The 57,671-nt window shown below is 71.7% G+C and carries 42 protein-coding genes, 1 tRNA gene and 2 pseudogenes (1 of these 45 only partly in view); 19 read left to right on the top strand and 26 right to left on the bottom strand.

What is annotated here, in order from left to right; translation table 11 throughout:
• The 3 genes from KBX71_RS06585 to KBX71_RS06575 form a co-directional block, all read right to left on the bottom strand.
• Window positions 1–586: the 5' portion of an FCD domain-containing protein gene (locus tag KBX71_RS06585; RefSeq protein WP_307846987.1), read on the bottom strand. The gene continues 107 nt to the left of window position 1, outside the view; only the first 586 of its 693 coding nucleotides appear in the window; it begins with the start codon at window positions 584–586; the stop codon falls past the left edge of the window.
• Window positions 587–1,006: 420 nt separating this feature from the next.
• A complete protein-coding gene (locus KBX71_RS06580) occupies window positions 1,007–1,957 on the bottom strand; it encodes a helix-turn-helix transcriptional regulator (protein ID WP_210817114.1) in 951 nt (316 codons plus the stop codon).
• The gene (locus tag KBX71_RS06575) at window positions 1,917–4,694 is read right to left on the bottom strand and encodes an AAA family ATPase (RefSeq protein ID WP_247683072.1); all 2,778 of its coding nucleotides are present in this window, start codon (window positions 4,692–4,694) and stop codon (window positions 1,917–1,919) included. The genes KBX71_RS06580 and KBX71_RS06575 overlap by 41 nt, the downstream gene beginning before the upstream one ends.
• A gap of 218 nt (window positions 4,695–4,912) precedes the next feature.
• Between KBX71_RS06575 and KBX71_RS06570 the strand changes: the two genes are divergently transcribed.
• Window positions 4,913–5,866 (top strand): AraC family transcriptional regulator, encoded by a 954-nt coding sequence (locus tag KBX71_RS06570; RefSeq protein ID WP_210817112.1) that lies wholly within the window; start codon window positions 4,913–4,915, stop codon window positions 5,864–5,866.
• 36 nt (window positions 5,867–5,902) lie between these two features.
• On the opposite strand, the gene KBX71_RS06565 is transcribed toward KBX71_RS06570, so the two are convergent.
• From KBX71_RS06565 to KBX71_RS06550, 4 genes and pseudogenes are all read right to left on the bottom strand, one after another.
• The gene (locus KBX71_RS06565) at window positions 5,903–6,703 is read right to left on the bottom strand and encodes an alpha/beta hydrolase (RefSeq protein ID WP_210817111.1); all 801 of its coding nucleotides are present in this window, start codon (window positions 6,701–6,703) and stop codon (window positions 5,903–5,905) included.
• Window positions 6,700–7,710 (bottom strand): alpha/beta fold hydrolase, encoded by a 1,011-nt coding sequence (locus KBX71_RS06560; protein ID WP_374102586.1) that lies wholly within the window; start codon window positions 7,708–7,710, stop codon window positions 6,700–6,702. Before KBX71_RS06560 ends, KBX71_RS06565 begins: the two co-directional genes overlap by 4 nt.
• Window positions 7,614–8,201: pseudogene (locus KBX71_RS06555) on the bottom strand (alpha/beta hydrolase); the annotation flags it as partial. The gene KBX71_RS06560 and the pseudogene KBX71_RS06555, both read right to left, overlap by 97 nt.
• Window positions 8,202–8,425: 224 nt before the next feature.
• Window positions 8,426–9,211, bottom strand: coding sequence for an MBL fold metallo-hydrolase (locus KBX71_RS06550; RefSeq protein WP_210817108.1), 786 nt, complete (start codon window positions 9,209–9,211; stop codon window positions 8,426–8,428).
• 216 nt (window positions 9,212–9,427) lie between these two features.
• On the opposite strand from KBX71_RS06550, the gene KBX71_RS34525 reads away from it, so the two are divergent.
• The 3 genes from KBX71_RS34525 to KBX71_RS06535 all read left to right on the top strand — a co-directional run bounded on the left by KBX71_RS34525 (window position 9,428) and on the right by KBX71_RS06535 (window position 13,841).
• A complete protein-coding gene (locus KBX71_RS34525; protein WP_210817107.1) occupies window positions 9,428–12,196 on the top strand; it encodes an AAA family ATPase in 2,769 nt (922 codons plus the stop codon).
• Window positions 12,197–12,264: 68 nt separating this feature from the next.
• Window positions 12,265–13,056 (top strand): alpha/beta hydrolase, encoded by a 792-nt coding sequence (locus KBX71_RS06540; protein ID WP_307846986.1) that lies wholly within the window; start codon window positions 12,265–12,267, stop codon window positions 13,054–13,056.
• Window positions 13,053–13,841, top strand: a complete 789-nt coding sequence (locus KBX71_RS06535) for an SDR family NAD(P)-dependent oxidoreductase (RefSeq protein WP_210817106.1) — start codon at window positions 13,053–13,055, stop codon at window positions 13,839–13,841. Before KBX71_RS06540 ends, KBX71_RS06535 begins: the two co-directional genes overlap by 4 nt.
• Window positions 13,842–14,519: 678 nt before the next feature.
• Here the strand turns inward: KBX71_RS06535 and KBX71_RS06530 are convergent.
• A tRNA-Leu gene (locus KBX71_RS06530) sits at window positions 14,520–14,603 on the bottom strand.
• Between the two features lie 232 nt (window positions 14,604–14,835).
• Between KBX71_RS06530 and KBX71_RS34750 the strand changes: the two are divergent.
• From KBX71_RS34750 to KBX71_RS06500, 6 genes and pseudogenes are all read left to right on the top strand, one after another.
• Window positions 14,836–15,252: pseudogene (locus tag KBX71_RS34750) on the top strand (tetratricopeptide repeat protein); the annotation flags it as partial.
• A 2,631-nt stretch (window positions 15,253–17,883) separates the two neighbouring features.
• Complete coding sequence (locus tag KBX71_RS06520; protein ID WP_307846984.1) at window positions 17,884–20,508, top strand: fibronectin type III domain-containing protein; 2,625 nt, start codon at window positions 17,884–17,886, stop codon at window positions 20,506–20,508.
• A gap of 28 nt (window positions 20,509–20,536) precedes the next feature.
• A complete protein-coding gene (locus KBX71_RS06515) occupies window positions 20,537–21,532 on the top strand; it encodes a MoxR family ATPase (protein WP_091404175.1) in 996 nt (331 codons plus the stop codon).
• 14 nt (window positions 21,533–21,546) lie between these two features.
• On the top strand, window positions 21,547–22,737 hold the full coding sequence (locus tag KBX71_RS06510; protein WP_210817104.1) for a DUF58 domain-containing protein: 1,191 nt from the start codon (window positions 21,547–21,549) through the stop codon (window positions 22,735–22,737).
• Window positions 22,734–25,070 (top strand): transglutaminaseTgpA domain-containing protein, encoded by a 2,337-nt coding sequence (locus tag KBX71_RS06505; RefSeq protein WP_307846983.1) that lies wholly within the window; start codon window positions 22,734–22,736, stop codon window positions 25,068–25,070. The genes KBX71_RS06510 and KBX71_RS06505 overlap by 4 nt, the downstream gene beginning before the upstream one ends.
• A gap of 77 nt (window positions 25,071–25,147) precedes the next feature.
• Window positions 25,148–25,951 (top strand): class I SAM-dependent methyltransferase, encoded by an 804-nt coding sequence (locus tag KBX71_RS06500; protein ID WP_210817102.1) that lies wholly within the window; start codon window positions 25,148–25,150, stop codon window positions 25,949–25,951.
• Window positions 25,952–25,955: 4 nt separating this feature from the next.
• Here KBX71_RS06500 and KBX71_RS06495 read toward each other — a convergent pair whose 3' ends face one another.
• Together KBX71_RS06495 and KBX71_RS06490 are read right to left on the bottom strand one after the other, a co-directional pair.
• Window positions 25,956–26,747 carry an SDR family oxidoreductase gene (locus tag KBX71_RS06495; protein ID WP_210817101.1) on the bottom strand — a complete coding sequence of 264 codons (792 nt, stop codon included), beginning with the start codon at window positions 26,745–26,747 and terminating at the stop codon, window positions 25,956–25,958.
• A complete protein-coding gene (locus tag KBX71_RS06490) occupies window positions 26,744–27,727 on the bottom strand; it encodes an LLM class F420-dependent oxidoreductase (RefSeq protein WP_210817298.1) in 984 nt (327 codons plus the stop codon). The genes KBX71_RS06495 and KBX71_RS06490 overlap by 4 nt, the downstream gene beginning before the upstream one ends.
• A 154-nt stretch (window positions 27,728–27,881) precedes the next feature.
• Here KBX71_RS06490 and KBX71_RS06485 point away from each other — a divergent pair, with 154 nt between their 5' ends.
• Window positions 27,882–29,102, top strand: coding sequence for a low temperature requirement protein A (locus tag KBX71_RS06485; RefSeq protein WP_210817100.1), 1,221 nt, complete (start codon window positions 27,882–27,884; stop codon window positions 29,100–29,102).
• A gap of 47 nt (window positions 29,103–29,149) precedes the next feature.
• Window positions 29,150–30,013 (top strand): DUF1028 domain-containing protein, encoded by an 864-nt coding sequence (locus KBX71_RS06480; protein ID WP_210817099.1) that lies wholly within the window; start codon window positions 29,150–29,152, stop codon window positions 30,011–30,013.
• Between the two features lie 64 nt (window positions 30,014–30,077).
• Here KBX71_RS06480 and KBX71_RS06475 read toward each other — a convergent pair whose 3' ends face one another.
• A complete protein-coding gene (locus KBX71_RS06475) occupies window positions 30,078–30,746 on the bottom strand; it encodes a maleylpyruvate isomerase N-terminal domain-containing protein (protein WP_307846982.1) in 669 nt (222 codons plus the stop codon).
• Window positions 30,747–30,754: 8 nt separating this feature from the next.
• Entirely contained in the window at window positions 30,755–31,642 is an 888-nt protein-coding gene (locus KBX71_RS06470; protein ID WP_210817098.1) for a phosphatase PAP2 family protein, read from the bottom strand.
• A gap of 164 nt (window positions 31,643–31,806) precedes the next feature.
• Here KBX71_RS06470 and KBX71_RS06465 point away from each other — a divergent pair, with 164 nt between their 5' ends.
• Window positions 31,807–32,526 carry a DUF3159 domain-containing protein gene (locus tag KBX71_RS06465; protein ID WP_210817296.1) on the top strand — a complete coding sequence of 240 codons (720 nt, stop codon included), beginning with the start codon at window positions 31,807–31,809 and terminating at the stop codon, window positions 32,524–32,526.
• A gap of 243 nt (window positions 32,527–32,769) precedes the next feature.
• Here KBX71_RS06465 and KBX71_RS06460 read toward each other — a convergent pair whose 3' ends face one another.
• Complete coding sequence (locus tag KBX71_RS06460; protein WP_210817097.1) at window positions 32,770–35,676, bottom strand: glycoside hydrolase family 48 protein; 2,907 nt, start codon at window positions 35,674–35,676, stop codon at window positions 32,770–32,772.
• Between the two features lie 844 nt (window positions 35,677–36,520).
• Between KBX71_RS06460 and KBX71_RS06455 the strand changes: the two genes are divergently transcribed.
• Window positions 36,521–37,864, top strand: a complete 1,344-nt coding sequence (locus tag KBX71_RS06455) for a GH1 family beta-glucosidase (RefSeq protein WP_210817096.1) — start codon at window positions 36,521–36,523, stop codon at window positions 37,862–37,864.
• 80 nt (window positions 37,865–37,944) lie between these two features.
• Here the strand turns inward: KBX71_RS06455 and KBX71_RS06450 are convergent, their stop codons facing one another.
• The 3 genes from KBX71_RS06450 to KBX71_RS06440 form a co-directional block, all read right to left on the bottom strand.
• Window positions 37,945–38,358 (bottom strand): roadblock/LC7 domain-containing protein, encoded by a 414-nt coding sequence (locus tag KBX71_RS06450; RefSeq protein WP_196925059.1) that lies wholly within the window; start codon window positions 38,356–38,358, stop codon window positions 37,945–37,947.
• A gap of 5 nt (window positions 38,359–38,363) precedes the next feature.
• Window positions 38,364–40,901, bottom strand: coding sequence for an ATP-binding protein (locus tag KBX71_RS06445; protein ID WP_210817095.1), 2,538 nt, complete (start codon window positions 40,899–40,901; stop codon window positions 38,364–38,366).
• Window positions 40,902–41,000: 99 nt separating this feature from the next.
• Window positions 41,001–42,413: an FGGY family carbohydrate kinase gene (locus KBX71_RS06440; protein ID WP_210817094.1), complete on the bottom strand. Its 1,413-nt coding sequence runs from the start codon at window positions 42,411–42,413 to the stop codon at window positions 41,001–41,003.
• Between the two features lie 204 nt (window positions 42,414–42,617).
• Here KBX71_RS06440 and KBX71_RS06435 point away from each other — a divergent pair, with 204 nt between their 5' ends.
• Window positions 42,618–44,540, top strand: a complete 1,923-nt coding sequence (locus KBX71_RS06435; protein ID WP_210817093.1) for an anthranilate synthase family protein — start codon at window positions 42,618–42,620, stop codon at window positions 44,538–44,540.
• 91 nt (window positions 44,541–44,631) lie between these two features.
• On the opposite strand, the gene wrbA is transcribed toward KBX71_RS06435, so the two are convergent.
• From wrbA to KBX71_RS06410, 5 genes are all read right to left on the bottom strand, one after another.
• The gene (gene wrbA / locus KBX71_RS06430) at window positions 44,632–45,249 is read right to left on the bottom strand and encodes an NAD(P)H:quinone oxidoreductase (protein ID WP_210817092.1); all 618 of its coding nucleotides are present in this window, start codon (window positions 45,247–45,249) and stop codon (window positions 44,632–44,634) included.
• 311 nt (window positions 45,250–45,560) lie between these two features.
• Window positions 45,561–45,929, bottom strand: coding sequence for a DUF3037 domain-containing protein (locus KBX71_RS06425; protein ID WP_091404117.1), 369 nt, complete (start codon window positions 45,927–45,929; stop codon window positions 45,561–45,563).
• Window positions 45,926–46,684 (bottom strand): HipA family kinase, encoded by a 759-nt coding sequence (locus KBX71_RS06420; protein ID WP_210817091.1) that lies wholly within the window; start codon window positions 46,682–46,684, stop codon window positions 45,926–45,928. The genes KBX71_RS06425 and KBX71_RS06420 overlap by 4 nt, the downstream gene beginning before the upstream one ends.
• A gap of 64 nt (window positions 46,685–46,748) precedes the next feature.
• Window positions 46,749–47,141 (bottom strand): hypothetical protein, encoded by a 393-nt coding sequence (locus KBX71_RS06415; RefSeq protein ID WP_210817090.1) that lies wholly within the window; start codon window positions 47,139–47,141, stop codon window positions 46,749–46,751.
• A 64-nt stretch (window positions 47,142–47,205) separates the two neighbouring features.
• Window positions 47,206–47,649 carry a MerR family transcriptional regulator gene (locus KBX71_RS06410; RefSeq protein ID WP_210817089.1) on the bottom strand — a complete coding sequence of 148 codons (444 nt, stop codon included), beginning with the start codon at window positions 47,647–47,649 and terminating at the stop codon, window positions 47,206–47,208.
• A gap of 56 nt (window positions 47,650–47,705) precedes the next feature.
• Here KBX71_RS06410 and KBX71_RS06405 point away from each other — a divergent pair, with 56 nt between their 5' ends.
• On the top strand, window positions 47,706–48,629 hold the full coding sequence (locus KBX71_RS06405; protein WP_210817088.1) for an SDR family NAD(P)-dependent oxidoreductase: 924 nt from the start codon (window positions 47,706–47,708) through the stop codon (window positions 48,627–48,629).
• Between the two features lie 131 nt (window positions 48,630–48,760).
• Complete coding sequence (locus KBX71_RS06400; RefSeq protein ID WP_210817087.1) at window positions 48,761–49,870, top strand: winged helix DNA-binding domain-containing protein; 1,110 nt, start codon at window positions 48,761–48,763, stop codon at window positions 49,868–49,870.
• A gap of 10 nt (window positions 49,871–49,880) precedes the next feature.
• Here the strand turns inward: KBX71_RS06400 and malQ are convergent, their stop codons facing one another.
• From malQ to KBX71_RS06375, 5 genes are all read right to left on the bottom strand, one after another.
• The gene (malQ, locus tag KBX71_RS06395; protein ID WP_210817086.1) at window positions 49,881–51,884 is read right to left on the bottom strand and encodes a 4-alpha-glucanotransferase; all 2,004 of its coding nucleotides are present in this window, start codon (window positions 51,882–51,884) and stop codon (window positions 49,881–49,883) included.
• Window positions 51,885–52,037: 153 nt separating this feature from the next.
• Window positions 52,038–53,246, bottom strand: a complete 1,209-nt coding sequence (locus KBX71_RS06390; protein ID WP_210817085.1) for an ABC transporter ATP-binding protein — start codon at window positions 53,244–53,246, stop codon at window positions 52,038–52,040.
• 10 nt (window positions 53,247–53,256) lie between these two features.
• A complete protein-coding gene (locus KBX71_RS06385) occupies window positions 53,257–54,093 on the bottom strand; it encodes a carbohydrate ABC transporter permease (RefSeq protein ID WP_210817084.1) in 837 nt (278 codons plus the stop codon).
• Window position 54,094: 1 nt separating this feature from the next.
• Complete coding sequence (locus KBX71_RS06380) at window positions 54,095–55,069, bottom strand: carbohydrate ABC transporter permease (protein ID WP_124816210.1); 975 nt, start codon at window positions 55,067–55,069, stop codon at window positions 54,095–54,097.
• Window positions 55,066–56,352 (bottom strand): ABC transporter substrate-binding protein, encoded by a 1,287-nt coding sequence (locus KBX71_RS06375; RefSeq protein WP_210817083.1) that lies wholly within the window; start codon window positions 56,350–56,352, stop codon window positions 55,066–55,068. The genes KBX71_RS06380 and KBX71_RS06375 overlap by 4 nt, the downstream gene beginning before the upstream one ends.
• Window positions 56,353–56,565: 213 nt before the next feature.
• On the opposite strand from KBX71_RS06375, the gene KBX71_RS06370 reads away from it, so the two are divergent.
• Both KBX71_RS06370 and KBX71_RS06365 read left to right on the top strand, forming a co-directional pair.
• Window positions 56,566–56,943, top strand: a complete 378-nt coding sequence (locus KBX71_RS06370) for a PadR family transcriptional regulator (protein ID WP_210817082.1) — start codon at window positions 56,566–56,568, stop codon at window positions 56,941–56,943.
• 3 nt (window positions 56,944–56,946) lie between these two features.
• Window positions 56,947–57,642 (top strand): hypothetical protein, encoded by a 696-nt coding sequence (locus KBX71_RS06365; RefSeq protein ID WP_210817081.1) that lies wholly within the window; start codon window positions 56,947–56,949, stop codon window positions 57,640–57,642.
• The last annotated feature ends 29 nt before the right edge of the window (window positions 57,643–57,671 follow it).

The following is a 57,671-nucleotide window of genomic DNA, read 5'->3' as shown; positions in this document are numbered from 1 at the left end:
TGGCGTCAAACACGAGCGCGTGTTCACCCAGAGTGGACTCGAATGCTCCCTCGTACCCTATCCCCTGGTATCTGCTGCTCTCCAACGCTCGCAGGTACAGGCGCTTGCCGATGTTCTCGGCCAGGCGGTTGCCGGACAACTCCATAATCGTGAGGTGGAAGACCACGTCGGCCTGCCGGAACGAGTCGCTGTCGTGTCGGGTGTCGCGCATCGCCTCGAGGGCGTGCTCGATGCGGGTCAGTTCCTCGGTGGCATGGTGCGAGGCGACGGCGCCCGCCATGGCGGATTCGAGAGTGGCCCGCACGACCGTCAGCTCATCCAGAATGCCCAACGTCTGGTCGTTGTCGATGAACGCGGACAGGACAACCGGATCGAGCATGTTCCAGGAGCCGGACCGCGCCACCTGCGTACCCCGGCCCTGGGCCACGACCACCAGCCCCTTCTCCTCCAGCCGCTTCACCGACTCGCGTATGACCGTGCGGCTGACACCGAAGTGCTCGCTGAGCGGACCCTCGGGCGGCAACAGTTTGCCCTCGGCGATCTCCGCGGTGACGATGAGCTCGACCAGCTCGGCCACCACCGCCACGCCCAGCCGCTCAGGTGGGCGACGAGTCGGGAAAGCGAACGGGTTGGCTCGGGATGTCACGCCTACATTCTAGTGCGCTGACCACAGACCCTGGCAGGATGGCTGACCGGCCGGGCGCGGGTCGCAGGGCCCACAGTGGCCTCGCCGGCCGCGCGCAGCCGAGCTGGCTCCCGCACACCGCACGGAGATGCTCTGACAGTAAGGCGAGTGCCGGCCCGGCGGCTCCTGGCTGCCGGGTCGGACCTCGGACAGGATGGTTTGGGCCGACGGCTTCACCAGGGACGACGGCAGTAGTACGCCAGCGCGGGCGGGAGGTTGTTCCATCGCTGCGGAAGCCAAGCAACATCGTAGTCGACGAAGCCTGGACACGCGGCCTTCTGCGCGCTCTGCTCACCGGTGTTGATGATGCTCCCGGCGCCTTTACTGCCGGTCAGTCAAGTGATGGCGGACCCATTCGCTGGGGGTGAGGCCGTAGGCGGCACGGAAGCGTCGAGCAAAGTGCCGGGGGTCGATGAATCCCCAACGGCGGGCCGTGGCTGAAATCAGGGTGTGATGGGCAGCACGGGTCGCCAACTCCCGCCGGGCACCGTCCAAGCGTCGGCTGAGGATTGCCTCCGCAGGGGTCTGGTTCGTGGCCTCGAAGAGGCGGTACAGCTGCCGCCGGGAGATGTTGTGGGCTGCGGCGATCCGGGCTGGGGTGAGGTTCGGGTCGTGCAGCTGCTGTTCGATGTAGGCGAGCAGCACCGTGTACAGCGATTGTTCCCGGGCTCGCCGGCTTGCGGTGTCGTCCGGTGTGACGGCAGCAATAAGGGCACGAACAATATCGGTCATCGCCGAGCCGAGCATGTTCAGCGCGGGCCCGGGCGTCATTTGCTCGGCGATCGTGGGCAGTTGCCGCACGTGGCGCATGGTCAGTTCGTATAGTGGGCTGGTCGGCAGCAGCGGCGCGGCGGCACGGACGATGTCGACCGGGAGACCCAGGTCGGCGTAGTCGATCTGGAACGCGACGGCGGCGTTCGGGCCGGTCCAGAGTGTCTCGTACTCGGCGGTGAGGTCGAGCAGCTGCAGCAGGCTGTCGCCGTTCCAGTTCGGCTGCCGCGTCCAGCAGGTACCACGCACGCTCGACGCCAGCGACAGCCGCTCGGGGGCATCGATGCGTAGGTGCTGAGCCGTCCGTTGCAGGTGCAGGGTGTCGGTGGTCGACGAGCGAAGAAGATTTGCGCCGGCGCCGAGACGCCATTCTTCGATCAGCGTCTGGGCGCCTTGCGCGACGGTGACCCGGACCGGGGAAGTGGCTGTGTTCAGTGCCGCGTGGATGGCCTCGGTCGACTCATGGCACGGCAGCTGACGGGTGTCCATCAGCACGGCCATACCGGCTCCCCCCGGGCGATACGTGATGTGGCTTCACTGTAGTGCTCGGGAGCGTTGCGTCGGAGGACCCCGGGCGCAGGGCAGCGAGTGCCTCGGCGAGCTGCGACCTGCCTCTGATGCCAAGTTTGGGAAAGACCTTATACAGGTGCGAGCTGACGGTCCGGTGCGACAGGAAGAGCCGCTGGCCTATTTGGCGGTTGCTCAGCCCGGCCGCGGCGAGCAGCGCGGTCTGCAGCTCCTGGGCGGTGAGCTGCCCAGGAGCCGGCGGCCGGCCCGCGTTTTCCTCGCCGGCGGCGCGCAGTTCCTCACGGGCCCGCCGGCTCCATACGGTTGCACCGAGCGCGTCGAATCCGTCCCGTGCCGCGCGCAGCGGTATCCGGCATTCGAGGATCCGTTTGCGCCGTCGCAGCCACGCCCCGTAGGCGAGATCGAGGCGGGCGCGGTGTACCGGCCAGTCGGTGAGGTCCATCGCCAGGGCGTACTCGAAGGACGGGCCCGCTTCCTGCTCGGGGGTCAGTACAGCGGTGGCGTATGCGAGGCAGCGGTGCAGCATCGGCGACGGGAATTGGGCAGCACGTTCCCGGACCCGTCCGAGGATCCGCCCGAGTTCACCCTGCCGCCCGGAGCGCACCGCAGCGTCCGCAAGGTCTGGTAACGCCCAGCCCGCCATGTCGCGCTGGTGGGTGGTGTCCGCTGGGTCGAAGAGGCGGAGCAGCATGTCCACTGCCTCGTCGTGGCGGCCTGCGGCGTTCGCGGCCATTCCCCGGGCGTGCTGGGCCGCGGCGGCGGCGTGCCGCACACCGACTGCCAACGGGTCGGCGAGGACCGCGTCGGCCATCTGGAATGCGATGTCGCTGTGGCCGCACAGCGCCTCGTGCATGGCCCGCACGGATCGGGCCGCCACCTGGGACACGTGATCGCCGCCCTGGTCCGCGAGGGCTTCCACCTCGTCGGCGGCGGCGCGGGCTTCCGGCCACCGGCCGAGGCATAGTCGGATCCCTCCGGCGGCGGAGAGGGTGGAGGCGAGTAGCCCCGTCCTGCCCTGCGCGCGATAGCCCGCCGTGGCGGTGTTCAGGAACGACGACGCGTTGACGAAGTCTCCCAGGACCAGGGCGGTGCTTCCCAGGTATCGCATGCCGTCGACATCGGTGCGGTCCGGGATCAGGGTGGCCAGCTCGCGCAGCACCGCGCCGCCGAGGACTTCGGGTTGGGCGTGCGCTCTGACGGCCAGGAAGCGGGGGTCGCCGGCGGGCATTCCGAGTGTGGCGAGCACGGCGATGACCCGGTCACCGATCTGTGCGGGCAGGCTCGCCCACCAGCAGTGCAGAGCTGCCCGCCAGCAGAGCGTGGCGGCGAGGTCGGTGTCTCCGGCGGCGAAGGCCTGCGCGGCGCGTTCGCACAGCAGGTCGATCTGGGCGACGTCGCGAAGGTCGCCGGGCTCCACCACGTCGTTGACCAGTGCCAATCGGCTCTGGTCGGCGACATCGTGGGGCGTCATATTCGCCTTGGCCACCAGATGCCGGGCGGTCCTGCGGTCCTGCGACAGGGCGGCGATCTCCGCGGCCTGCAGCAGTAACGACGATCTCCGTCCCGGGATCTCGGTGAGATCTGCGGCGTGGTTGAGGTGGGCGACGGCGACATCGTGCACTCCGCGTTCCATCGCCCGTCGGGCGGCCGCTTCGATGTCGGTGCTGGTCTGCTCGTCGGGGCCCAGAGTCGCGGCACCGCGGTGCCACGCCTGCCGATCGGGATCCTCGGTCAGCCGGTCGGCAAGGACGGTGTGAATGGCCAGCCGATCGACGTGGCCCACTGTGCCGTAGACCGCTGAGCGCATCAGCGGATGACGGAACCGCAGCCGATGCTCCCTGATCTCCAGCAGGCCGACTTTGATGGCGGGCTCGATGCAGTCAACTGCCACGTCCGATCCGGTCAGCGTTCGCGCCGCCGCCAGCAGGACAGGTAACGCACAGGCCGGGTCGGCGGAGAAGGCGGCGACGAAGGCTTGGGCCGATGCGGGCAACCGGGAAAAGGATCTCGTGAAGCCGGCCACCAGCTGGTCGCTGAGCGGTAGCAGCTCTGGCAGGGTGCCCGGCGGGTGGGCGGCGAGGCAACGGGGCAGCTCGATCAGCGCCAGCGGGTTACCGGCCGCCTCGGTGAGGATGCGCTGTCGCCGGGCGGGCGAGATGTCCGGCGCGTGTTCGATCAGGAGCCGGGCGGCCGCCTCGGCGCTCAGCTCGTACAGATGAAGATGGTTGATTCCGGTACCGGTCAGCACGTCGGCGTGCTCCGCCTGCACCGCCATGATCGCGGCGATCGGCTCGGCGGCCAAGCGGCGGGCGACGAAGACCAGAACGTCCCGCGTTTCCGCGTCGAGCCACTGTGCATCCTCGATGAGGACGAGCAACGGGGTGTCGGCAGCGCGGTCGCTGAGCAGTTCGAGCACGGCGAGACCGACCGTGAACGTGTCTGGGCGGGTGTCCTGCTTGCCGAACGTGCCGTGCAGGGTGCGGTGCAGCCGCGGTGCGAGCGCCTGCGCGTCGAGCAGCGGCATGAGTAGCTGGTGAAGGCCGGCGAAGGGCAATACCGACTCGGCTTCGGCGCCATTGGTCGTCAGCACAAGCATGCCGGCGTCGGTGGCGCTGCGGTGAACGGCGTCGAGGATCGCGGTCTTTCCGATGCCGGCATCGCCGCGCAGGACGATAGCCCTGCCGCGTCTGTCACGGGCGGCCTGCAGCATCTGTTCCAGAGCGGCCAACTCGGCATCCCGGCCGTACAGGTTGTGCCGCATAAGGCCAACACCCTTTCCCCAATCGAACGGCCCCACCTGCAGAAACTGTAGGAGAGCACGCTTCGCGGCCGATGGGGCTGAGAATGCAGGAGCGGGGCTGAGGGTGCACAACGCTCTGGGCAAGTCCGGCGTCGGCCCCTACTCTGGGCCGGACCAAGGAGGACCGGATGCCGGTGGTGCTGCTGGACACCGCGCTGTTGCCGCTGCGGCAGCGGGTGGAGGCCGTGCACGCCGCACTTGTCTCCCCGGTCGCGCCGGCGGCCGTCTCGGTGCCGTCGCCAGCTCTGGCGCGGATTTCCCACTGGTCGCTGGGGCCGGGCGCGGACCTGCTGCATCATGTGTCCACCGGGCATCGGCTCACCCGGACCTCCAAGCATCTGCAGTCGGACAACCCGGAGCGGGTCTCGCTGGGTCTGCCGCGCAGCGGCGCGTCCCAGATCCGCCACCGGGATCTCGTGGGCGGGGACCGGGTCGGTGAGCTTCAGCTGGTCGACCTCACGTCGCCCTACGACTTCTGGGTCGAGGAGCTGTCCAGCGTCCAGGCTGTCATCGTGGACTACACCCAGTTGGGTATCCCCATCGATGCGGCCCGCAGCGCGATCCCGCGCCTGGAGTCCAGTCCGCTGTACGAGTTGGTGCGCCGCCACCTGTTCGAACTTCCCGGCGTCCTCGACGAACTGGGCCCGGTACCGGCGGCGATGCTCAGCTCCTCCACCGTGGAGTTGGTGCGTGCTCTTGTCGCCTCAGCCTCGGCCACCGAGGGACCGTGGCTGCGCGACCTGATGGACGGCACCCTGTTCACCCGGTTGACCGCCTACATCCGCCAGAACCTGCGGGCACCGGATCTCGGGGCGGTCCGGCTCGCCGCCGCGCACGGGGTGTCGGTCCGTACGGTCTACGCGACGTTCGCGAAGGAGGGCGAGCAGCTCTCGGAGTGGGTGATGCGCCTTCGGCTGCACGGCGCCCACCAAGAACTCGCCGAGTCTCCTGAGGTGACGGTGGCGGCGGTCGCGCGGTCATGGGCTTTCGCCGACCCGCGGCACTTCGCCCGGCGTTTCCGGGATGAGTACGGGATGAGCCCGGTGGAGTGGCAGCGCGCAGCGTCCGCGACCCACCGGTGACGGGAGCCGGCCAGACCGGCCGGCTCCCACGTGCCGCTAACGCGCGTGGCGCAGGGCCCAGTCGAGGGCGAAGTCGGCGATCTGCTCCCAGCCCTCCTGGGCCGGAAGCAGATGCGCGAAACCGTCGTAGGTGACCTGCTCGGTAACTGCGTTCGACTTGTAGTGCTTGGCGTTGGACTGCTGAACGGCCGGCGGCATGAGGTGGTCCTCACCGCCGGAGATGAACAGCAGCGGCGCGCGGTCGTCGTTGTGGTAGTTGACCCAGGTGTCCTGGTGTCCGGGCTGGAAGTTGGCCAGCACGCTGCCCCAGAGGATCCCGCCGTTGGCGGGCACGTGGTAGCGGTCGTACAGATGCTGCGCTGCCTCATCGGTGAACGTGTTGACGAATGCGTACTTCCACTCCGCCAGGCTCAATCCCACCGACTTGTGCCGGTTGGCCGGCGACCTCAGCACCGGGAACGTCGACTTCACCTGCGACAGCGGCACGACCTTGACGCCCTCGGTCGGTGCCGAGTTCATCGCGACGCCGGCCGCGCCGTACCCGTGATCCAGCAGAATCTGGGTGAACGCCCCGCCCGCGGAATGGCCCATGATGATCGGCGGCCGGGGCAGCGCCTTTATTTCCGTCTCAAGCTTCTCGATGATCGCCGGAACCGTCACGGCCGTAACGATGTCCGGGTCGGCATTGAGCGCCTCGACCTCGACCTCGAATCCGGGGTAGGCGGGAGCGAGGACCCGGTAACCCTTCCGCTCGTAGTGGGCGATCCAGTTCTCCCAACTGCGCGGCGTGACCCAGAAACCGTGGACCAGAACGATGGTGTCGGGAGTCTCGCTCATGCGCCGTACCCCCTGAGGAACGCCACCAGGTCGTTGCCGAGCTGCTCCTTGTGGGTATCGGTGATGCCGTGCGGAGCGCCCGGGTAGACGATCAGCTCGGCACCCTTGACCAGCGCGGCCGAGGCCTTGCCGCCGACCTCGAATGGGACGATCTGATCGTCGTCGCCGTGGATGACCAGAGTCGGCACGTCGAACGTGGCGAGGTCGTCGCGGAAATCGGTGGCGGAGAATGCGGCGATGCTCTCGTAGGCGTTGCGATGCCCCGCGGCCATCGACTGCAGCCAGAACGCGTCGCGGATACCCTGGGAGACCGTCGCGCCAGCCCGGTTGTTGCCGAAGAACGGCCCGTCGGCGAGATCCTTGTACAGCTGCGAGCGGTCCGCCGCGGAGCCGGCGCGGATGCCGTCGAACACCTCGATCGGAACCCCGTTCGGATTGTCGTCGCGACGCACCATCAGCGGTGGCACCGCCGAGACCAGAACCGCCTGCGCGACGCGGGCGGTGCCGTGACGCCCGATGTAACGGGTGATCTCGCCACCACCGGTCGAGAAACCAACCAGCGTCACCTCACGAAGATCAAGAGCCTCGATCAACGCCGAAAGATCATCCGCGTACGTGTCCATCTCGTTGCCGTGCCACGTCTGCGTCGACTTCCCGTGGCCGCGCCGGTCGTGCGCGATCACCCGGTACCCGTTCTCGGCCAGGAAGAGTTGCTGCGCCTCCCAACTGTCCGAGTTCAGCGGCCAGCCGTGGCTGAGTACGACGGGACGTCCGGCGCCCCAGTCCTTGTAGTAGATCTCAGTGCCGTCGGTGATGGTCACAAAGCTCATCGGGCTGCCTTCCCGATCAGATCGGCGGTGATGCGGGGCTGGGAGATCATGGCGACGTGTGACGCCCTCACCTCGATGGTGTGCGCGCCGGCCCGCTGAGCCATGAACCGCTGCGCCGCGGCCGGGATCAGGTTGTCGTTCCTGGCGACCAGGTAGTACGACGGGATCACCTTCCAGGCCGGCTCACCGGAGTGCTCCTGCAGGGTGGCGATGTCGCCTGGCCGCTGGGTCGCCCACATGACGTCGGTGGTGGCGGATGGCAGGTCACCGGCGAAGATCGTGCGGAACACGTCCCTCTTCACGTAGCCGTCAACACCGCCGCCCCACGGGCGGAAGTCGATCGAGGTGGTTGGGTCCAGCAGCGAACCGTCGAACATTCCGGTCAGGCCACCGACCGAGTCGTCCAAGGCGGGCGCAAACGCGGCGATGTAGACCAGCGCCTTCACGTTCGGGTTGCCGGTTGCCGCGTTGGTGATCACCACACCGCCGTAGGAGTGGCCGGCCAGCACAATCGGGCCGGTCAGCGTAGCGAGGAAGCTCCGCAGGTACGCGGCATCGGAGGCGACACCGCGCAGCGGGTTCGCCGGCGCCAGCACGGTGTACCCCTCACGGGTCAGCCGGGTGATCACCTCAGACCAGCCGGTGGCGTCGGCGAAGGCGCCGTGCACGAGCACGATCGTGGGTTTCGAGCGGTGCGACGTTCCGGCGGCTGCCGGGGCGCCGGTGACCGCCGCCAGAGCGCCCGAGGCGGCAAGGGCCGCCGATCCGGCGAGCAGGGTACGGCGAGTGGTGGAAGCCACGGGAAGTTCCCTTCGTCAAGTGACCTGTGCTGCATCAGGCTGCGGGAACACGACGGCCCTGGGCATCGGTAAGTTGACGGTCCGCAGTACTGCTAGGTCGATGGTCCTGGTCGTAGTGGCAGCCAGTGCAGTCGTTCGCCGAGCCCGTGAGGTGCGCCCGCGAACGCCCGTTCCACCTGGTCACGGCCCTCGCTGAAGTGCTCCCAGCCTTCGTAGTGGACCGGGATGATCGTGCGCGGTCGCAGAGTGGTGCACAGCTTGACTGCCGCATCGGCGGTCAGGCTGTAGCGCAGCGGCCCGGTGATCGGGAACCGGACGGCGCCCAGGTGAAGAAGAACGGTGTCGACGGTCAGCCGGCGGGCCACGGTGCGGAGGCCGCGGAAGAACACGGTGTCGCCGGTGATCCAGAAAACGCCGTGTTCCTGGCCGGGCCAGCGCAACGCGAAACCCACGACCGCGCCGGCGATCGGGCGGCTCAGCGGTGGCCCATGCCGGCATGGGGTCGCGGTGACCGTCACCGTCGGCAGGCCAGGAGCTTCAAGCTCGGTCACTTCCCACGGACGCATGCCCCGTGCAGAGCCGCCCAGACGATTGGCTCCGGCCCTGGTGGTGATGATGATCGGCACCTGTTCGAGCAGTACGCGACCGCGATCGTCAAGGTTGTCGGCGTGGTGGTCGTGGGTGAGCAGGACAGCGTCCACCGGCCCGAGCTGGTCGGCTTCGATGGCCGGCCCGGTGCGTTTGCGCGAGGCGGTACCCCAGCCGAACGAGTAGCGACGGCCGGGTGCGTCGAAGGTCGGATCAGTAAGGATGCGCCAGCCTGCGACCTCAATGAGTACGGTGGGACCGCCGATGTGGGTGACTCGAATGTCTTTCACGGAGCCCGCCTTTTCCTGCGCAGATAGCGGCTTTTGCGAACACTGTCGCAGGCTTGCACAGCTGCACTGCGGAACGAATCCGTATCTTGACGGTCAATGAGACGGCCAGTCGCCGTCCCTGAAGTTCGGGCCGAACTCGGCGAGGCGCTCCGGTGTCGGCTCCTTGGTTAGGTCTGTCACGTGGACAGCGGGGTGCGGTCACGGTTAGCTCACTGTGTGAGCGCTCCCACCTCTCGCCAGCTCATCGGGCGGGACGACGAAATGCGGGTTCTGGCCGGGCACCTTGACGGGGTCGACGTTCAGGGGCGCGCGATCGGCCTGATCGGTGAGCCGGGCGTCGGCAAGAGCGCGTTACTCGCCGAGGTCGTGGAACAGGCCCGGGCGCGCGGGTTCACGGTACTCAGCGCACGGGGCAGCCAGTCCGAGACGCATCTGCCGTTCGCCAGCCTCCACCAGGTGCTGAGGCCCCTGCTGACCGGGGCCGACCGGTTACCGGCCCAGCAGCGCGACGCCCTGCTCGCCTGCTTCGCCATGGGGAACTCCAGCGAGGTGAACCCGTTCTTCGCATTTCTGGCGGTGCTGGAGCTGCTCGTCGACCTGGCCCGGCGGACCCCGGTGCTCGTGGGGCTCGACGACCTGCTCTGGATGGATCAGCCGTCCATCGACGCGCTCGCATTCGTCGCCCGGCGGATCGGCAGTGAGCGGATCATTGTGCTGGGTGCGTCGCGGCCCGGGCCGCTGCCGTTCGCCGATGCGCATGCGGTCGAGTGGATGGAGCTGGACGGGATCGACGACGCAGCGGCGGCCGCGCTGCTGGACGAGCGGGCGCCGCGGTTGCCGGAGGTGGCCCGGGAGCGGGTGCTGCGGCAGGCCCGTGGGAACCCGCTCGCCCTGGTCGAGTTCGCCGGTGCGCTGGAATCGGGGCGGCACGCGTGGGCCGAGCTCGACGACGATCTGCCCATGACGACACGGCTCGAGCGGGCGTTCGCGGCGCGGGCTGAGCACCTCGGGGCAGCCGCGGGGGCGGTGCTGACCATCGCCGCCGTGGACGACGGTGACGACCTGCACGACGTGCTCGCGGCTGCGGGGATGCTGCACGGGGCGCCGCTGGACCGGATGGCTGCGCAGCCGGCGCTGGAGCACGGACTGCTGATCGTGGTCGGCGAGCGGTACCGGATCGGTCATCCGCTGGTCGCATCCGCGCTGCGGCAGGCGATGTCGCCGGACACGCGGCGCCGGGCGCACGAGGCGCTCGCCCAGGTGCTGGCGGCGCATCCGGACCGGGCGGTGTGGCATCGGGCCTCGGCGGTGTCCGGCCGGGACGAGGACATCGCGGCCGCGCTGGAGCAGGCGGCCGGCAACGCCCAGCGACGCGGGGCGATCGCCTCGGCGGTGGCGTGGCTGGAGCGGGCGGCGGCGCTGAGCCCGGACCCGCAGGACCAGGCCGGCCGGCTGCTCGGGGCGGCGGAGCTCGGGTTTCAGCTGGGCCGGTTCAGCCAGGTGGAGCAGATCAAGACGCAGGTCGCGGGGATGCCGTTGCGGGCGCGGGACCGGTCGCGGCTGATCTGGCTCGAAGGAGTCTTCCACGACGGCTCGACGGGGGAACCCTCCGAGGTGCGGCACCTCGTCGACCTCGCCGGTCAGGCCGTCGACGGTGACATCGAGCTGGCGGTGCAGCTGCTGGTCGGCGCCGCCCGGCGGGTGTGGTGGCGCGACCCGGGTGAGGGGCTGCGGCACGAGATCGTGCAGGCCACCCAGCACCTGGGCTTGCCGGACGGCGACCCGCGACGGCTGGCGATCTTCGCCCTGGCCGAAACGCACGAGCAGGGGCCGGCGGTCATCGAGCAGCTGGCCCGGTGGCCCGCCGACGCCGGTGGGCGGCCCGACCTGGCCGGGCTGCTGGGCATCGCCGCGTTCTGCACCGGCGACTTCGGCCGGGCGGTCGCGTTCCTGTCCACGCCGGTGCAGGAGCTACGGGCGCAGGGCCGGATGAGTCTGCTCGCCGAGGCACTGGCGATCCGGGCGTGGGCCGAGATCTACCTCGGCACCTTCGACGCGGCGAGCTCGGCCGACGAGGCCATGCGGCTCGCCGACGAGACCGGCCAGTCGCTGTGGGCCGCGACCGCGCGCATCGCCGTGGCCCTGATCGACGGGGTCGGGCACGGCTGGGACACCCGGCACGACCTGCTGGCCGAGGCCGAGTTCGTGGCGCGGCGCACCCCGAACGCGGCGTCGTCGCTGCTGGCCGGCGTGCAGCTGGCCCGAGGGGTCGCCGAGCTGGGCGCCGACCGGCCCGACCCCGCGTTCCGGGAGCTGCACCGCGTCTTCGAGCCCACCGACCCGGCCTTCCAACGCCAGCAGCAGGTGTGGGCGCTGAGTCACCTGGCCGACGCCGCCGTCCACACCGACCGGCACGCTGAGGGCCGCGACGCGCTGGCCGCCATGGAGCGGCTCGCGGGCGCCTCACCTGCGACGGGGTCGATCATCGCGCTGGAGTATTCACGCGCGGTCCTGGCCGATCCGGTCGCGGCCGAGCCTCTGTTCAAAGCGGCCATCGACGGCGCGAGCCGGACGCTGCCCTGGCACCGCGCCCGGGCCGAGCTGGCCTTCGGCTCGTGGCTGCGCCGGCAGCGCCGGGTCGTCGAGTCTCGCGACCCACTCCGTGCGGCCCGGGCCGTCTTCGAGTCCGTCGGTGCCCGTGCCTGGGCGCAGCGGGCCGACCGAGAGCTGCGGGCGACGGGTGAGCGCGGCTGGCAGCCGGCGGCCAACCCGCGGGACCGCCTATCGCCGCAGGAGACCCAGATCGCCGAACTGGCCGCGCAGGGCCTGTCCAACCGCGAGATCGGCCAGCGCCTGTTCCTGTCGCACCGCACGGTCAGCTCGCACCTGTACCGCATGTTCCCCAAACTCGGCATCGCCGCCCGCGGCCAGCTCGCCGAGGCGCTGTCGAGCCACGTGCAGTCACCTGACGCTACTCAAGACTGAAGCCCGCCGCCCCAGTGTCGCCTACGGTCATCGCGACTGCCTGTGCTCGTAACGAGTGGAGAACAACCGTGACCACCCCCGTGCTTTTCATCCATGGCCTCTGGCTACACGCCTCGTCCTGGAACCCGTGGACCGACCTGTTCCGCGCCAACGGCTATGACCCGCAGGCTCCCGGCTGGCCCGGCGACGGCGAGACCGTCGAGGCATCCCGAGCGAACCCCGAGGCGATCGGCGATCACGGTATCGACGATGTCGTGGCGCACTTCGCCGCCATCATCGAGCAGCTGCCGTCGGCCCCGATCCTGATCGGGCACTCGTTCGGCGGCATGATCGCCCAGAAGCTGCTGGGTCAGGACCGCGCCCGGGCAGCCATCGCCATCGACGCCGCGCAGATCAAGGGTGTGCTGCCGGTACCGCTGTCAGCGCTGCGGGCGACGCTGCCGGTCTTCAAGAACCCGGCCAACGCGCACCGGGCCGTGTCGCTGACCCCGGAACAGTTCCGCTTCGCCTTCGCCAACACGGTGTCGGAGCAGGAGTCCGACGAGTTGCACGCGCGCTGGACGATCCCGGCGCCGGGTAAGCCCCTCTTCGAGGCGGCCACCGCGAACTTCAACCCGCACTCCCCGGCCAAGGTCGCTACCGAGAACCAGAACCGGGGCCCGCTCCTGCTCATCGCCAGCGGCAAGGACCACACCGTCCCAGAGTCGGTGACCCGCTCGACTCTGAAGCAGTACCGCCACTCCGCGGCCGTCACCGACATCCTGACCTTCCCGGAGAAGGCCCACTCGCTGACCATCGACTCCGGCTGGCGCGAGGTCGCCGACACGTGCCTGACCTGGCTGAAGGAACATTCCCTGTGAACCTGGGTCTGACCGGCCGCCGAGCCGTGGTCACCGGCGCCAGCAAGGGCATCGGCCTGGCCGTGACCCGCGCGCTGTTGCAGGAGGGCGCCCGCGTCGCGGCGGGCGCCCGGCATGCCTCGGCCGAACTCACCGCCACTGTCGAGGAGGCCGATGCCCTCGTTGTCCTCGCCGACCTGACCACCACGGCCGGCTGCGCCGAGCTCGTGGACGCGGCCGTGACCCGCTTCGGCGGCGTCGACCTCCTCGTCAACAACGTCGGCGCCGTCCACCCACGCACCGACGGCTTCCTTTCGGTCACCGACGAGGACTGGCAACAGGCGCTCGAGGCCAACCTGTTCTCGGCCGTCCGAGCCACCCGGGCGGCGTTGCCCCACCTGCTGGCCGGCGCCCCGTCGGCCATCGTGACCGTCTGCTCGGTGAACGCGACCCTGCCCGACCCCGGCGTCATCGACTACAGCGCGGCCAAGGCGGCGCTGCGCAGCTTCTGCAAGTCGCTGTCGAAGGAACTCGGCCCGTCACACGTCCGAGTCAACACGGTGAGCCCGGGACCGGTCGAGACCGAGCTCTGGCTGGGCCCAGGCGGCGTGGCCGACACTCTCGCCCGGGCCGGCGGCGTCGACCCAGCGGCCGTGCGGGCAGCCGCCGTTGCCGGCACCGCGACGGGCCGCTTCACCCGCACCGACGAGGTCGCGCAGGTGGTGCTGCTGCTCGCCGCCGAGACCGCGGGCAACATTACCGGCACGGACATCATCATCGACGGCGGCCTGGTCAGCACCATCTGAAAACGTCCGGCGATGCGTGTCCGACCAGCTGGCCGAACACGCATCGCTGGATCGTCCGTTCGATCGATCATGAGCACGTCTACGGAAGTGGCGCCCGGTCGACCCACCCGGCGGAGCGGATTCGCCTTCAAGGGGGCGCGATGGAGGCGTAGGACTGACGTGCCGGGGGCCTGTTGTTACGGTCGCATCGAAATCGCTCGGTCAACGGCAGCAGAAAGAGGCGTGCGCCGACACCTGGACCAAGGACGTGGTCGACGAGGGGGCATGGGTGAGGGCACGGACGCCGCGTCGGCTCAGGACCCCGTTGTCGGCTCCACCTGAAAACCGGCTATCGCTGCCGCCATGGATACACGAGCACCCGCACCAGAACCTCCACCCAGCCGAAGATCCTCTACATCCGGGAAGACCACCTGCTCGACCGCATCCGACACGATCGCGGGCTACACCGTCGCCATCCCGCACTGCGCAGCCCTGACCCGGAAAGCTGGCCGCCTACTTACGCACCAACAACATGATCATTGTGTGTGACCACCACGCGTGGACTATCGAAGCCGAGACCGCGATCTACCCGCTCACCCCGGCGGGGAGCTTCCTCGCCACGACAGCAAAGATCCCCGTCCAACGGGACGGGGATCGCTCGAAACGCGAAGAGAAATCACGCTTCGTGGGGAGATAATGTGTCCGAGGGGGGACTTGAACCCCCACACCCTATACGGGTACTAGCACCTCAAGCTAGCGCGTCTGCCATTCCGCCACCCGGACCTACACGTTCAGCCTACCTCGCCGACCAAATGATCTCTCGATCCGGTGGTCGGCACGGCGGGCCGCACGGGGAGTTACTGTACACGCCGCTCGTGGATCATGCACATCGCCTTTCGGCGCCTCTCTCCCGGCGCTTGCGCCGCTGCTCAGGCCGCCGCAAACGGCCGCCCCGACACACCGTCGGAGCGTGTCCGGGTAGCGTCCGGCGGCCATCTGACGGCAGCATTGCCACGTGTCCCATCCCTCCCCCTTGGCAGCCGCCCAGCACCGAGCCCTCGCCCTGCGCGCCGCGGGCGACCTCAGCGCCGCCCGGCAACTGCTCGCGGAGGCCGTCGAATCCGCTCCCCCGCCGTACGGTGCCGACCATCCCGAGGTGCTGCACACCGCGCATCTGCTGGCGCGGCTGCACCGGGAGGGGGACGACCCGCTCGCCGCCCGCCGGGTGTTGGAGGAGGCGTTCGCGGCGGGCGAGCGGCGCTGGGAGCATTCAGACCCACTGATGCTCGCGCTCGCCTTCGAGCTCGCCGAAGTGGCGGAGGAGTTGGGCAACCGGCACGAGGCCCGCCGCAACTACACCCGGGTCGCCACCGCCGGGCCCGCCGTGCTCGGTGAGAACCACCCGGCGGTACGCGCAGCCCGCGACTACCTCGGCCCACCCACGTCGACGCCGGGCGAGCAGCACCCCGCGCCGACGACCGGTCCGGCCCCGGTCACCGAGCCGGGTGCCCGGTCGGCGCTGTCCGGCCCGACCCTGTCGCTGGCGACCCTCGCCGCGATGCGGCCCTCCGCCGGTGGCCCGCCGCCCGCCGTCTCACCCTGGGCGCCGCCGCAACCGCCGGCCACACCCCAACCAACCCCTCCAGCGGTACGCACACCAGCCACACCCACGTCACCCGGCAGTGCCACCGCGGCACCGGTTCCCGCCCCTCGGGCGACGCCCGTTCAGCCGGCAGCTACCTCGATCGCGCCGGCGCAGCAGGGCCCGTCGACGGCCGCACCCAGACCTGTGACGCCGCCGCCCCCGCGCGCCGACGCGCCACCGCTGGCAAACGCGATGCCACCCCGTCAACGCGCCGGCGAGCAACCACCCGGACCAACGCGCCCGGGCCTCGACCAGCTGCAGCCCGAGCCCGCGACGCCGCCCGGCCAGCGCCCCGACGGGCAACCGTCCGGGCCGTCCCGGCCAGCGGTCGGCCCGATGCCCCGGCCGAGCGCCGAGGGTCCGCAGACAACGACGGCCGCGCACCCGACGCCGCGGCCGAGGGCTGAGGGTCCGCCGACAACGACGGCCGCGCAGCAGCCACCACGCCGTCCGCCGTCCGGGCCAGCCGTGGCACCACGTCAGCGGGTGGGCGACCAGGCCACCCCGCCGGTGGTCGACATGCCACCCCAGCCGTCGACTCCAACCGCCTCGGCCCCGACCGCCCCGCCGGCAGCACCGGCGCTGCCGGCACCTCGCTGGGACGACCCCACGATCCGGGTACGGCAGATCGAGCCGCTGCTCGCCGAAGAGGCCGCCCGAGCCGCCGCCCGGCCAACCGCCCCGAACAAATCGCACAAGGTGTCCGGCGTTGAGCCGACATCACCGGGCAGGCCCTCCCCGACCGTCGACCACCCAGGGCCGGCGTACCCGATGAGCGGACCACCGGCCCAGCCCATCAGCGCACCGCCGGTGACCCCGCATCCGATTTCCGCGCCCCCCAGCCAGCCGTACCCGGTCTCCGGACCACCGGCCCAGCCATACCCGGTGTCCGCACCACCCGGCTACGGCCAATCCGTCTCCGCACCACCCGGGCACAGCTACCCGGTGTCCGCACCACCCGGCTACGGCCAACCTGTCTCCGCACCACCCGGGCACACCTACCCGGTTTCCGCACCGCCCGACTTCGGGTCGCCCGTCTCAGCGCCGCCCTACGGACCACCCGTCTCCGCGCCTCCGGTGAGCGCACCGCCCGTACCGCCCTGGGGATTGACCGCGCCCCCCTGGAGCAGCAGTGCCCCACCGCAGCCCCTGGCCACTCCGGGTGCCGACCCCACCGCCCAGACCACGACGCCTACGCAGACCACGATGCCCACGCAGACCGCGACTCCTACGCAGGACCTGACCGCTACGGGCACAACGGCCGCTGGGCAGACCACGATGGACGCGGGCGGCGGTGCGGACGGTGACTCCGGGCTGGGCATCCTCGACGCCCCGGTGGCGCCGACCCGGCAGGGCCGTGACGCGCTGTCCGACCAGACCGAGGTGTTCCGGCCCGTGCCGTCGCATGTCGGCCCGGCCGGGGTTGAGGCGAGTCCGGGCTGGCCCACCGCCGCCCAGCCCGCCCCCACCGCAGCGCAGGCAAACCCCACCGCCGCGCAGGCATACCCGAACATCGCTCAGGCGAGCCCCGTCGCCGGGCAGCCCAACCCCGTTGCGCAGCCGGCCTGGTCACCAGGGGTCGGCACCGACCCGGCACCGCCAGCGGTCCAGCAGTACCACCACCAGCCGCCCCAGGCGCCGTACCCGACCCAGGACCAGCACCAGGCGCCGTACCCGGGTCAGCAGTACCACCCGGCGCCGGACGCGCACCGGCCGGCGTACGCCGATGACGGTGGGTCGACGGGCCGCAACCGGGCGGCGCTGATCGGCGCGGTCGTAGCGGCCGGGGTTGCCGTCGTGGCGGTGGCGGGCCTGGGCGCTGTGGTGCTGACCCGCGACGACCCGCCGCCGACCGGGACCGTGCCGACGGCCGCGGCGCCGGCGCCGACGGCGGCCGGGCCCGCGCCGGGCGACCTGAGGCTGCGCGACGATTCGACCACGATCACGTTGACCTGGACGGACCCGACCGGCGGTGCGGTGCCGTTCATGGTCGCCGCCGGCCGGGCCGGGCAGGCTCTGGGAGTGATGGCCACCGTGGACCCGGGCCGGACCAGCTACACGGTCAACGGGTTGAACTCCCGAGTGGATCACTGTTTCACCGTGTTGGCGGTCTACTCCACTGACAGCTTCGCGACTTCGGGACAGGTCTGCACCGCGCGCGAGCGCAACGCCACGCCGAGCGGGGCCCCTTCGGGCCGACCGTCGCCGCGCTGAGTCACGCGGAAACCTCGCCGGAACCACGCCGAGTCGAGCAGACAGCGGGCTGAGCTGGACGTCCACAACGCACACGCTCGGTATCCACAGGGGTGACACTGCGGGTTCCCCCGCCATCACCAGCGCCATATGATGGCACCCGGCTCAGGGGAGGGGTCGCCGCGAGGCGCGCCACCTGCCACGACTCAGGGGAGGCAGCCGGCTGTGGCCAGCATCGACGACGCCGTACGGACCGAGGCCCCCCGCTCCCGGTCCCGGCTGCGCGGCGGGCTGGTGACCGTGGGCACGGTGGCCGCGCTGCTGGCCGCCATGGGGCTTACTGTCCTCGGGTTGGGCGCGGCGGACAACGCGGTGGCCAACTACGACGCGAGTTCCTGGTTGTGGAGCGCGGCGCGCAGTGAGCTGGCCCGGGTCAACGGGGTCACCGCCCGGGTGGACACTCGCACCGAGATCCCCGGTGCCCGGCAGCATCCGATGCAGATCACCCAGACCGACAGGTTGCTGATCCTGCGTGACCTGCAGACCGGGCAGGTCAGCTCCCTGGACCTGGCCACCCTCCAGCTCAGCGCGACCACTCGGACCACCCCTGGCCTAGGTGTGAGTGTCGCCCTGCACGAGGACGCGGCGTTCGTCGTCGACGCCGTGCAGGGCATCGTCCGGCAGCTCGACCCGCGATCGCTGACCCCGGTCGGTGAGCCGGTGCGCTATCCGCCGGGCATCACCGGCGGCACCTTCGACGGTAAGGGTCGACTCTGGATCGCGGTGCCCAGCGAGGGCACCGTCTCGGCGATCACCGCCGCCAAGCTGCCGTCGGCGCCGGCGTCGGCCGCGCCGGCGGGCGCCGGGCTCAGCCCGCAGCGCGTCGAGTCGTACGACGTCGCCGACGCCAGCCACGAGCTGGTGGTCTCCACCCTGGACGACGGGGTGGCGGTGCTCGACCGCACGGCCGGGAAGCTGGTGCGGGTGCAGCACGGCGAGGTTCACCGGACGCCGCTGACGCTGTCCGGCCCGGCGGCGCTGCCCGCGCGCACCAGCGGCCCACGGGTGCCGGTCACGGTGACCGCCGAGCGGCGGGTGCTGCTGGTGGGTGACGGTGGGCAGGAGGACGCGTTCACCGTGCCGGGTGAGGGGGACCGGCTCAGCCCGGCGGTGGCCTGGGCGAACCGGTTCTACTGCGCCGACGAGGCCACCGGCACCATCTACTCCTTCGACGCGGCCGGTCAGCTGGTCGAGACCATTCGTGGGCGGGCGAACGGGCCGCTGGAGTTGGAGGTCCGGGAGAATCACCTGTTCATCAACTCCCCCGACTCGGCGACCGCCCGGGTGGTGGACGACAAGCACCAGGTGCGCGAGGTCAACAAGTACGCCAACGACGTGCTCGGTGGTGACCCGCCGCCGGTTCCCCCGCCGCCGCCTCCGCCGAAGAAGCCGCGGGTGGGCAAGCCGAGCGCGCCGCGCAGTGTCACCGCCGCGGCGGGCAACGCCCAGGCGCGGGTGAGCTGGCGGCCGGCCGCCGCCAACGGCGCCGAGATCATCAAGTACGTGGTGGAGGGCGCCGACCAACGCCTGGAGGTGGGCGCCAACCAGCGTGCGGTGGAGGTCAAGGGTCTGACCAACGGCGAGACGTACCGGTTCGCTGTGCACGCCGTCAACGCCAAGGGCGACGGTCCGTCGCGCAACAGCAACCCGGTGACGCCGACCGCCGCGGTGCCCGACCCGCCGGTGAGCGTCACCGCGCAGGAACGGCCCGACGGCACGGTCCTCGTCAAGTGGCCGGCGGCGAACGGGCAGGGCAACACCATCGCGAGGTACGCGGTGACGGCCAGCTCGGCGGGGACGAACGCGCCGGCCGGCGAGTCGACCAGGACGGAGCTGGTGGTGCCCTCCGGTGAGCTGGAGTTCGGCACCCAGTACGCGTTCACAGTCGTGGCGGTCAACAGCAAGGGCGCCGGGTCGGCGGCGTCCCCGGTCAGCAACACGGTGGTGCCCTTCGCGGCGCCCGGTCGGCCGCTCGACCTGCGCGCCGGCACGGTCGCCAACCAGCCGGGTGCGGTGACTGTGCAGTGGGCGCCGGCCGAGGCCAACGGTCGGCCGGTGACGAAGTACCTGGTGGACGTCGGCGGGCGGGTCAGCGAGGCGACGGACACCCGCACGACAGTCACCGGGCTGGGCAACGGCCAGAACGTCACGGTGAAGGTGAAGGCGGTCAACGAGGCGGGGCCGGGCCCGGAGGCCACCGCCACCGCCCGGACGGTGGCCGAGCCACGGGTCACGGTGACCGGCTCGTCGTCGACGGCCACCGGGGCGACTGTCACGTTCACAGTGGACGCCGGCGGCGGTCAGGCCACCTGCGCGCTGACCACGGCGGGCGAGCCGGCGAAGGCCGGGGCGTGCTCCAGCATCACGATGACGGGCCTCACGCCGGGCACCAACTACACGTTCACGGTGACGGCCACCAACGCCGCCGGTAAGGGCACCGCGAAGAAGGCCCAGGCCACCCAGCCGCTGTACGGGATCGCGACCTGCAACAACGGGCCGGACGGCGACCAGCGCACGTACTGCGACAGGGAAGTCGACGGCCGTAACGGCAACGAGGTCTTCAAGGTCACCCGGCAGGACAACGACCAGCAGGCCGGCTGGGCGAAGCCGGGCAGGCGGCTCAAGGCTTACTGCAAGAAGTCGGGCGAGAACGTCGACTCGTGGATCTACAACAACCAGAAGCAGAGCAACTGGTGGGTGCAGGTCGAGTTCAGCGGGAAGAACTACATCCCGTGGGCCTGGCTCAACCTGGAGGGCGGCGACACCATCAACGTCCTGCCCACCTGCTGAGGACACCAGGCGAGGAGCACCACCGACCGTGAACACCCACGAGCCGCTCACCCAGCCGGAGGTGCAGGGTTTCGCCGCCCTGGCCGCCCGGCTGGCCGAGAACGTCAACGCGGTGGTGCTCGGCAAGCCGCAGGTGGTGCGGCTGGCGCTGACCGCGCTCTTCGCCCAGGGCCATGTGCTGCTGGAGGACGTGCCCGGGGTCGGTAAGACGACCCTGGCGCGGGCCGTCGCCGCCACGGTGAAGGGTGAGTGGCGGCGCATCCAGTTCACGCCCGACCTGCTCCCCTCGGACGTGTCCGGCGTGACGATCTTCAACCAGGCGACCCGGGACTTCGAGTTCCATCCGGGGCCGGTCTTCGCCAACATCGTCATCGCCGACGAGATCAACCGGGCGTCGCCGAAGACCCAGTCGGCGCTGCTGGAGGTGATGGAGGAACGGACGGTCACTGTGGACGGGGTCCGGCACCCGGTGCCGTCGCCGTTCCTGGTGGTGGCCACGCAGAACCCGGTGGAGATGGACGGCACGTACCGGCTGCCCGAGGCGCAGTTGGACCGGTTCCTGGTGAAGCTCTCCGTCGGGTACCCGGACGAGGCGGTCGAGGTCGAGGTGCTGCGCGGCGCGACAGTGCGGTCCCCGGAGGCGCTCGCCCCGGTCACCGACACCGCCACCGTCGGCGAGATGGTCCGGATGGCCCGCCGGGTGCACATCGCCGAGCCGCTCTACGCGTACGCGGTCCGGTTGGCCGCGGCGACCCGCACCCACCCGCAGGTGCGCGTCGGGGTCAGCCCCCGGGGCGTGATCGCGTTGACCCGCGCGGCGTGCGCGTACGCGCTGATCGACGGACGGGGCTGGATCATGCCGGAGGACCTGAAGGCGCTCGTCGAGGCGGTGTTCGCGCACCGGCTGCTGCTCACCCCGGACGCCCAGGTGCGCGGGATGACCCCCGCGGAGGTGTTGCGCCAGGCCGTCGCGTCGGTGCCGGTGCCGCTGCCGTCGGGGCAACCCGCTCCGGTGCAGGGCTGACCGGCAACAGCGCGATGGGGATCACCGCCCGTGGGGTCGGGCTGCTCGTCGCCGCCGTGGTGCTGCTGGCTGTGGGTTTCCGGTTCGCGTACCCCGAGTTGACGCTGCTCGGCGCGGCGGCCGGCGCGGCCGTCGGCTACGCGGCGCTGGTCGCGCTCTGGCGGCCCCGGCTGACGGTGACCCGCCGCGCGGAGCCGGACCGGGTGGCGCGCGGCGAGCCGGCGAGCATGACGTTGACAGTGCGCAACACCGGGCGACTGCGGTCGGCGAACCTGCTGGCCGAGGACCGGTGCGGGGAGCGGACCGTGCCGGTGCCGGTGCTGCGCCTGCGGCCCGGCCGGGACACCGAGGTTCGCTACGACGTGCCGACCGACCGTCGCGGGGTGGTGCCGGTCGGTCCGCTGCGGGTGACCCGGCGCGACCCACTGGGGTTGGTGGCGCTGGCCCGCCCGTACGGTGCGGCGGTGCCGGTCTGGGTGCACCCCCGGATTCATCCGCTGACGGCGGTGCCCAGAGGTGCGGGGCGCAGCCTCGACGGCCGGGTGGACGGGGTCCCGCACGGGTCGATCACGTTCGACTCGCTGCGGGAGTACGTGGTCGGCGACGAGTTGCGCCGGGTGCACTGGCGCACCAGCGCCCGGGTGGGTGAGCTGATGGTGCGGGAGAACGTGGACACCAGCATGCCGCGCCTGGTCGTCCTGTTGGACAACCGCGTCGCCGGGCACCCGCAGCGGGTCGGCGGGGTGGCGGAGTCGTTCGAGTCGGCCTGTGAGGCGGCGGCGTCGATCGTCACCGCCGCGCACCGCGCCGACGTGCCGGTGCTGTTGCTGTTGGTCGCCGCGGAGCCGGCGGAGCCGACAAAGCCTGCGGAGGTCACGGGCCCCGACGGCGAGGCCGACGGTCCTCTCGGGCCGCTGGACCGGCTCGCCGCCGCCGAGCTGTCCGACGATGGTGACGCGGTGCGGGCGGCCACCACCCGGCTGCGACAGGACCGGCTCGGCGACACGCTGATCTTCCTGACCGGGCCGGGTGGCCGGGACGAGCTGGGGCACGTCGGGGCGCTGCGCGGGGCGTACCCGTCGGTGGTGGTCGCTGTGTTCGGCGCGGCCGAGCCGACACCGCCGGGCACCGCCGGGCTGGTGGTCGTCGACGCGGCGGACGGCGCGCAGTTCGCCGCCGAGTGGGACGGGGTACGCCGGTGGTGACGGGCGCCGTGCGGGTGCTGCGGGCGGCGGTCCTCCCGCTGGCGCTGATCGGGCTGACGGCGCTCGCCGGGGTGGTGCTCGGCCGGGTGTACGCCGGTGGCCTGCTGACCTGGCTGGTCATCGGCGCGGCGGTGGGTTCGGTGCTGGTCAGTGTGGCCGCCCGGCGGCTGCCGTCCTGGCTGGTGGCGCCGGTGTCGGTGGCCGCGATGGCCGGCTGGACACTGTGGTCGTTGCGGCTGGCCGCCACCAGCGCGGAGCTGCCCGGCGGCCTGCTGGAGGTCACCGCGGACGCCGCCCGCAACGGCATCCCCCGGCTGCTCACCGCGATGATCCCGGTGGAGCCCACCCCGGACACGGTGCTGGTGCCGGTCGTCGCCGCCTGGCTGGCCGGGCTGACCGGCGCGGAGGTGGCGCTGCGCACCGGCCGGGTGCTGCTGGGTTACCTGCCGGCGGCGGGGCTCTACGCCGCCGCCCTCTACGTGGTCGGCCCGAACGCCGAGCCGGCGGTCGGGTCGACGCTGGTGTTCGTCGCGGTCGCGGCCCTCGGCCTGGCGACCCCCACCAGGATCGCGCCCGGCGGCGGCGATCCGACCGCCGAGCTGACCCCCCGGGTACGTGCGGCGGTGCGGCTGCGGTTGGCCACCAGCGCGGCGCTCGGGGTGGCGCTGGTGGTCGGGTTTGTGGCGTTGCTCGGCCCGGTCGTCGCCGAGCAGGTGGACGGCCGGCCGGTGGACCCGCGCCGGTACGTGGAGCCGCCGCAGGTGCAGACACTCGACGAGAACCCGTTGATCCGGATCTCCGGCTGGGCGCTGCACCCGGAGCAGAAACTCCTCGACGTGAGCACGGAACGCCCCGACGCACCGCCCGAGGCTGACCCGGCGGCGGAGGCCGCGCGCAGTACACGGATCCGGTTGGCGGTGCTCAGCGACTACGACGGGGTGACCTGGCGGGTGGGCGCGACGTACCGCAACGCCGGTCGGATCCTGCCGGCCGCGACTACGGCCCGGGACAGCACGGTGCTGACGGTCCGACAGCAGATCAGCGTGGCCGAGTTGAGCGGTCGACTGCTGCCCGCCGTGGCGACGCCCCGTGAGGTCAGCGGGGCGCGGGTGGCGTACGACCCGGCGAGCGGCACGCTGATCCGCCCGGAGGGGCTGACGCCGGGGCTGCGGTACGCGGTGACCTCCGCCGAGGAACGTCCGGACTCGAACCTGTTGGCCACCGCGAACGTGCCCGCCGGCGGTGAGGTGGCCCGGGTGCTGCGGGTCGCGGACGGGGTGCCCGACCCGATGCGCCGGCTGGCCACCCAACTCGCCGAGGAGAACGGCGCGTCGTTCGCGCGGGCGTCGGCTATCGAGCAGTTCCTGGCCGAGCACTACCGGGTGGTGGCGGACGCGCCGAGCGGGCACGCGTACCCGAACCTGGGTTTCTTCCTGTTCGGGCCCCGCAACGGCGGCGGCCAGGAGGGCACCTCGGAGCAGTTCGCGGCGGCCTTCGCGGTCCTCGGCCGGCTCTCCGGGCTGCCCACGCGGGTGGTGGTGGGCTTCCGGACCAGCGGGCAGGGCCCGGTGTTGGCCGGTGACGCGTACGCCTGGCCGGAGGTGCTCTTCGACGGGCTTGGGTGGGTGTCGTTCGACCCGCTGCCCCGCCCGAATGACGAGCCGAGACCGGTGGAGGAGGATTTCCGCCCGACGCCGGAGGACCCGCCGCCGTCGGAGGCGCCGGCACCGACAGCGGAGCCGAGCGCCTCGCCGGAGCCGGTGGCCGCCGCCGACGCCCCGCCCGGCCCGGTCGGGGTGTCCACACCGGTGCTCGTCGCCGGCGGCAGTGGCGGTCTGCTGCTGGTGGTGGGGGCGCTCCTGCTCACCCTGTTGGCGATGCGCCGTTCCCTCACCCGCAGCCGACTCGTGCGGGGCGACCCCGGTCCGCGCATCGCCGGCGCCTGGCGGGAGGTCACCGACGCGCTCCGGCTGGCCGGGAGACCGGTCGGGGACGACCTGGCCGCCACCGAGGTCGCCGGGCACGCCCGCCAGGCCCTCGCCGACGCTCGCGCGGGCACGACCGGCGGCGACGCGACCGACCCGGACGCCGTCGCGCCCGCCGGCGGCACGGCGGCGCCAGACGCGGCAAGCCCGGCGGTCGACGAGTTGGCGGCCCTGCTGAATCAGGTGGGCTTCGCCCCCGGCGCCGCGACACCCGACCAGGCGGCTCGCGCCGCCGAGGTGGCCACCGCCTATGTGGCCACCCTGCGCGCTGCCCGCCCCTGGTGGCGCCGCCTGCTCTGGTCCATCCACCCGTCTCCCCTGCGCCGCGCCCGCCGCTCCCCGCGATGAGCAGGAGCACGGGAGTGACCGCCACACGGCGGTGAAATCCGTTGGCCCTCGCACCGCGCACCGGTGACCATCGGAGCGTGGATCAGCATTCGAGCGACATCGTCGACTACTACACGCAGCGCTACCGCGAGGACCAGCGGCTCACCGGCAGGCCGCAGGCGCGACTGGAATGGATCCGCACGTCGCAGTTGCTGCGGGATCTCCTCCCCGGTCCAGGTGCCAGGGTGCTGGACATCGGTGGCGGCACCGGCGAGTACGCGCGGGCCCTCGTCGTGGCCGGCTATGAGGTCCGCCTCGTCGACCTGGTGCCCAGCCACGTCGCGCAGGCCCGCGACGGGCACCCTCCGGTCGAGGCGCAGGTGGCCGACGCGCGTGCGCTACCCGACGCCGACAATGGGTACGACGCCGCGCTGCTCCTGGGCCCGCTCTACCACCTGGTACGCCGTGCCGATCGGTTACAGGCTCTCCGCGAGGCGGCCCGGGTCACCCGCCCCGGCGGTCTCGTCGTGGCCGCCGCCATCTCCCGCTTCGCCGGCCCGTTGGACTTCGCGGCCACCGGACGACTCGACGAGAGGGTGCTCGACGAGGCCAGGGCACTGCTCAGCGACGGCGTCAACGATCCGCGGATCGGTTTCACCCACGCCTACTTCCACCGCGTCGAGGAGATCACCGACGAGTGCGTGGCCGCGGGACTGACCGATGTCGTCGTACACGGGGTGGAGGGCCCGGCCTGGACGGCAGCGGAGGCGGCGGCGAACGGGCCGGCGCAGGACGCGGTCTTCGCCGGGGCGTTGGACCTCGCCCGGCTGTACAGCAGCGAGCCGGCGTTGATCAGTTCGAGCGCCCATCTGCTGGCCGTCGGACGCGTTCCGGTCCGGTAGCGCGTCAGGGGGTCAGGCGGCGGATGAGTTTGCGCATGCCGGCCTGCCAGCCGTCCGGGTCCTCGGCGCGGCGGCGTGCGTAGTCGGCGACCTCCGGGTGCGGCAGGATCAGGAAACGTTCCTCGGCCAGCCCGGCGACGGCCGCGTCGGCGACCTGGTCCGGGGTGAGCACCGCACCGGACGCGGCGGTCACCCGCGCGCCCAGGTGACCGTCGGCGAGCCCGTCGGCGAGCATCGGGGTGTCCACCCCCTGCGGGCAGAGCGCGCTGACCCGGATGCCCCGGTCCCGGTAGGTGATGGCCAACCACTCGGCGAACCCCACCGAGGCGTGCTTCGTCGCGGTGTACGCGGCGTCGCCCACCGCGGTCAGCACACCGGCCGCCGAGCAGGTGTGCAGCAGGTGCCCACCGCCCCGGGCGAGCATTCCGGGCAGCACCGCGCGGGCCGAGTAGACGTGGGCGAGCACGTTGACCCGCCAGGCGCGGTCCCAGCCGGCGTCGTCGACCTCCACTCCCCCGCCGGTGGTCACCCCCGCGTTGGCGCAGAACAGGTCGATCCGGCCGTGCCGCTGCTCGGTGTCGGCGACCAGCGCGCGGACCTGCTCCTCGTCGGTGACGTCGAGGGCGCGGGCGTGCGCGACCGGGCCGATGCCCTCGGCCACCGCGCGTGCCGCGTCGGCGTCCAGGTCGGCGACCACCACGGCGGCGGCGCCTTCGGCGGCGAACCGGCGCGACAGCGCCGCGCCGATGCCGCCGGCCCCGCCGGTGACCACCACGATCCGGTCGGTGAGGTTCACGCGGACGCCTCCACGAGGTTGGTGCCCAACCGGGCGATGAGGCTGAGCAGCGCGGTCGCGCCGCCGGCGGTGACCTCGGGGGTGGGCAGCAGCGCGAGGATCGGCACGTCCACACCGTTGTCGGCGTAGCGGCGCACCTCGGCGCGGCACCGCTCCGGTGAGCCGTGCAGCACCAGGGCGTCGACCACGTCGTCCGGCACCGCCGCGTTGGCGCCGCGCCGGTCACCGGCGGCCCAGGCCGCCCACATGGGCGCGAGCGTCTCGTCGCGGCCGAGCCAGCGGTGGAACTCGGCGTACGCCCCGACGGTGAGGTAGCTGGTGATGAGCCGGCGGCCCAGCGCCCGGGCGTACGCGGTGTCCTCGGTGGGGCAGACGAAGATCCGGGCGGCGACCTCGAAGCCGGTGCGGCGCTCGCCCAGCTCGGCGAGGGCACGCGGCACGTCGTCGGCGCCGAGCCAGTTGAGGATGACCCCGTCGGCCTCCGCCCCGGCGAGCCGGAGCATCCCTGGGCGCAGCGCGGCGAGCAGGATCGGTGGCGGCACCGCCGGCGGTCGTTCCAGCGTGAACCGGCGGACGGCGAACGTGTCGTAGACCTCGTCGACGGTCTCGCCGCGCAGCGCGGCGTGCAGGAAGCGCAGGACGTCGCGGGTGCGGCGGAACGGCTCGTCGAACGGCACCGCGTTCCAGTCCCGGACGAGCACTGGTGAGGATGCGCCGATGCCGAGCGAGAACCGGCCCGGCGCGGCCTCGGCCAGCGCCGCCGCGCTCATCGCCAGCAGCCCGGGGCCCCGGGTGAAGACCGGCGTGATCGCGGTGCCGAGCCGCAGCGCGGGCTGCCAGGCCGCGGCGAGCGCCAGCGGGGTGAACGCGTCGGTCCCGGCGACCTCGGACGACCAGACGTCGGTGAACCCGGCCCGGTCGAGGGCCGCGTAGGCCGCGTCGTGCTGCGAAAGCGCGATCCCGCCCAGCGGCACCGTCATGCCCCATCGATTCGTCACCGATCGATCGTGCCCGTTGACGGGGGTCCGAGCAAGATCCCCGGGTTGGGCAGAATCGCCGGTTTCCCGCCGTGCGGGCCGGCGGGAAGTGCTACCACTTCGAGGTGGACCGGACCGACGGCGCAGGCCGCTGACCATGGTTTCCAGGGCGGCGGGACACCTGGAGCCGGTCCCGGCTGCGGTCACACCCGGCCGGGCGACGTTCCTGGAACTCTTCTTCGACCTGGTGTACGTCTTCGCGCTCACCCGGATCTCGGCGCGCGCGTTCGAGGATCTGACCCAGGATCCGGGCCGGGAGCACGGCTGGGGGACGGTCACCGGCGGCGGCAAGACACTGCTGTTGCTGCTGGCGCTCTGGGCGGTCTGGCAGGGCACCGCGTGGACGACCAGCCGGTACGACCCGTACCGGGTGCCGCTGCAGACCGTGGTGCTCACCGCGCTGGTGTGCAGCATGGTGATGGGGGTGGCGGTCCCCCGGGCGTTCAGCGAGACCGCGCTGATGTTCGCGGTGGCGTACGTCGTCGCGCAGCTGACCCGGCCACTGATCCTGTCGATCGCGCTGGGAGCGCACCCGTACCGCCGGTTGAAGGTGCGCATGGCGGTGATCTTCGCCGTCAGCGGGGTGCTCTGGATCAGCGGCGCGATGCTGCCCACCAACGCGCAGGTGGTGCTCTGGTCGGCGGCGCTGGCCTTCGAGTACGTGGCCGCCCGCTGTGGCTGGCCGGTGCCCGGCCTGGGTCGTTCGACGATCTCCAAGTGGGAGATCGCCGGGGAGCACCTGGCCGAGCGGTACCAGCAGTTCTTCCTCGTCGCGCTGGGCGAGACGATCCTGGTGGCGGGTTTCGCGTACAGCGCGGGCCCGTACGAGGCGGGGCACGTGTGGGCGTTCGCATTCGCGCTGGCCACCTCGATCATGCTCTGGCGGATCTACGTCCAGCGGGCCGGGCGGATCCTGGGCGAGGCGGTGATGAAGGCCCGCCACCCCGCCACCATCGGCCGGTCGGCGGCCGACACCCACCTGGTGATGGTGGTCGGCCTCGCCGCCACCGCCATCGGATACGAGCTGATCATCAATCATCCGCTGGAGCGGATCCCGGTGCCCTGGCTGGCCATGGTGCTCGGTGGACCGGCCCTGTTCCTGGCCGGGCGGGCCCGCCTGGAGTACGAGGTGTTCGCGCGGGTCTCCCCGTCCCGGTGGATCGCCCTCGCGGCGCTGGTGGCCTCGGCGGTGCCGCTGCTGTTCCTGCCCGGCGTGGTCGCGACGGCTGTCGGGGTGGTGGTGCTGGCGGCGGTCGCGGTGGCCGACGCCCGTCGGGCCCAAGGCGCCCCACCGGAGGCCGCAGCGCCACCGTTCTGAGCCTCGCGCGTCGTTGTCGCGTCGGCGTCGACGGTTACTCTCGGCCGGTGACCTTCTCGCTCGTCGCCCGCTCCGCCGACGGCCGCCTGCACGGCGTGGCAGTCGCCAGCAAGTTCCTCGCCGCCGGGGCGCTGGTGCCGGCCGCCGCCGCCGAGGTGGGCGCGCTCGCCACCCAGGCGCACGTCAACCTCGCCTACCGCCCGCAGGGCCTCACCCTGCTGCGCACCGGCGTGGCCGCCGCCGACGTGGTGACCGGGCTGATCGCCGCCGACCCCGAGCGGGAGCACCGCCAGCTCGGCGTCGTGGGGGCCAGCGGAACGGGCGCCAACTGGACCGGGCCGGCCTGCCATCCGTGGGCCGGCGGGCGGACCGGCGACGGCTGGGCCGCACAGGGCAACGTGCTCACCGGCCCGGAGGTCGTCGACGCACTCGGTGCGGCCTGGCAGGCGGGAACGGCGCTGCCGTTCGCCGAGCGGCTGGTCGCCGCGCTGCGGGCCGGCGAGGAGGCCGGCGGGGACCGGCGTGGCCGGCAGAGCGCCGGCCTGCTGGTGGTCGAGCGCGGCGGCGGGTACGGCGGCACCAGCGACGTGGTGGTGGACCTTCGCGTGGACGACCACCCGGACCCGGTCGCCGAGCTGGGTCGCCTGCTCACTGTGCACACCATGCTGTTCGGCCGGCCCGACCCGGCGACCCTGCTCGACCTGAGCGGCGCGGTGGCCGCCGAGGTGGCGGCGTTGCTCGGCGCGCTGGGCCATTCGGTGCACGAGGACGGCACGGAAGCGGCGTTGGTCTCCTGGGCCGGGTTGGAGAACCTGGAGGAGCGGCTGGTGCCGGGGCGGATCGACCCGGTGGTGCTCACGCACCTGCGCGGTGTCGCCCCGCACGTCCCCGCGCCACGTTCCGCGACCTGACCGGTCAGCGCCAGCCGCAAGGGACCGGCGCCCCCGAACGGCTGCGGTCCCGCAAGAGCCGGGGTCAGCGGCCGAAGACGAGCCAACGGAAGCCGGCGGCGTCGATCACGGTCCGTTCCGGGGCGGTCAGCACCGTCCGGCCGGTGGCCTTGCGGATCAGGGTCAGCCGGTCCCAACTCAACCCGGCCGGTGTCGGTCGCCCGCCGGTGAGCAGGTCGCCGATGACCACGGCCGCCGGTGGGGTGAGCCACGGCGGCCGGCCCAGCGCGGCGGCCAGATCCAACCCGTGCACACCCACCTCGACGACCCGGGTCCGGAGGAACTCGCCGAGGCGCATCGCGTCGCCGTGCCGGGTTCGCACCACCCGGTCGGGCGGCGCGGCGGCGATCGCCGCCTCGGTGGCCCGCCAGGCCCTGTCGAACTCGGTCGCCAGCGCCGCCCGGCCCACCCGTAGCGCCTCCCGCTGGCCGCCGGCGATCCGGTCGGCGTCGACCTCCGCGGTGAACTTCGCCGTGCCGAAGTAGCCGGCGGCGTCCACCTCGGCGCGTGGCGGAGCCGGCGCGGCGAGCATGTCGGTCAGCCGGCCGACCCCGGTGCGGATGTGCGCGATCAGGTCCTGGACGTTCCACGGAGGGCAGTCGGTGGGCCGGACGAGATCATCGTCGGTCAGCTCGGCCAGGATCTCGCTGAGCCGCCCGCACTCGGCGGAGAACGCCGCCCGGACCGACCGCACCGGACGGCTCAGCCCTTGACCCGAGGCACCAACCGGTGCACGACGGTGAGCACCAACGCCATCACCACGGCCATCGTGCCGGCGATCCCGGCGGCGCTGCCCGCGTACCCGACGAACAGTGGGCGGCGGGTCAGCTCCTCCGGCCCGGTGTCGCGCAGGTCGATCAGCCAGGACAGGGCGAGCCCGCAGGCGACCAGGGCGAGCACACCGCCGAGCCCGAGCACCAGCGCCGCGGTCCGGTGCGCGTCGCCGGGGGCGATCTCGGCCTGTTCCCGCTGGGCCACCAACAGGAGCAGCCCGGCCAACGCCGCCCACACGCCCACCACGAGGTACGCGGCGACCGCGTCGCTGGGCCGGTGCCAGCCGGCCGAGAGGGTGGCGACCCCGGCGACGGCGGCGTAGCCGGCACCGATGAAGCCGCCGGCGGCCCGCACCTTGCGCGGCAGCACGAGCATCAGCGCGACCGCCACCGAGGCGGCAACAGTGGTGTGCCCGCTGGGCAGGCTGTTGCCCACCGCGGCGCGCTCCGGGTCGAGACCGTAGTCGGGCCGGTTCAGCCCGTACTTGAGCAGTTGGGTCGTGACGTTCGCTCCGGCGATCAGCAGGGTCGCGGTGATCGCCAGGGCGATCCGCCCCCGGATCAGCGCGATGAACCCGATCATCGCGGTGGCCGCCAGCAGCGAGACCACCGACATCGCGTTGAGGATCCGGTCCACCGGACCGTCGATGGTGTCCTGTCCGATCCGGTTGCCGGTGAGGGCGACAGTGTCCACCCACTGGCCGATCTCAAAGTGCACGGCCACCCGCCACACGGCAAGGAAGGCGGCCGCCTGGACAAGGGCCAGTACGACCAACCAGACCGCGGTCCAACCCCGTGCCGTCGCGCGCATCCGCACACCGTAGCGGCAGGTGTCGGCGGTCCAAGAGGTGGCCCGCCGCCAATGGCCGGTTAGGTTGTGCCGGAGGCGAGGAGGCGGTGGTGAACGGAACACCGGAGCGCGACAGCGGCCCGGCCGAACCCGGTTCGGAGCAGGGCAGGCGCGACGACCGGGGGTCGGTACTGCCCACCTCGGCCGGCGCCGACACCGGTCCGGGAGAGCCGGCGCGGGCCGAGTCGCTGGCGGATCTGCTCGGCGGGCGACGCGGTGCCGTCGACGCGACCCTGCCGCCGCTGGCGTTCGCCGCGGGCTGGCTGCTGGGCGGCGAGTCGCTGTGGGGCGGGGTCGGCGCGGCGCTGGCCGTCGGCGCGGTGGTGGCCGGCGTACGGCTGCGTCGGGGTGACCGGCCGCGCTCGGTGCTGATCGGGCTGCTGGCCGTCTGTGTCGCGGCGTTGATCGCGGTGCGCACCGGCCGGGCCGAGAACTTCTTTCTGATCCAGGTGCTGTCCAACGCCGCTAGCGCTCTGGCGTGGACGGTCAGCATCCTGATCCGCTGGCCACTGCTCGGCGTGCTGGTCGGCGCGGTGCTGGGCCAGCGCGCTCGGTGGCGGCGCGACCCGGCGCTGCTGCGGGGGTACGGCCGGGCCAGTTGGGTGTGGACCGCTACCTACCTGCTGCGGCTCGCCGTGTTCGTGCCGCTCTACCTGGGTGGTCAGGTGCTCGCGCTGGTGGTGGCCAGGGTGGCGCTGACCTGGCCGCTGGTCGCCGCGGCGCTGGCGCTGAGCTGGGTGGTGCTGCGGCGCTCGCTGCCGGCCGGGCACCCGGGGCTGCGTCACCCCGTTTCCCGGACTCGGGGCAAAAAAGTGGAGAGGCCGCCACGGGGGGAGCGGCCTCTCCGGTGACGTACGTTACTCCGTCACGGACCTCGGTGTGATCCCGCTAGGGCCCGAATTTCTGGGCTTTTTCGCGGTTGGCTTCAGTCCGGGCGGTGGGGTGGGCCGACCGATCCGCTGCGTCGGCCAGATGGCCGGCCCACCCCGGCCTGACCGTGGGTGTCAGGCCGTCCCGCCAGCCCCGGTCCGTCGTTCCCCGGACCCGGGCCGGACCCCGGGGTGGGCGGTCCACGCCACCCACCCCGGGTCGTCTCAGCCGTTCGGGAACATGCTGCCGTAGTCGGCGTACGCCATGGCGACGTCAGCCTGCGCCCAGAACCGGTGGTAGTTGAAGCTCGGCTCCGCACCGCCGTCCAGGTACGCCTGCACCTTGGGCCAGTCCGGGTCGTTCTTGTAGAAGGACCGGATGTCGAGGAAGCTCTTGCCGGCGGCGATGGCGTCGCCGTTCGGCATCGTCCCGGTCCAGCCCGACGGGACGTAGAGGCCCTGCCCGGTGGACGCGTTGTAGACGTCGTCGAAGCGCCGGTAGTCGCCACGCTTCTCGGTCGTGGAGACACCCTTGGCGTCGCTGGCGGCCGACAGCGCGTCGAGCAGCCCCTTGGCGGTGTCCTTCGCCGCCACGTTGCCCGACTTGGCCGCGTACGCGATCAGGATCCGGGCGTAGGCGGCGGTGACACCGACGTCCTGACCCTTGCTGATCACCTCGACGTGCAGGCCGGTGTTGGGCTGCGGGCTGGACGGGTTCCAGGTGGTCGGCTGACCGGTCCACGCCATGTCCGACGGGATCGACCAGTTGGTGCCGAGGGTGGTGTTGGCGATCGCCCAGGGCACCCACTTGTCCAGCAGCGCCTTGGCCTTCGCGTTGCCGGTCTGCTGGTACAGCTCGGCGATGCGCTGCATCGACCAGGCCTGCATGCCGAACCACTGGTTCGACGGCGGGTCGTTGTAGACCGGGTCGACGTCGTAGAACATGCCGTAGAAGGTGCTGGTGCCGGCCGGCGGCTGGGCGTAGCTACCGTCCCAGCTGTTGGTGGCGCCACCGGCGATGCCGCCCTCGGCGGACTGCAACCAGGTGTAGAACTCCAGCTGCCGCTCGAAGCTCTTGGTCCAGTCGGCGACCGCTGTCGACGACTGCGGCTTGAGCTCCGGGGTGTTGGTCAGCGCCCAGGCCGCGAACGGGTTCTGGTAGCCGAAGTGGTTGTGGCTGGAGCCGATCCGCCAGGACCAGTTCTGGCTGGCGTCGTACGCGCCACCCCAGGCGTAGTACCAGGACAGCAGGTAGTGCGCCGAGTCCTTGCCGCTGCCGGCGGCGCAGGTGCTCGCCCCGACGCAGTTGCCGATCTTCTTGAAGTACTTGTCGAACATCGCGTACCGCAGGTAGTCGCCCATCTTGGCGGCCTTGGTGATGGTGGCCGCGACGTCGGCCTGCTTGTTCTGCGCCTTGGACCAGGTCAGCGCCCAGTACGCGGCCTGCACGGCGCGGGCGTCGGCGTCCGGGGCGTTCGTGTACTTCCACTGCTTGGCGGGGGCGCCGGTGTCCTTGACGAACAGGTCGAGGTAGCCGTACTGACCGCCGTGCTCGAAGGTGTCGCAGGAGGGCTGCGGAACGGTCTCCCACACCGACTCCTGGGTGCCCCGCTGGAAGGTGTTGATGTAGGCCGGCTTGGTGGTGCCGTCACCGCAGCGGCCGAAGCCGTAGGTGTTGTCGACGTCCATCAGCCAGTGCATGCCGTAGATGTCGCCGGTGCCGTAGGTGGACTGCAGCTCCGAGCGGAGCGGGTCCTGACCGACCGAGATGTTCGGGTTCAGCGCCGACGGGTACTGGCTGGGCAGGTTGTACTCCGCTGCGTACTGCGGGGTGCCCGCGGAGCCGGCGGTCGGCTGGTCGGCGTGCGTGGGGATGATGTATTTTTCCATCACCGTCCAGGCGTTGTTGAACGGGGCCCAGTTCTGGGTGACCTTGCCGTAGTAGGCCTCCAGCCAGAGCCAGAAGCTGAACGCCTCCGAGGTGGTCTCGTGACCGTGGTCGGGCGCCTCGACGATAAGCGTCTCCACCGAGTGGTACGGCACGCCCTCGGGGCTGAAGTAGCCCGAGTTCTTGATCTTGCCGTACTGCTCGAGGAACTTGGCGGTGTAGGCGTTGTCGCCGCCGGGGGTGTCGTTGTCGATCTCGGTGGCGGTGACCGCCAGCGAGGCGAGACCGGTGGCGGAGGCGGTGATGGTGGCGGCGCCGCCGGCGGTGTCGGTGTCCTCCGCCGCGGCGACCGTGACGGTGACCCCGGTGTTCCAGTTGCTCGGGGTCAGCGTGACGGTGCTCGGCGAGACCGTGACATCGGCGTCGCCGGTGCGGGTGAGGGTGACCGGCACGTTGGCCGTCGGCGCGGCGCTGAGCTTCAGGTTGAAGGTGGCGGTGCCACCCTCGGCGACGCTCACCGCCGACGGCGTGGCGATCAACGTCGGGCCGGTTGCGGCGGTGACGGTGAACGCCTTCTCGTCGACCCCGATGCCGTTGGCGTTGTCGTACGCCTTGGCCTGCACCGTGTAGCTGCCGGCCGGCAGGTCCTCCTGCGTGTAGGAGTACGGAGCGCTGGTGTCGGTGTTGATCAGCAGGCCGTTGCGGTAGAACTCGACCTTGCTGATCGTCCCGTCCGGGTCGCTGGCGGTGGCGGTCAGCGGCACGTCGGCCGGCGCGGTGAACGGCCCGCTCGGCAGGCCGAGCGAGACAGTCGGCGGCTGGTTGGCCGGGGTGCCGTTGCAGGGGGTGCCGTTCAGGGTGAACGAGGTGGGCTTCGGGTTGGTGCCCGAGTGGGCGCCGTTGAAGCCGATGGTGGTGGAGGCCCCGGTGCCGAGGTTGCCGTTGTACGACTCGTTGGTCGCGGTGACCGCGCTGCCGGACTGGCTGAACCGGGCCGACCAGCCCTGGGTGACCCGCTGACCGCTGGTCGGGAAGGTCCACTTGAGCGTCCAGTTGCTCACCGGGTCGCCCAGGTTCTTGATGGTGACGTTGGCGGTGAAGCCGGTGTTCCAGTCGTTGGTCGCGTAGACCACGTCGCAGGCGGGTGCGGCCTGTGCGGCGCCGGCCGGCAGGGTCACCCCGCCGATGGCGAGCAGCGCGGCGGCGGCGAGCGCCACGCGGCGGCGTATTGCCAGTTGTCTCATGTGCGCGGTGTCTCCTCGGACCAGGCCGGGATGGTCCCCGGCGAGGCGCCTGCCCGCGAGGGTGGTGGTACGCGGGGATGTCGAGGCGCCGGGAAGGGTGTCTTCCCCGGGCCCGGCCGGGGTTGGGGCGATGCGGCCCGCACGGGAGGGGATCCCGCCGGCTGATCGGGTGACCGTGACCGGAGCTGGTGCTGCCGGCTGCCCTCGGTGGACCCGCACTCACGCGATGTGGCTCCTGTCGCGTCGAATCGACAGTGTGCCATGGAAGCGCTCCCACAACAAGCGCACGGAGCGACGGATCAGCTCCTTGTTTCGATCTCGTTTTGGGGCTTTCACAAAGGCGTGACGGGCGTTACAGTCGCAACATCGGTCGATGGGAGCGCTTCCATCGACAAGGTTCCAATAAGAAGATCGCTGGGGTCGTCTCTGACGGGCCCAGGGAACCAGACCGAGGGCCGACGACGGGCCAGCCCGGACGCCGTCGTCAGCCATCGTCCCGCCACAGGGAGGGAGGTGGAACCAGAGCCACTCGCGTGGCCCGGCTCCCGCGCGACACGCACGGCAGGACCCAAATCTCGCCCGTGTGTGTGCAGTTACGGTGGGGACGGGGGTTGCCCTCCCCCGTCCCCACACTAAACCCCCGTACACGATAGGAAAAGAGGCCGACGGGACAGGCGCGCCGCGCCGCCCGGACGGCCTCGTTCGCTGCTCGGGGCCACACCCGTCTCCCACACGCCAGCGCCCGGCCGTTCTGACGGCCGGCTGACCGGCCGGCAGCGTCTGCCCTATCATGGGAGCGCTCCCGAATCTTTCGGCGGTGGCCCCGTATCCATGAGGAGAATCCATGTCGATACCTATTGGGCCCGCCGGCCCGCTGCGCTTTCCGGACAACTTCGGCTGGGGCGCGGCCACCTCCGCGTACCAGATCGAGGGCGCCGCCAAGGAGGACGGGCGCGGCGAGTCGGTCTGGGACACCTTCAGCCGCGTCCCGGGGCGCACCCGCAACGGCGACACCGGCGACGTGGCCATCGACCACTACCACCGGTACGCCGAGGACCTCGACCTCATGCGCGACCTCGGGTTGCGCAGCTACCGCTTCTCCATCTCCTGGCCCCGGATCCAGCCCGACGGCACCGGCACGCCCAACCAGCGCGGCCTCGACTTCTACCGCCGACTCCTCGACGGTCTGCACGAGCGCGGAATCACCCCGATGGCGACCCTGTTCCACTGGGACCTTCCCCAGGCGCTACAGGACGCCGGCGGCTGGGAGTCGCGCGACACCGCCCACCGCTTCGCCGACTACGCCGATGTCGTCTTCCGCGCCCTCGGCGACCGGGTGCCGGCCTGGCTCACCATCAACGAGCCCAAGACCGTCGTGCAGAACGGCTACCTCACCGGCCACCACGCCCCCGGCCGGCAGGACCCGGACGCCGCCTACCTGGTCGCCCACCACCTGCAGCTCGCGCACGGGTTCGCCGTCGGCGCGCTGCGGGCCAGCGGCAGCGACAGCCGGATCGGCCCCGCACTCAACCTGCACCCCTGCTACCCCGCCGACGACTCCCCGCAGGCCGCCGCGGCCGCCCACCTCTACGACGGCTACGAGAACCGCCTCTACCTCGACTCCCTGTTCCGGGGCAGCTACCCGGAGGACCTGCTGGCCGACCTGGGCCCGCACAGCCGGATGGTCAAGGGCATCCGCGACGGCGACCTGAAGATCATCTCCGCGCCGGTCGACCTGCTGGCCGTGCAGTACTACACCCCGATCTACGTCACCGCCGACGGCGGCACCGCACACCGCTGGGCAACCTCCGAGGCCGAGTGGCAGCAGATCTACCCCGAGGGGATGTACGACCTGCTGACCCGGGTCACCCGCGACTACGGCCCCATCCCGCTCACCATCACCGAGAACGGACTGCCCACACCGGACACGCTGACCGCGGACGACACCGTCCAGGACACGGGTCGGATCAGCTTCCTGCGCGATCACCTCACCGCCGCGCACCGGGCCATCGCCGACGGGGTGCCGCTGGAGAGCTTCCACGTCTGGTCACTGCTGGACAACTTCGAATGGGACCAGGGCTACGAGCAGCGCTGGGGCCTGGTCTACGTCGACTACCCCACCCAGCGGCGGGTGCTCAAGAGCAGCGCCACCTGGTACCGCTCCGTCATCGCCGCCGGCGGCTTCTGAAGGCGCCGCCACCCGGACGGCCGGGCCCGGACGGCTCGGCTCGGGTGAGCCGATGACCGTCCGGGCCTCGGCCAGCTCACTCAGCGGGGCAGCGCCTGCTGCAACTCCGCCCGCAGGGCCGGGGTGAGCATCTCCCCCGCCTGCTTGGCCAACCGGGCCATCTCGTAGCCCACCACACCGATGTCCGCGTCACCGGCGGCCAGCGTGGCCAGAATCGAACCGTCGCGGATCTGCATCACCAGGAAATAACCCCGGCCCATCTCGACAACCGTCTGCTTGACGACATCGCCGTCGAACATCGAGGCTGCGCCCGCGGTGATGCTCATCAGCCCGGAGGTCACCGCGGCGAGCTTGTCCGCGTTGTCCCGCGGCAGGTGATCGGAGATCGCCACCAGCAGCCCGTCAGAGGAGACCACCACCGCGTGCGCCACACCCGGCACCCGCTCCGCGAACGCGCTCACCAGCCAGCTCAGGTCACGCGCCTCCTGGCTCAACGTCGTCACTGTCGTCGTCCCCCTTCGTCGTGCCCTCCGGACGGTGGCACGGGTATCTCGGTGGTGTCCTCAGCCTCGGCGCGCCGTACTCCGCTGTAGAGCCGCGAGAGCATGCCGCCGACCGCCTCCGGGTCCGGGTCGGTGCGGGTCGGTGCCGACATCGGTTGTGCCGAACGGGTGACAGCGCTCAACTGCGCCATGGGCACCCGCACCGGCAGTCCCCGCTCGTTGGTGCCGGCAGTCACCGGGACGGCCGGTGGCGCCGCCGGTGCGGGCACCGCCGGCGCGGTCGGTCCCTGCCGCGAATACCAGCCGCCGCCGTTGCCGCGAGCAGCAACCGGGGTCAACACGTCCTCGGCGCGCACCGGCATCGGGCGGCCCTGGCGCGGCACGCCGACGCCCGGCGGGCGGCCGGCCACCGGCAGGTCCCGTACCGCGCCGCCCGGCATCGGGGCAGCGGCCTGCCGGACGGTCCCGGACGGCGACGCCACCCCCCGCGCCGCGCTCGCCGCCAGCATCCGCGCCGACGGGGGCGCATCCAGCTCCACGTTGCCCGCCGGAGCCAGCAACATCTCGGGCAGGCCGAGCCGGGCGACCAGGCCGTCCTCGCCGCCGTCCAAGCGCACCCGTACGCCCAACCGGGCCGCCAGGTGGCTGACCACGAAGAGCCCCATCCGTTCCACCGCCGCGACGTCCGCGGCCGGAGGGCTGGCCAGCACCTCGTTCGCCTGGACCAACGCGGCCGGGCTCATGCCCAGACCACTGTCGACGATCTCGATCAGCGGAGCCCCCGCCTCGACCCGGGCGGTCACCACCACGACGGTGTCCGGGCGGGAGAAGGCCGTGGCGTTCTCCAGCAGCTCGGCCAGCAGGTGCACCAACTCGCCGACGGCGTGCCCGACCACGTGCACGTCGGCCACCGACTCGATCCGGACCCGCTGGTACTGCTCGATCTCGGCGGCGGCGGCCAGCAACACGGCGCCGAGGCCGACCGGGCGGTTCCACCGGCGGGTGGAGTCGGTGCCGGCCAGCACCAGCAGGCTCTCGTCGTTACGGCGCATACGCGCGGCCAGGTGATCGAGCTTGAACAGGTTCTCCAGCTGGTCCGGGTCGCTCTCCTCCCGCTCCAGGTCGTCCAGCAGCTCCAGCTGACGCTCCACCAGCACCTGGCTGCGGCGGGCCAGGTTGACGAACATCGCGTTGACGTTGCGCCGCATGAGCGCCTGCTCGACGGCGACCGTGACCGCGCTGCGGTGCACCGCCACGAACGCCTCGGCCAGCTCGCCGATCTCGTCGAGCGAACGGACCACCGCCGGCGCGACGTCGATGCGGGGCACCCCGCCGGTGACGGTCTTCAGCCGGTCCAGGGCGTCCGGCAACTCGACCTGGGCTATCCGCAGCGCCTGGCTGCGCAACAGCCGCATCGACCGGGCGACCGACCGCCCGATGAGCAACGAGATCAGCAGGGCTGCCAGCAGGACCGTGACGACCCCGCCGACGACCAGCAGGGTCGTCCGCAGCTGGTCGTTGCTGGCCTCCTCGGCCTGGCGTACGGCGTCGTCGAGCACACCCGCCTCAAGCTGGCGCAGCAACTCCTGACGCTGCTGACTGGCCGACCACCACTGCTCCGACGGCAGCACCTGCGGCGACGCGGCGCCGGAGGACAGGCTGCGCTCCTCCAGACCGGTGGCGACCAGGAAACTCGGCGACACCGAGGTCTCGTCGTAGCGGCGGATCTGCTCCGTGGTCGCGGCCACCCGGAACGCGCCGAGCGCGGTGAGTTGCTGCCCGCGCAGGTCGGCGAGGACCACCCGGTCATCGGTGCCGTACGCACCGGCGCGGGCGGCGGCGTAGAGCTGGGCCCGCACCCGGGAGGAGAGTTCCTTGACCCGCGCCAGCTGGACGTAACGCAGCACCGCGTCGTTCAACGCCGGCTGGTTCTGACCCGGCGTCGGCTCGGCGAGCAGGTCGAGCAACGCCCCGACGGCCCGGTGGTAGTTGGACAGGATCGTCTCGCTGCTGAGCACCGCCGGCGGAATCGCCGCGCGGATGTCGACCACCTGGTCGTACGTCTCCAGCGCCTCGGAGAAGGCGACCCGCCAGGACGCGTCCGCGTCCGCCAGTGGCTCGGCGGCCCGACTGAGGTCCACGATGGCTTTGTCGGTCGCCGCCTGCAACGGCTTCAGGTCGTTCGCGGCGGCCTGCCGGTCACCACCCTTACGCAGCTCACTGAGCTCCCCCGCCGAGCGGTCGCGCTCCTGCTGGAGCTGGTGCACCGCCGCGGTGATCTGCCGGCCGATGCCGACCTGACTGGAGAAGTCGTTCAACGCCGTCGTCCGCCCCACCAGCGTGCTGGTCTGCACACCGGCGAGCAGCAGGAACGCCATCGACGGCACCACCAGCACGGTGGCGAGCTTCGTGCTCATCCGCCAGTCGCGCAGCCGGAACGGCGACCGCCGTCGATGCGGAACGACTCGGACGTCGAAGCGGCGTCGGCGATGGTTCGACACCGCGCCGTTCGCCGGGTCGGGACCTGCCGCCACCCTGACTCCTCCGTCCTACCGCGTCCACCGCGGTCGGGGGAGCGCAGTCCATCCAACCAGGCTCGGTACCGCTGTCAACGGCCCGGGCGAGGCCAAGGTTCAGGAAGGATACTGCGGGTGGGAACCTCCTGCCGTGGTCGGTAAAACCAGCTCGTCCGTCCGGCCGATGTCGGCGAGCTCGATCGCGTCACCGAAGCGCCCCAGCGCCACCAACGCGGCACCGGTGGCACCGATCTCCGGGTTGCGTTGATGCGACACCGGTCGCGGCGCGAGCGCTGTGGCGAAGGCCTGCCGCCACCACACCGAGGCGGCCAGCGCGCCACCGCCCAGCACCACGCCGACCGGTTTGTCGACAGTGGACTCCAGCACCCCGAGATCCTTGGCGACCAGCCCACACAGCCCCTGCATCAGCCCGGCCAGGATGTCGACCGAGGTGGTGCCGAAGCTGAGACCGCGCAGCTCACCGCTGCCCGCCGGCGCCAACCCGGGCGGCCGGTCGCCACCGAAGCGGGGGTCCGCCGGTCGGCCACCGCCCGCAGGCACCAGCGCCAACGCCGCGTCCAGCTCGGCGCCCCGGGGCAACCGCAACTCCCGGTTCGCCCAGGCGAACAGGTTGCCCCCGTTGGCGTACGCGGCCCCGGTCACCACGTGGTCGTGGTCGACCCGGTAACGCCACAGCCGCTCGGGGAGGCGGGGCATCTGTTCGCCGGCCGGGATCCGCTGCATCAGTCGTACGGCGGCGGAGGTGCCCACTGTGACGGCGGCCCGGCTCGGGTCGACGCAGCCCGAGCCGACGTTCGACGCCCCACCGTCACCAACCGGCGGTGACCACCGGGCCTGCGCCAACTGCGGCCACCGACGAGCCAGGTCGCCCCGGAGCCGGCCCTGCCAGTCCAGCTCGCCGAGGGCCGGCAGCTCATCTGGTCTCGCCTCGGCCAGCGTCAGCGCCTCCTCGTCCCACCGCAGGGTGCGCAGATCCAGCAGACCCGTCCCGGAGGCCTGGGAGATCGACATCGGCGCCGTGTCGAGCAGCTCACCCAGCACGTACTCGGGCAGACCGACGAAGCGGGCGATCGGAGTGCCGGCCTGCTCACGCAACCAGGGCAACCGCATCGACCAGTACGACCGGTGCCACCAGCAGCCGGTGCGCTGGTGGAAGCCGTCCGGGTCGGACGGCCCGGCGGTGCCGCCGGCCGGGGCGGGCCGGGTGTCCAGCCAGGTGACGACCGGGCCCATTGGGGCGCCGGCGCGGTCCAGTGGCAGCACCGAGTGCCACTGGGCGGAGACCGCCACCAGGCCGACATCTCGCAGGTGCCCCGAGTCGGCCAGCTCGTCCAGGCACTCGACCAGGTTCGCCAGATAGTCCCGACCGGACAGCGTGCCGGTGCCGTCGTCGCCGATGGCGAGGTCGACCTTGCGGCGGGCCAGGGCGCCGGGCAGCGGCTGGGTGTCCGCGTCCAGCACCAGCCCGCGTACCGAGGAGGTGCCCAGGTCGAGCGCGAGAATGTTCATCGCCGGTCAAGTTACCCCGTGCCAGCCGGCCAACGGGCGCGTAGGGTGGATCACATGCTCGCGCATCTGACCAGTTGGTGGCCCGCCGAACCGGCGGCCATCTCCCGCGCGTAGCTCCATCCACGCGGCCGCCATCGAGGCGGTCGCCGGATCTCCCGGCCGGAGGGCCGCCTGACGGCGGCGCCCAGCCCGACGGAGACCCCGATGACCCAGCTGAACGACCTGCTCGCCGCCGTCGCCCACGGCGTCGACCCCGGCCCCTTCGCGCTGCTGCGCCGTGACGGCGCCGACGACCTGGACCTGTTCACCGGCCCGGTCGACACCGTCGAAGCGCTCACCGACCTTCCGCTGCCGCCCGGCACCTCCGGGGCACGGACGCTGGCCCTGGTGCCGTACCGGCAGATCACCGAGCGCGGCTTCGCCTGCGTCGACGACGGCGCCCCGCTGGAGTTCCTCCAGATCCGCGAGCACCAGCGGATCGCGCTGGCCGACGCCCTCGCTGCGCTGCCCGACGAACCCGTGCACACCAGCGACGCCGGCTTCGACGTCAGCGACGAGGAGTACGCGCGGACCGTGCAGCGGGTGCTGTCCGAGGAGATCGGCCGGGGCGAGGGCGCGAACTTCGTCATCCACCGCGCCCTGCGCGCCACCGTGCAGCGCCCGCCGCTGGGGGCCGCGCTGGCGGCGCTGCGCCGGCTGCTGATCGCCGAGCGTGGCGCGTACTGGACGTTCGTGGTGCACACCGGCACCCGGACGCTTGTCGGTGCCAGCCCGGAGCGGCACGTCAGCGTCGACGACGGACTGGTGATGATGAACCCGATCAGCGGCACCTTCCGCTGCCCCGGTGGCGTCGCGGACCGGACGGCCCTGCTGCGCTTCCTGGCCGACCCGAAGGAGACCGAAGAGCTGTACATGGTGCTCGACGAGGAGCTGAAGATGATGGCCACCGTCGCCGAGCACGGTGGGCAGGTGATCGGGCCGTACCTGAAGGAGATGTCGCACCTGGCGCACACCGAGTACCTGCTGGCCGGGCGGGGCACCCGGGACGTGCGGGAGGTGCTGCGCGAGACGATGTTCGCGCCCACCGTGACGGGAAGCCCGATCGAGAACGCCTGCCGGGTGATCGCCCGGCACGAGCGGCGGGGCCGGGGCTACTACGGGGGCGTGCTGGCGCTGCTCGGCCACGACGAGGCCGGCCGGCAGACGCTCGACGCCCCGATCCTGATCCGGACCGCCGAGATCTCCCCCACCGGCCGCCTGCGGGTGCCGGTCGGCGCGACCCTGGTCCGGCACTCGACGACGGCCGGTGAGGTGGCCGAGACGCACGCCAAGGCCGCCGGTGTGCTGGCCGCGCTCGGCCTCGGGCCGGCGGCGTCCGTCGGCGACCGCGGGCCGGTCGCGCGGCTGGCCGACGACCCGGCGGTACGCGACGCGCTGGCCGCGCGCAACGCACCGCTGGCGCGGTTCTGGCTGGACCAGCGGTCACCGGACGCGCCCGGACTACCCGGCCTGGTCGGCCGACGGGTGTTGATCGTGGACGCCGAGGACACCTTCACCGGCATGCTGGCCCACCAACTGGGCGCGTTGGGTCTCGCGGTGACCACCCGGCCGTGGCACGCGATCGGCCCGGTCGACGAGTACGACCTGGTGGTGGCCGGTCCCGGACCGGGCGACCCGGGCAGCGTCGACGAACCGAAGATGGTGGCGTTGCGGACGCTACTGAGCGGGCTGCTGGCGACCGGCCGGCCCACCCTAGCGGTCTGCCTCAGCCATCAGGTGCTGGCCGGGCTGCTGGGGCTGGCGCTGCACCGCCGGGAGGCGCCCTACCAGGGGTTGCAGCGGGAGGTGGCGGTGTTCGGCCGGCCCCGCCGGGTCGGGTTCTACTCGACGTTCACCGCCCGCGCCGAGGCCGACCGGCTGGCCACCGCGTACGGGCCGGTGGAGCTGGCCCGGGACCCGGCTGACGGCGCCGTGCACGCCCTGCGGGGGCGCGGGTTCGCCGGGGTGCAGTTCCACGCGGAGTCGGTGCTCAGCCCGGACGGGCTCGCCGTGCTGAGCGAACTGGTGACCGATCTGCTGCCCGCGTCGCGCACCGACGAGTTGTCCGCGACGCGCGGAGGCGCATAGTCGCCCCGGCCCCGGGGTAGGGCTGGATCGACCGGTGGCGCGGACGGGCCGAGAGCCCCCGCCCGCGCCACCGGTCGCCCTCGTCCGTCGGTCAGCCGGCCAGGCCCGCCTTCAGCGCGGCGCCCAGCTGCACCGAGCGCCGGGCGGTGAGCGCGCAGGCCCCGAGCGCCACGGCGTCCGGGGCGATCTCCCCGTTGTTGCTGGTGTGCGAGGGGCCGTACGGGTTGCCGGCGATGAACTGGCTGGTGTCGGTGTAACCGGGGGTGACCACGACACCGCCCCAGTGGTAGAAGACGTTGAAGAGCGAAGTCAGCGTGGTCTCCTGACCCCCGTGCGAGGTCGCCGTCGAGGTGAAGGCCGAGTAGACCTTGTTGGCCAGCGCGCCCTGGGCCCAGAGCGGGCCGGTGGTGTCGATGAACTGCTTCAGCTGCGCCGCGACCATGCCGTACCGGGTCGGGGAGCCGAGGATCACCACGTCGGCCCAGGCCAGGTCGTCGACCATCGCCTCGGGCACGTCCTGGGTCTCCAGACGGTGCGCCTGCCAGCCGGAGTTGGAGCGGATCGCCTCGTCCGGCGCCAACTCGCGCACCTTGCGCAGGCGCACGTCGGCGCCGGCATCCCCGGCAGCCTCACACACGGCCTGCGCCATCTGGTACGTGATGCCGGTGGCGCTGTAGTAGATCACCGCTACCTTGGTCTGGGCAGCCATCAGAGTGTCCCCTTCTCGTCGCGAATCAGCTCCCGCGACTACCCGTTGCGGACGCGCTCTAACGACAGGCCAGGCGCTCCCACATTCCGGTCCGCCGGCTCAAGTTTTCCGCAACTTCCCGGTCGTTCCGGCCCGACGTCGCGCGCGGACGGCGATCCTGAACCCATCCGGTGCCGGCGGGATCGAGCCGCCGCCCCGCACCGGGCACCTGAACGGGGGATCGCGCTCCGCCGGCAACGGCGCTGGCGTAGCGCGATCAGGGGACGATCACCGCTCCCGTGGCCCTGCCTTGCCCTCGCCCGCGCCCCGGCTCAGCGGACCAGGGTCGCCATCAGCCGGTCCAGCTCGGCCGCCGGGTCGACGGTGAGGCCGGTGTGCACCGGCCCCGTCTGGATCATCGTGCTGCGTGGCGCGGCCAACCAGTGGAACCGCTCACCGAGCCGCATCCGGGTCGCCGGCCCGTCACCGGAGCAGGTCCGGTCCCAGGAGTCGAGCACCGCGGCCACCGCCGGCAGGTCGACGTCGGGCGCCAGCGCGCGGACCCGGTCGGCGTCCAGGTGCGTCCGGGCGGCCAGGAAGTCGCGCTGCTGGCAGTAGAGCAACACCCCGACGTTGATCTGCTCGCCGCGCTCGATGCGGGGCACGAGCCGGATCAGCGCGTACTCGAAGGGTTGCCTCATGCCGCGCTCCCCGGTGGCAGCCAGTCGGCCGTGCGGGCGACGCGGCGGGTCAGGTGGTCCAGGTAGGCGTCGCGCGCCGCGTCGGCCGTCTCGAAGTCGGCGGCGGTCAACCACTCCCCCGGCACCAGGGCCAACACCTCGGTGAGCAGCTCCGGGGTGACCTGGGGGGCCAGCTCGGCGTCGGCCTCGGCCAGCCGCGACGCGTACGGCGCCAGCACGTGATCCTCCGCGCGGTAGGCCCGGTGCACGGCAGACTCGGCGCGCGGCCAGTTGTGGTGGAAGTACAGCGAGGCGCCGTGGTCGATCAGCCACAGCTCCCGGTGCCAGACGAGCAGGTTCGGGTTGCGCCAACTCCTGTCGACGTTCTCCACGTACGCGTCGAACCAGAGCACCCGGGAGGCCAGCGCCGCGTCGACGGGGTGCGCCACCGGGTCGAAGCCCAGCGCCCCGGGCAGGAAGTCCATCCCGAGGTTGGCGCCACCGCTGCCGCGCAGCAGCTCCTGCACCTCCTGGTCGGGCTCGGCCCGCCCGATGACCGGGTCGATGTCGAGGACCACAAGTGGTGGCACCCGCAACCCCAGCCGGCGGGCCAGCTCACCGCAGATCACCTCGGCGATCAGCGCCTTGGGCCCCTGCCCGGCGCCGCGGAACTTCGCCACGTAGGTGCCCAGGTCGTCGGCCTCCACCACGCCCGGTAGCGACCCACCCTCGCGCAGCGGGGTGACGTAGCGGATCGCGGTGACCTGGCGGAGCACGCCGCCCACACTACTGGGACCGGCCGGGACGGGTGACGGGCCGGCCCAGAGCGGCACGCGCCTGTCAGTCGATCTTGTCGCGCAGCTTGTCGACCTGGGTCTGCAGGCGGTCCACCGCGTTCTCGTTGTTGACGAACGTGGTGATTCCGGCGGCCAGACCGAGGCCGATCAGCACGGCCAGGATGCTGAGCACCAGGCCGCCGATCGACACGCCGCGACCGGTGACCCCGGGTCGGCGTGCCATCTTGAGGCCGACGATGCCGAGGATGATCCCGATGATTCCGAGCACCAGCCCCAGCCAGGCGAGGATCGCCGTCAACACACTGAACAGACCGGCCACTCCGAACACCAGGGCGAAGGTCGCGGCCGCGCTCGTCTTCGCGCGGGTGTCCCCCCGATGGCTGCGGGATCCGGCCGTTACGCCGGCACCCCGGGCCGGCTCGCTTGCGGCAGTCATGACGCTCCCTTCCGCACGCGCGACGCGCGCACTTCCGGCCGCCGCATCCCCGGTGCGCGGCCCGTTATGCCCGGTCGATCCGGTGCTCTTCCGGTGCGGGCTGGCGTTGCTGGTGCCAGGGATCTCCGGAGGCGCCGGCGGTGAGGTGTCGTTCGTAGCTGGCCACCTTGAGGTTGATGAGGTCGAGGCAGTCGCGCAGCTGCGCGAACTGCTCGGTGATGTGGCGCTGGTGTGCGCGGAGCAGTTCGAGCCGTTCGGCCTCGTTGCCGCTGCCCGCTCGCACGAGCTGGGCCAGGCGGCTGATCGTCGTGAGCGGCATTCCGGAGGCCCGGAACTTGACGCAGTTCGCCAGCCACTCGACGTCCCAGGCGCTGTAGACGCGCCGGCCCGACCCGTCCCGCCGCACCTCGCTGGCCAGCAGACCCTCACGCTCGTAGAGCCGCAGGGTGTGCACACTCAAGCCCGTGCGCTGCGCCACCTGCCCGATGCTCAGGCCCCTGTCCGCCATGGTGTCGACGGTAACCCGTTGACCTAGACCTCGGTCTAGCACCTAGCGTCCGCGGCATGACCAGCGACACGACCCACACCACGTTCGGTGCCCACAGCACGACCGGAGACGTCCTCACCGGAATCGACCTCACCGGCAGGACCGCGGTCGTCACCGGCGGCTACTCCGGCCTCGGTCTCGCCACGACCCTCGCGCTCACCCGGGCCGGGGCCCGGGTCGTCGTCCCGGCTCTCCGGCCGGACGCGGCGCAGCGGGCGCTCGCCGACACGGCCGGAGTCGAGGTCGAGGTCGACAAGCTCGATCTCGCCGACCTCGCCTCCCTCCGCGCGTTCAGCGAACGATTCCTCAGCAGCCATCCCGCCCTCGACATCCTGATCGCGAGTGCCGGCGTCATGGCCTGCCCGGAGACACGGGTGGGACCCGGCTGGGAGGCGCAGTTCGCGATCAACCACCTCGGCCACTACGCGCTGGCGAACCTGCTGTGGCCCGCGCTCACCGCCGCCGGCTCGGCCCGTGTCGTCGCGGTCGCCTCCGGGCGCGACCCGGCGTGGCGAATCCGGTGGGACGACGTGCAGTTCGAGCGCGGCTACGACAAGTGGGAGGCCTACACCCAGTCCAAACTCGCGAACGTCCTGTTCGCCCGACACCTCGACCTGCTCGGCAAACTGCACGGTGTCCGGGCCTTCTCCGTCAACCCTGGCTGGATCCGCACCCCTCTGCAACGACACCTCGCCACCGAGGAGATGGTCACCGCTGGCTGGATCGACGCGGACGGCAATTCCGCTCCGGGCCTGTTCAAGACCGTCGAGCAGGGCGCGGCCACCCAGGTCTGGGCCGCCACGTCACCTCACCTCGACGCGAACGGCGGCGACTACTGCGTGGACTGCCGCCGCACCGACGCCAGCCCCACCGACGACAGCGCGGCAGCCCGCCTCTGGGCTCTGTCGGCGGACCTGACCGGCCTCGACCTCATCAACTGAGCCCTCGCGTACCTGCCCGACACGCGACCATGTCGCCGGGTGCTCCCGGCTGTCGGCCCGCGTACCGGCCGAGGTGCCCTGGCGATGCGGACGGCTCCTAAACTGGGCCTTCTCCCCGGGAAGGGCTGCCGATGCCTGTCGACCTCAGCGCCGCCGACGCGCTGGCGCTGCGGATGACCAGCCTGCTGCTGCGCCCACACCCGACCACCCGACCCGGCACCGTCGCCGAGGTGGTCGAGTGGTTCGGCGCGATGCAGGCACAGGACCTGGCCAGTGGGTTGTGGTCGCTGGGCGCCCGGCTGCCGGGTCGCGGCATGGCCGACGTGCAGGCGGCGTTGGAGCGGCGTGAGGCGCTGCGCACCTGGCCGATGCGGGGCACCGTGCACCTCGTCCCGCCCGCCGACGCCGGCTGGATGCTGGAGCTGACCGGCGTACGATCGCTGGCCGGCGTGGCGACCCGGCGGGCGCAGCTCGGGCTCACCGAGGCCGACGCGGACCGCGCGGTGGACGTCCTCGGCGCCGCGTTGGCCGGCGGCGGTCGCCTCACCCGCGCGCAGTGCCTGGCCACTCTGCGGGCGGCCGGCCTGGGCACCGACGGGCAGCGTGGCTACCACCTGCTGTGGTATGCGAGCGTTCGGGGCGTGACCTGCGTGGCGCCGAACGTCGGCACCGAGCAGACCTTCGCCCTGCTCGACGAGTGGGCACCCAAGTCCCACCGGCTGGAGCGGGACGAGGCGCTGGCCCTGCTCGCCCACCGCTACGTTCGCGGGCACGGCCCGGTCACCGACCGCGAGTTCGCCGGCTGGAGTGGCCTCACCCTCACCGACGCCCGGCGCGGCCTGGCCGCCGCCGCCGACGCGCTGAGCACCGTACGGGTCGACGGCACACCGATGTACGTCGACGCGGCAGTCGCCGACGCGCCACGTACCGCACCGGACGACGTGCTGGCGCTGCCCGGCTTCGACGAGTACCTGCTCGGCTTCCGCGACCGCGCGTTGATGCTCGACCCCGCCCACCAGGCGGCCGTCGTGCCGGGCAACAACGGCATCTTCCAGGCCACAGTGGTGCGCGCCGGCCGAGTGGTGGGCGTGTGGAAGCGCAAGATCGGCCGCACCGCCGTCACCGTGACGATCCAGCCGCTCACGACGCTCGACGTCGGCGCGCGAGCCCGGGTGGAGCAGGCGCTCGGGCGCTACGCCGACTTCCTCGGGCTGCCGGCCCGCTTCGACTGGCTGACCTGACCAGGTCGCGTCACTCCTCGGCGGCCGGTCTCGGGTCGGCCGGCCGGGGGCGGGCGGCGTTGAGCAGGTCGACGACCCGGGTCACCCGGGGGTCCGCGCGGATCTGCGCCACAGCGGCCGGCAGCGGCAGCCGCCAGTTCGGGTACTCGTCCACAGTGCCCGGCATGTTGGGTTGGCGCACCTCGCCGAGCACGTCGTAGAGGGAGACGCCGAGCAGTCGGGTCGGGCTGGCCGCGAGCGCGGCGTGCATCGCCACCACCACCTCGCCGTCGTCGGGCGCCTTCGCCGGTTCAGCCGACTCAGACCCCGCAGCCGGCTCGGGCAGCAGGTTCTCGGCGCGCAACATCGTGAGCAGCCGGTCCCGATCGGCGGCGGCGCGGGCCCGTTCCACCGCCACGTCGGTGCCGAGCAGTTTCAACTCGTCGCGCACCCGCACGTGCTCACCGGTCAGGAAGCCCGGCGCGGTGGGCAGGTCGTGGGTGGAGATCGTGGCGAGGGCGTTGCGCGGCCACCGGGCCGGCGAAACGAAGTCCCCGGCCTCGTCACGCGCGAACCACAGCACTGTCGAGCCGAGCATGCTGCGCCCCCGCAACCCTCGGGTCACCGCCGGTTGGACCGTGCCGAGATCCTCGCCGACCACCACCGCGCCGGCCCGGTGCGCCTCCAAGGCCAGGATGCCGAGCATCGCCTCGGCGTCGTAGCGCACGTAGGTGCCCTCGGCCGCGCCGCCGCCCGGCGGCACCCACCACAGTCGCCACAGGCCGGCGACGTGGTCGACCCGCAGGCCACCCGCGTGCCGCAGGGCGCGGCGCAGCATGTCCCGGTAGGCGGCGTAGCCGGTGGCGGCGAGCCGGTCCGGGCGCCACGCGGCGAGCCCCCAGTCCTGGCCGAGCTGGTTGAAGTCGTCAGGTGGCGCGCCGACCCGCACGCCCTGGGCCAGCACGTCGGCGAGCTGCCACCCGTCCGCGCCGCCCGGGTCGATGCCGACGGCCAGGTCGTGCACGACACCGACCGGCATCCCCGCCGAGCGGGCCGCCGCCGTGACGGCGTCGAGCTGCTCGTCGCAGAGGTGTTGCAGCCAGGCGTAGAAGCTGACCCGGTCGGCGAGCTGCCGACGCTGCTCGGCGACCGCCGGGGCGTCGGGGTGGTGCAGCTCCGCCGGCCAGGCACGCCAGTCGTTGCCGTGCCGTTCGGCGAGCGCGCACCAGGTCGCGAAGCTGGTCAGCGCCGGGTCCGCGGCGAGATCCACCGGCTGGGCGTACGGGTACAGCAACTCCAGGGCGTGCCGTTTGGCGGCCCACACCTCGTCGTAGTCGATCAGGGGACCCCGGCCGGGACGCAACGCGTCGACCACCGCACGGGTCGCCGGGTCCGCCGCCCGATAGGCGGCGGTGTCGCCGACCCGCAGGTAGAGCGGGTTGACGAAGCGTCGACTGGCAGGCGAATACGGGGAGGTGGCCACCGGGTGCGCCGGCCCCACCGCGTGCAGCGGGTTGAGCAGCACCAGCCCCGCCCCGTTGGCACCGGCCCACCCGGTGAACTCGGCGAGGTCACCGAGATCGCCCATGCCCCAGGAACGCTCCGAGGTGAGAGCGTAGAGCTGGAGCATCCACCCCCAGGTCCGCGGCGGCACCGGCAGCCGGCGCGGCACCACCACCAGTGTCACCTCCCGGTCGGCGCAGGCCAGCCGGTGCCAACCCAGCGGCAGGTCCGCCGGCAGCTCACCGTCGACCGCGCGGCGGCCACCGTCCTCCAGGGTCACCACACCCGGGGCGGGTAGCGCCCGGCTGCGGCCGTGGGTGAGCACGACCGTCTCCGGCAGCGCGCTCCGGTCGACCGCACGGGCCGCGGCGAGCGCGTCGGCGATGGCCGTCGGGCTGGTGGCGTCCACGCCGAGCAGCCCCAGCACGCCCACCACGGTCTCCGGTGCGACAGCGACGCGGCGGTGCCGCCAATCCTCGTACCAGGTGGAAACACCGTGCGCGTTGGCCAGCGCGGCCAATCGTCGGTTCATCCGGCCCCCCGCTCCGCAACGAAACCTGCAACCACCCTGCCACGCCCGCGCCCCCGCGCCCCCGCGCGCCGATCTTGCACTTTCTGTCCCGACACAAGGGGCAATCCATCTCATGTCGACAACCGAAAGTGCAAGATCGGCGCGATTGGGCTGTCAGTCGGCGAGCGCGCCTGCCGCCTTACCCTCGTGCAGGGTCAGGTTTCGGCCGTTCGCCGGGTCGAACAGGTGGATCTTCTCCAGGTTGAACCAGACTCGGCGCGTCTGCCCCTCGGCGACCGGGGACTCGGCGGACAGCCGGGTCACCAGGTTGCCGCCGGCGCCGGCGAAGTCGGCGGCGCCCGCGTCGGCTGCCAGCTCCTCCAACTCGGCGGCGCTGGCCTTCTCCCCCTCGACGGTGAAGTAGACGTACTTGTCCGAGCCCATCGACTCGACGATGTCCACCGGCGCCTCGAACTCCATGCCCCGCCGACGGGTGTCGTCGTCGACCAGTTCGGCGTCCTCGAAGTGCTCGGGTCGGATACCGAGGATCAGTTCGCGGGGTGCGTCGGCCGCCTCCAACTCCCGGCGGACCCGGTCACCGATCGGCACCGTGCCCAGGGCGGTGTGCAGCTCGCCGTCCTGCACGGCGGCGTGCAGGAAGTTCATCGACGGCGAGCCGATGAACCCGGCCACGAAGAGGTTCTTCGGGTGGTCGTACAGCTCCTGTGGCGGCCCGACCTGCTGCACCGCACCCCCGCGCATGATCACCACGCGGTCGCCGAGGGTCATCGCCTCGGTCTGGTCGTGGGTGACGTAGACGGTGGTGGTGCCGAGCTGCTTCTGCAGACGGGACACCACAGTGCGCATCTGCACCCGCAGCTTGGCGTCGAGGTTGGACAACGGCTCGTCCATCAGGAACGCCTTCGGCTGGCGGACGATCGCCCGGCCCATCGCCACCCGCTGACGCTGGCCACCGGAGAGGTTCGCCGGCTTGCGGTCCAGCAGCGAGGTCAGCTCCAGCACCTTCGCCGCCTCGTCGACCTTGCGCTCGATGGTCTCCTTGTCGAGCTTCGCCAGCCGCAACGGGAACGCCATGTTCTCCCGCACTGTCATGTTCGGGTACAGCGCGTACGACTGGAACACCATGGCGATGTCCCGGTCCCGGGGGGCCTTGTCGTTGACCCGCTGCCCGGCGATGCGCAGCTCACCGGAGCTGATGTCCTCCAGCCCGGCGATCATGTTGAGGGTGGTGGACTTTCCGCAGCCCGAGGGCCCGACCAGGATCACGAACTCGCCGTCGGCGATCTCCAGGTCGACGTCCTGCACGGCGACGGTCCCGTCCGGGAAGCTCTTGCTCACCTTGTCCAGCACGATGTCAGCCATGACTACTCACCTATCCCTTGACTGCGCCGGAGGTCAGACCGGACACGATGCGACGCTGGAAGAAGAGGACGAACAGGATGATCGGCACGGTGATCACCACGGCGGCGGCGCAGATCGCCCCGGTGGGGTCCTCGAACTGCGACGCGCCGGTGAAGAACGACAACGCCGCCGGCACCGTGCGGGACCGCTCGGTCGAGGTCAGCGAGATGGCGAACAGGAAGTCGTTCCAGCAGAAGATGAACACCAGGATCGCCGTGGTGAACAGCCCCGGCGCGGCCAGTGGCGCGATCACCCGCCGGAACGCCTGCCCCTGGGTGGCGCCGTCCATCTTCGCGGCCTTCTCCAGATCCCACGGGATCTGCTTGAAGAACGCCGACAGCGTGTAGATCGCCAGCGGCAGCGCGAAGGTGATGTACGGCAGGATCAACCCGAGCCAGGTGTCGAAGATCTTGAGCTGACGCTCGATCTCGAACAGCGGCGACACAAGTGACACCTGCGGGAACATCGCGATCAGCAGCGAGACGCCGACCAGCAGCTTCTTGCCCGGGAAGTCCAGCCGGCTGATCGCGTACGCGGCCATCGCGCCGAGCACCACAGCGACCAGCGTGGCGATCAGCGCGACGCCTATCGAGTTGACCAGTGCCCGGACGAACTGGTCGGTGTCGAAGATGCTCCGGTAGTTGTCAAGCGTCCACTCCCGCGGGATGAAGTTCCCGTCGGTGAGGGTGGCCGGCGTCTTGAACGACAGCGACGCGATCCACAGCACCGGGACCAGCGCGAAGACGACCACGAGGACGTCGAGCAGACCCCAGCGCAGCTTTGCCCTGGTAGTGGTTTCGACAGCCATGTCAGCGCCTCTCTCCGTCGTCGCTGCCCGGAGCAGCGGTGCCGAACAGCTTCACGAAGACGAAGGCGATGATCGCCACGGTGATGAAGATCAGCACCGACATCGTCGAACCGATGCCGAGGTTGAGACCCCGGATCAGGTTGTTGTAGGCGAGCATCGACACCGACGACGTCTCGTTGCCGCCGGCGGTCAACACGAAGATGTTGTCGAAGACCCGGAACGCGTCCAGGGTGCGGAACAGCAACGCGACAAGGATCGCCGGCTTCATCACCGGCAGCATCACCTTCGTGAACTTCTGCCAGGCGGTCGCGCCGTCGGTGGAGGCCGCCTTGAGCAGGTCCTCCGGCACCAGCGCCAGCCCGGCCATCAGCAGCAGCGCCATGAACGGGGTGGTCTTCCAGATCTCCGCCAGCATGATGATCGCCAGGGAACTGGCCCGCTCGGTCAGCGGCGCGCCGTCACTGAACAGGTCGGCCAGGTAGCCCGTGCCGGGCGTCCAGGCGTACCGCCAGGAGAACGCGGCGACAACTGTGACGATCCCGTACGGGATGAGCGCCGAGGTCCGGACCAGGCCGCGGCCGATGATGGTGCGGTGCATGATGATCGCCAGGCCCATGCCGAGCACCAGCTCGACGGCCACGGTGACCACCGTGATCAGCATGGTCACCCCGAACGCGGTCCACCAGAACTCGTTGGTGAGCACCGTGACGTAGTTCTCCAACCCGATGAACTCACGCTGGTCGGGGAAGCGCAGGTCGAAACGCTGCAACGACAGCCAGACCGAATAGATGATCGGGTACGCGGTCACCGCGATCATGACCAGCGCCGCCGGCGCGCACAGCAGCAGACCGAGCTTGCGTTCGGCCTTCTTGTTCTCACTCAGTGGAGGCTTGCGCCGGCCGCCACGCTGGGTGGGCACTGTGGCGCGCTGGCCGTCGGTCTGCTCAGGTGTCTCAGTGGTGGCGGGCCGGGTCATGGCAGGACCCCCTTCGACTGGAGGGCGTCGGCGATGGCGCCGCGCAGCTCGTCGGCGGTCTGCTGCGGACGGATCCCGGACGGCGGCGACAGGATCGCCGACATCACTGTGGAGATGCTCTGGTAGGCGGGGGTCAGCGGACGCGTCGCCGGCTCCTTCAGCTCCTCCAGGATGGTGTCCTTCATCGGGTACGCCTCGGTCATCTCCGGATCGTCGAAGACCGCCTCGATGGTGGGTGGCACGCCGTCGTTGATGGCGGAGAACTTCTGGTGCTCGGCACTGCGGATGCACCGGGCCGCCTCGAAGGACTGCTCCGGGTGCTTGGAGTAGGAGCTGACCGCCAGGTTGACCCCACCGATGGTGACCTTGCTGGGGGTGCCCTCGTCGATGCCGGGGATCCGGGCCCAGCCGACCTGCTTGGCCAGCTCCGGGTTCGCCTCCTGCAGTGCCGGGTAGACGAACGGCCAGTTCACCTGGAACGCGCCGGAGCCGGACTGGAACTCCAACCGGACCGGGTCCTCGGTGGCGTTGCTGAACGACGGCGAGGTCACGCCCGACGTGGCGAACGTCTTCAGCTGCTCCAACGCCCGGACCGTGCCCTCGTCCATCACGGCCTTCGTACCGTCGTCGCTGAGGATCTTCCCGCCGGCGCTCTCGGCCAGGGTGTTGTAGAGGACGACCAGACCCTCGTACTGCGCGCCCATGGTGAGCACCTGGTACGGCTTGCCCTGGTCCCTGAGCTGCTGGGCCGCGCTGATCATCTGGTCCCAGGTGGTCGGCGGCTGCGGCACCAGGTCCTTGCGGTACCAGAGCAACTGGACGTTTGTGTTCTTCGGCGCCGCGTACAACTTGTCCTCGTACCGGGCGGTGTCCAACGGCCCGGCGAGGGTGCCCTGCTCGACCTCGGCCTTGTCCTGACCGGTCCACTCGCGAATCCAGTCGGCGCTGGCGAACTCCTGGGTCCAGGTGACGTCCAAGCCGAGCAGATCCATCCCGCTGTCCTCGGCGGCCAGCCGGCGCACCATCTGCACCCGCTGGTCGTCGGCCTGCCGGGGCAGCACCCGGTAGGCGATCTCGTACCGTCCCTGGGCCTGCGCGTTGCAGTCGTCGACGACCTTCTGCAGGTTCTGCTCGGGCGGGTAGTACAGGTTGATCGTCGGTGGGCCACCAGCGTCGTCCGCGCCGCACGCGGCCAGCGGTGCGACCAGCGCCAGCGTGGCAGCCGCCGCCCCCAGCCGAACAACCGGCCGGCGTCGGTGTCGAGCCGTTTCGGGGTCCGTCATCGCCCTCCCCCTCTCCTCGGCGAAAGACCGGGGAGGGCATCCGTGCCCCGGCGCACGGCGAGACGATCCCGAGCCGGCAAGCTGCGGAAACTCCGGCCCGGATGCTCTGTAGCGGCTACTCTGCCCCGCCCGTGAAGCCGCGAAACCTGGCTGTCACAGCGGAAGTCAGCTTTGGTATATCGCGACGCCCAATAGCAAGGTAGTATGTGTCGCATGGTAGCGGCGGAGAGCCAGTCCATCGACGACAACGACCGGCAGACCCAACTCCTGCGGGGCGCGCTGGACATGTGCCTGCTGGCGCTGCTGGCACGCGAGCCCGCGCACGGCTACGAGCTGGTTCGGCGGATGGAGACGGCCGGCTTCGGTGCCATCAGCTACGGCACCATCTATCCCCTGCTGACTCGCATGCGCCGACTTGGCCTTGTCGCTCACGAACAGCAGGTCAGCCCGACCGGCCCGCCCCGAAAGGTCTACGCGCTGACCGGGTCCGGTCGGATCCACCTGGATGCCTGGCAAAAACAGTGGAACCGCTTCACGGACACCGTCGACGCCGTTCTCTGCCCGCTCGACCACAACCCCACGAGGAGTTGACCCATGGACACCATCGACCGCCTTCTGGGCGAAGCCGACCAGGCGTGGCGCGGGTATGGGGTCGGCTCGACCGATCGGGCGGCGCTCGCCGCGGACCTGCGCCTCGACCTGCGGGCCGCAGCTGCCGACGGGGGCGATCCCGCGCACCTGATCGGCGGTGACGTGCCCGGCTTCGCGCGGCGGCTCGCCGACGAGGCTGGCGTCCGACGAGTGCGCAGCGACTACGGCCGCGTTCTTGGCACCGCACTGATCGGCGCGATGCTCGGTGCGGTGCTCGGCTACGGCCTCCTGATCGCGGTCTACCCGGCATTCGTCAACATGGTCGACGTCCCCCGCTCGATCCACGTACCGATCCAGCTCGCGGTCGCCGTCTACTACGGCGTACCGGGCGCCGTGGTCACCGCAGGAGCGGTCATCGCGGTGCGGACCCAGCTACGCGAGCTGCCCAGGATCCGGCGGACGGCTCGGATGATGACCGCCCTCGTGCCGGCAGCCGGCATCATCATTACGCCGATCACCGTCGGCTTCGCCTGGTCCACCGACTACAGCACGGCACCGCCTGTGGTGGTCGCGGAGATCGCCATGGTCCTGGCCGCGCTCGCGGGCGCCACGGTGCTGGCGCGTCGCTTGTCACTGCGCGAGGGTCGGAACGCCGCCGACACCTCGCACCCGGACGCCACCAGAGTCAAACCCGCCTGACGGTACGAGCAGCGCCAGCCCTGGAGTGT

The organism is Micromonospora sp. D93 (assembly GCF_018070365.1).
Classification (GTDB): Bacteria; Actinomycetota; Actinomycetes; order Mycobacteriales; family Micromonosporaceae; genus Micromonospora; species Micromonospora ureilytica.
The sequence above is the reverse complement of the archived record's forward strand: the minus strand, read 5'-3'. Positions and strand labels throughout refer to the sequence as shown.

Coding starts and splice junctions, on each gene's coding strand:
- KBX71_RS06580 (WP_210817114.1), bottom strand. CDS start 1,957: ATGGCCGTGCTGATGGACACCCGTCAGCTGCCGTGCCATGAGTCGACC.
- KBX71_RS06575 (WP_247683072.1), bottom strand. CDS start 4,694: ATGCTGCAGGCCGCCCGTGACAGACGCGGCAGGGCTATCGTCCTGCGC.
- KBX71_RS06570 (WP_210817112.1), top strand. CDS start 4,913: ATGCCGGTGGTGCTGCTGGACACCGCGCTGTTGCCGCTGCGGCAGCGG.
- KBX71_RS06565 (WP_210817111.1), bottom strand. CDS start 6,703: ATGAGCGAGACTCCCGACACCATCGTTCTGGTCCACGGTTTCTGGGTC.
- KBX71_RS06510 (WP_210817104.1), top strand. CDS start 21,547: ATGGGGATCACCGCCCGTGGGGTCGGGCTGCTCGTCGCCGCCGTGGTG.
- KBX71_RS06490 (WP_210817298.1), bottom strand. CDS start 27,727: ATGACGGTGCCGCTGGGCGGGATCGCGCTTTCGCAGCACGACGCGGCC.
- KBX71_RS06485 (WP_210817100.1), top strand. CDS start 27,882: ATGGTTTCCAGGGCGGCGGGACACCTGGAGCCGGTCCCGGCTGCGGTC.
- KBX71_RS06460 (WP_210817097.1), bottom strand. CDS start 35,676: ATGAGACAACTGGCAATACGCCGCCGCGTGGCGCTCGCCGCCGCCGCG.
- KBX71_RS06455 (WP_210817096.1), top strand. CDS start 36,521: ATGTCGATACCTATTGGGCCCGCCGGCCCGCTGCGCTTTCCGGACAAC.
- KBX71_RS06440 (WP_210817094.1), bottom strand. CDS start 42,413: ATGAACATTCTCGCGCTCGACCTGGGCACCTCCTCGGTACGCGGGCTG.
- KBX71_RS06435 (WP_210817093.1), top strand. CDS start 42,618: ATGACCCAGCTGAACGACCTGCTCGCCGCCGTCGCCCACGGCGTCGAC.
- wrbA (WP_210817092.1), bottom strand. CDS start 45,249: ATGGCTGCCCAGACCAAGGTAGCGGTGATCTACTACAGCGCCACCGGC.
- KBX71_RS06425 (WP_091404117.1), bottom strand. CDS start 45,929: ATGAGGCAACCCTTCGAGTACGCGCTGATCCGGCTCGTGCCCCGCATC.
- KBX71_RS06415 (WP_210817090.1), bottom strand. CDS start 47,141: ATGACTGCCGCAAGCGAGCCGGCCCGGGGTGCCGGCGTAACGGCCGGA.
- KBX71_RS06410 (WP_210817089.1), bottom strand. CDS start 47,649: ATGGCGGACAGGGGCCTGAGCATCGGGCAGGTGGCGCAGCGCACGGGC.
- KBX71_RS06405 (WP_210817088.1), top strand. CDS start 47,706: ATGACCAGCGACACGACCCACACCACGTTCGGTGCCCACAGCACGACC.
- KBX71_RS06400 (WP_210817087.1), top strand. CDS start 48,761: ATGCCTGTCGACCTCAGCGCCGCCGACGCGCTGGCGCTGCGGATGACC.
- malQ (WP_210817086.1), bottom strand. CDS start 51,884: ATGAACCGACGATTGGCCGCGCTGGCCAACGCGCACGGTGTTTCCACC.
- KBX71_RS06390 (WP_210817085.1), bottom strand. CDS start 53,246: ATGGCTGACATCGTGCTGGACAAGGTGAGCAAGAGCTTCCCGGACGGG.
- KBX71_RS06385 (WP_210817084.1), bottom strand. CDS start 54,093: ATGGCTGTCGAAACCACTACCAGGGCAAAGCTGCGCTGGGGTCTGCTC.
- KBX71_RS06380 (WP_124816210.1), bottom strand. CDS start 55,069: ATGACCCGGCCCGCCACCACTGAGACACCTGAGCAGACCGACGGCCAG.
- KBX71_RS06375 (WP_210817083.1), bottom strand. CDS start 56,352: ATGACGGACCCCGAAACGGCTCGACACCGACGCCGGCCGGTTGTTCGG.
- KBX71_RS06370 (WP_210817082.1), top strand. CDS start 56,566: ATGGTAGCGGCGGAGAGCCAGTCCATCGACGACAACGACCGGCAGACC.
- KBX71_RS06365 (WP_210817081.1), top strand. CDS start 56,947: ATGGACACCATCGACCGCCTTCTGGGCGAAGCCGACCAGGCGTGGCGC.